Source organism: Pseudomonas capsici, assembly GCF_017165765.1.
In the GTDB taxonomy this organism is placed as follows: domain Bacteria; phylum Pseudomonadota; class Gammaproteobacteria; order Pseudomonadales; family Pseudomonadaceae; genus Aquipseudomonas; species Aquipseudomonas capsici.
Genome location: NZ_JAFGZD010000007.1, coordinates 283,601 through 332,309, shown reverse-complemented (window position 1 = coordinate 332,309; position 48,709 = coordinate 283,601). Strand labels below are relative to the sequence as shown.

44 protein-coding genes (1 of these 44 only partly in view) are annotated in these 48,709 nt (G+C 57.4%); 22 read left to right on the top strand and 22 right to left on the bottom strand.

Annotated features, from left to right (window positions below):
• The first annotated feature begins 298 nt into the window (after positions 1-298).
• Positions 299-856 (top strand): hypothetical protein, encoded by a 558-nt coding sequence (locus JSY17_RS12940; protein ID WP_232849423.1) that lies wholly within the window; start codon positions 299-301, stop codon positions 854-856.
• A 43-nt stretch (positions 857-899) separates the two neighbouring features.
• Here the strand turns inward: JSY17_RS12940 and JSY17_RS12935 are convergent, their stop codons facing one another.
• The 4 genes from JSY17_RS12935 to JSY17_RS25685 form a co-directional block, all read right to left on the bottom strand.
• Complete coding sequence (locus JSY17_RS12935; RefSeq protein WP_206401873.1) at positions 900-1,484, bottom strand: hypothetical protein; 585 nt, start codon at positions 1,482-1,484, stop codon at positions 900-902.
• A gap of 759 nt (positions 1,485-2,243) precedes the next feature.
• The gene (locus JSY17_RS12930; protein WP_206401872.1) at positions 2,244-2,552 is read right to left on the bottom strand and encodes a hypothetical protein; all 309 of its coding nucleotides are present in this window, start codon (positions 2,550-2,552) and stop codon (positions 2,244-2,246) included.
• A complete protein-coding gene (locus JSY17_RS12925; RefSeq protein WP_206401871.1) occupies positions 2,542-2,790 on the bottom strand; it encodes a hypothetical protein in 249 nt (82 codons plus the stop codon). The genes JSY17_RS12930 and JSY17_RS12925 overlap by 11 nt, the downstream gene beginning before the upstream one ends.
• Positions 2,791-2,831: 41 nt before the next feature.
• Positions 2,832-3,134 (bottom strand): hypothetical protein, encoded by a 303-nt coding sequence (locus tag JSY17_RS25685; RefSeq protein WP_232849422.1) that lies wholly within the window; start codon positions 3,132-3,134, stop codon positions 2,832-2,834.
• A gap of 336 nt (positions 3,135-3,470) precedes the next feature.
• Here JSY17_RS25685 and JSY17_RS12915 point away from each other — a divergent pair, with 336 nt between their 5' ends.
• The 5 genes from JSY17_RS12915 (at position 3,471) to JSY17_RS12900 (ending at position 10,390) form a co-directional block, all read left to right on the top strand.
• The gene (locus JSY17_RS12915) at positions 3,471-3,731 is read left to right on the top strand and encodes a helix-turn-helix domain-containing protein (protein WP_206401870.1); all 261 of its coding nucleotides are present in this window, start codon (positions 3,471-3,473) and stop codon (positions 3,729-3,731) included.
• Positions 3,732-4,185: 454 nt separating this feature from the next.
• Positions 4,186-6,978: a class I SAM-dependent DNA methyltransferase gene (locus JSY17_RS12910; protein ID WP_206401869.1), complete on the top strand. Its 2,793-nt coding sequence runs from the start codon at positions 4,186-4,188 to the stop codon at positions 6,976-6,978.
• Entirely contained in the window at positions 6,975-7,103 is a 129-nt protein-coding gene (locus tag JSY17_RS25860) for a hypothetical protein (RefSeq protein ID WP_263943186.1), read from the top strand. The genes JSY17_RS12910 and JSY17_RS25860 overlap by 4 nt, the downstream gene beginning before the upstream one ends.
• Positions 7,096-9,207 carry a DEAD/DEAH box helicase gene (locus JSY17_RS12905; protein WP_206401868.1) on the top strand — a complete coding sequence of 704 codons (2,112 nt, stop codon included), beginning with the start codon at positions 7,096-7,098 and terminating at the stop codon, positions 9,205-9,207. Before JSY17_RS25860 ends, JSY17_RS12905 begins: the two co-directional genes overlap by 8 nt.
• Positions 9,200-10,390 (top strand): GIY-YIG nuclease family protein, encoded by a 1,191-nt coding sequence (locus JSY17_RS12900; RefSeq protein WP_206401867.1) that lies wholly within the window; start codon positions 9,200-9,202, stop codon positions 10,388-10,390. The genes JSY17_RS12905 and JSY17_RS12900 overlap by 8 nt, the downstream gene beginning before the upstream one ends.
• Before the next feature lie 422 nt (positions 10,391-10,812).
• On the opposite strand, the gene JSY17_RS12895 is transcribed toward JSY17_RS12900, so the two are convergent.
• The 7 genes from JSY17_RS12895 to JSY17_RS12865 form a co-directional block, all read right to left on the bottom strand.
• The gene (locus tag JSY17_RS12895; protein ID WP_147466469.1) at positions 10,813-12,465 is read right to left on the bottom strand and encodes a hypothetical protein; all 1,653 of its coding nucleotides are present in this window, start codon (positions 12,463-12,465) and stop codon (positions 10,813-10,815) included.
• A 66-nt stretch (positions 12,466-12,531) separates the two neighbouring features.
• Positions 12,532-13,533 (bottom strand): glycosyltransferase family 2 protein, encoded by a 1,002-nt coding sequence (locus JSY17_RS12890; RefSeq protein WP_206401866.1) that lies wholly within the window; start codon positions 13,531-13,533, stop codon positions 12,532-12,534.
• Entirely contained in the window at positions 13,526-14,404 is an 879-nt protein-coding gene (locus tag JSY17_RS12885; protein ID WP_206401865.1) for a hypothetical protein, read from the bottom strand. Before JSY17_RS12885 ends, JSY17_RS12890 begins: the two co-directional genes overlap by 8 nt.
• A 291-nt stretch (positions 14,405-14,695) precedes the next feature.
• The gene (locus JSY17_RS12880; protein WP_200977092.1) at positions 14,696-16,393 is read right to left on the bottom strand and encodes an ABC transporter ATP-binding protein; all 1,698 of its coding nucleotides are present in this window, start codon (positions 16,391-16,393) and stop codon (positions 14,696-14,698) included.
• Positions 16,394-16,460: 67 nt separating this feature from the next.
• On the bottom strand, positions 16,461-17,585 hold the full coding sequence (locus tag JSY17_RS12875) for a DegT/DnrJ/EryC1/StrS family aminotransferase (RefSeq protein ID WP_200998015.1): 1,125 nt from the start codon (positions 17,583-17,585) through the stop codon (positions 16,461-16,463).
• On the bottom strand, positions 17,582-18,046 hold the full coding sequence (locus tag JSY17_RS12870; protein ID WP_117182599.1) for an acyltransferase: 465 nt from the start codon (positions 18,044-18,046) through the stop codon (positions 17,582-17,584). Before JSY17_RS12870 ends, JSY17_RS12875 begins: the two co-directional genes overlap by 4 nt.
• Positions 18,039-18,443, bottom strand: a complete 405-nt coding sequence (locus tag JSY17_RS12865) for a sugar 3,4-ketoisomerase (protein ID WP_232849441.1) — start codon at positions 18,441-18,443, stop codon at positions 18,039-18,041. The genes JSY17_RS12870 and JSY17_RS12865 overlap by 8 nt, the downstream gene beginning before the upstream one ends.
• A 435-nt stretch (positions 18,444-18,878) precedes the next feature.
• Between JSY17_RS12865 and JSY17_RS12860 the strand changes: the two genes are divergently transcribed.
• The gene (locus JSY17_RS12860) at positions 18,879-19,124 is read left to right on the top strand and encodes a hypothetical protein (protein WP_206401864.1); all 246 of its coding nucleotides are present in this window, start codon (positions 18,879-18,881) and stop codon (positions 19,122-19,124) included.
• 13 nt (positions 19,125-19,137) lie between these two features.
• On the opposite strand, the gene JSY17_RS12855 is transcribed toward JSY17_RS12860, so the two are convergent.
• Positions 19,138-20,721 carry a methyl-accepting chemotaxis protein gene (locus JSY17_RS12855; protein WP_206401862.1) on the bottom strand — a complete coding sequence of 528 codons (1,584 nt, stop codon included), beginning with the start codon at positions 20,719-20,721 and terminating at the stop codon, positions 19,138-19,140.
• A 1,156-nt stretch (positions 20,722-21,877) separates the two neighbouring features.
• Here JSY17_RS12855 and JSY17_RS12850 point away from each other — a divergent pair.
• From JSY17_RS12850 to JSY17_RS12815, 8 genes are all read left to right on the top strand, one after another.
• Positions 21,878-22,705 (top strand): energy transducer TonB, encoded by an 828-nt coding sequence (locus JSY17_RS12850; RefSeq protein ID WP_206401860.1) that lies wholly within the window; start codon positions 21,878-21,880, stop codon positions 22,703-22,705.
• A 71-nt stretch (positions 22,706-22,776) separates the two neighbouring features.
• Positions 22,777-23,463, top strand: coding sequence for a MotA/TolQ/ExbB proton channel family protein (locus JSY17_RS12845; protein WP_038399729.1), 687 nt, complete (start codon positions 22,777-22,779; stop codon positions 23,461-23,463).
• Positions 23,463-23,864 carry an ExbD/TolR family protein gene (locus tag JSY17_RS12840; protein ID WP_025258035.1) on the top strand — a complete coding sequence of 134 codons (402 nt, stop codon included), beginning with the start codon at positions 23,463-23,465 and terminating at the stop codon, positions 23,862-23,864. Before JSY17_RS12845 ends, JSY17_RS12840 begins: the two co-directional genes overlap by 1 nt.
• Before the next feature lie 117 nt (positions 23,865-23,981).
• Positions 23,982-26,780 (top strand): TonB-dependent receptor, encoded by a 2,799-nt coding sequence (locus JSY17_RS12835; protein ID WP_404823369.1) that lies wholly within the window; start codon positions 23,982-23,984, stop codon positions 26,778-26,780.
• Between the two features lie 147 nt (positions 26,781-26,927).
• Positions 26,928-28,811: an extracellular solute-binding protein gene (locus tag JSY17_RS12830; RefSeq protein ID WP_206401858.1), complete on the top strand. Its 1,884-nt coding sequence runs from the start codon at positions 26,928-26,930 to the stop codon at positions 28,809-28,811.
• A 1-nt stretch (position 28,812) separates the two neighbouring features.
• Entirely contained in the window at positions 28,813-29,880 is a 1,068-nt protein-coding gene (locus JSY17_RS12825; RefSeq protein WP_206401857.1) for a microcin C ABC transporter permease YejB, read from the top strand.
• Positions 29,880-30,902 (top strand): ABC transporter permease, encoded by a 1,023-nt coding sequence (locus tag JSY17_RS12820; RefSeq protein WP_206401856.1) that lies wholly within the window; start codon positions 29,880-29,882, stop codon positions 30,900-30,902. Before JSY17_RS12825 ends, JSY17_RS12820 begins: the two co-directional genes overlap by 1 nt.
• 1 nt (position 30,903) lies before the next feature.
• Entirely contained in the window at positions 30,904-32,487 is a 1,584-nt protein-coding gene (locus JSY17_RS12815) for an ABC transporter ATP-binding protein (protein WP_206401855.1), read from the top strand.
• Between the two features lie 3 nt (positions 32,488-32,490).
• On the opposite strand, the gene JSY17_RS12810 is transcribed toward JSY17_RS12815, so the two are convergent.
• The 4 genes from JSY17_RS12810 to gabT all read right to left on the bottom strand — a co-directional run bounded on the left by JSY17_RS12810 (position 32,491) and on the right by gabT (position 36,708).
• Positions 32,491-33,987, bottom strand: coding sequence for a methyl-accepting chemotaxis protein (locus JSY17_RS12810; protein WP_200998009.1), 1,497 nt, complete (start codon positions 33,985-33,987; stop codon positions 32,491-32,493).
• A 147-nt stretch (positions 33,988-34,134) separates the two neighbouring features.
• A complete protein-coding gene (locus JSY17_RS12805) occupies positions 34,135-34,623 on the bottom strand; it encodes an Lrp/AsnC family transcriptional regulator (protein ID WP_117163677.1) in 489 nt (162 codons plus the stop codon).
• 46 nt (positions 34,624-34,669) lie between these two features.
• Positions 34,670-35,326 carry an HAD family hydrolase gene (locus JSY17_RS12800; RefSeq protein WP_117163678.1) on the bottom strand — a complete coding sequence of 219 codons (657 nt, stop codon included), beginning with the start codon at positions 35,324-35,326 and terminating at the stop codon, positions 34,670-34,672.
• An 80-nt stretch (positions 35,327-35,406) separates the two neighbouring features.
• Positions 35,407-36,708, bottom strand: coding sequence for a 4-aminobutyrate--2-oxoglutarate transaminase (gene gabT, locus JSY17_RS12795; RefSeq protein ID WP_206401854.1), 1,302 nt, complete (start codon positions 36,706-36,708; stop codon positions 35,407-35,409).
• Between the two features lie 273 nt (positions 36,709-36,981).
• Between gabT and JSY17_RS12790 the strand changes: the two genes are divergently transcribed.
• The gene (locus JSY17_RS12790; protein WP_122372008.1) at positions 36,982-37,911 is read left to right on the top strand and encodes a 2-hydroxyacid dehydrogenase; all 930 of its coding nucleotides are present in this window, start codon (positions 36,982-36,984) and stop codon (positions 37,909-37,911) included.
• 50 nt (positions 37,912-37,961) lie between these two features.
• Here JSY17_RS12790 and argA read toward each other — a convergent pair whose 3' ends face one another.
• The gene (argA, locus tag JSY17_RS12785) at positions 37,962-39,260 is read right to left on the bottom strand and encodes an amino-acid N-acetyltransferase (RefSeq protein WP_117163680.1); all 1,299 of its coding nucleotides are present in this window, start codon (positions 39,258-39,260) and stop codon (positions 37,962-37,964) included.
• Between the two features lie 126 nt (positions 39,261-39,386).
• Entirely contained in the window at positions 39,387-40,535 is a 1,149-nt protein-coding gene (argE, locus tag JSY17_RS12780) for an acetylornithine deacetylase (RefSeq protein WP_117163681.1), read from the bottom strand.
• A 160-nt stretch (positions 40,536-40,695) separates the two neighbouring features.
• Here argE and JSY17_RS12775 point away from each other — a divergent pair, with 160 nt between their 5' ends.
• A complete protein-coding gene (locus tag JSY17_RS12775) occupies positions 40,696-42,063 on the top strand; it encodes a CYTH domain-containing protein (RefSeq protein ID WP_206401852.1) in 1,368 nt (455 codons plus the stop codon).
• 118 nt (positions 42,064-42,181) lie between these two features.
• Here the strand turns inward: JSY17_RS12775 and JSY17_RS12770 are convergent, their stop codons facing one another.
• The gene (locus tag JSY17_RS12770) at positions 42,182-42,652 is read right to left on the bottom strand and encodes an Lrp/AsnC family transcriptional regulator (protein ID WP_117163683.1); all 471 of its coding nucleotides are present in this window, start codon (positions 42,650-42,652) and stop codon (positions 42,182-42,184) included.
• Positions 42,653-42,780: 128 nt separating this feature from the next.
• Between JSY17_RS12770 and JSY17_RS12765 the strand changes: the two genes are divergently transcribed.
• From JSY17_RS12765 to JSY17_RS12745, 5 genes are all read left to right on the top strand, one after another.
• Positions 42,781-43,128: a hypothetical protein gene (locus tag JSY17_RS12765; RefSeq protein WP_122371985.1), complete on the top strand. Its 348-nt coding sequence runs from the start codon at positions 42,781-42,783 to the stop codon at positions 43,126-43,128.
• 110 nt (positions 43,129-43,238) lie between these two features.
• Positions 43,239-45,023, top strand: coding sequence for a GspE/PulE family protein (locus JSY17_RS12760; protein ID WP_117182612.1), 1,785 nt, complete (start codon positions 43,239-43,241; stop codon positions 45,021-45,023).
• A 36-nt stretch (positions 45,024-45,059) separates the two neighbouring features.
• Positions 45,060-45,980 (top strand): SPFH domain-containing protein, encoded by a 921-nt coding sequence (locus JSY17_RS12755; RefSeq protein ID WP_200998002.1) that lies wholly within the window; start codon positions 45,060-45,062, stop codon positions 45,978-45,980.
• Positions 45,981-45,990: 10 nt separating this feature from the next.
• Positions 45,991-46,443 carry an NfeD family protein gene (locus JSY17_RS12750; protein WP_117163687.1) on the top strand — a complete coding sequence of 151 codons (453 nt, stop codon included), beginning with the start codon at positions 45,991-45,993 and terminating at the stop codon, positions 46,441-46,443.
• Between the two features lie 58 nt (positions 46,444-46,501).
• Positions 46,502-46,822: a DUF2388 domain-containing protein gene (locus JSY17_RS12745; RefSeq protein ID WP_117163688.1), complete on the top strand. Its 321-nt coding sequence runs from the start codon at positions 46,502-46,504 to the stop codon at positions 46,820-46,822.
• Between the two features lie 52 nt (positions 46,823-46,874).
• Here the strand turns inward: JSY17_RS12745 and gcvH are convergent, their stop codons facing one another.
• The 3 genes from gcvH to JSY17_RS12730 all read right to left on the bottom strand — a co-directional run.
• Complete coding sequence (gene gcvH, locus JSY17_RS12740; protein WP_206401851.1) at positions 46,875-47,261, bottom strand: glycine cleavage system protein GcvH; 387 nt, start codon at positions 47,259-47,261, stop codon at positions 46,875-46,877.
• A gap of 45 nt (positions 47,262-47,306) precedes the next feature.
• Entirely contained in the window at positions 47,307-48,389 is a 1,083-nt protein-coding gene (gcvT, locus tag JSY17_RS12735; RefSeq protein WP_117182616.1) for a glycine cleavage system aminomethyltransferase GcvT, read from the bottom strand.
• 147 nt (positions 48,390-48,536) lie between these two features.
• Positions 48,537-48,709 carry the end of an ABC transporter permease gene (locus JSY17_RS12730; RefSeq protein ID WP_206401849.1) on the bottom strand. 1,444 nt of this gene lie beyond the right edge of the window, so the window shows 173 of its 1,617 coding nt (coding positions 1,445-1,617); its start codon lies beyond the right edge, outside the window; it ends in the stop codon at positions 48,537-48,539.

The window sequence follows — 48,709 nt, the reverse complement described above, 5'->3', positions numbered from 1 at the left end:
TCGCGTCCGCTTAAAAATACGCGGACACCATCGCCCTTAATGCTGGAGTTCGGAAGGTGAGTTCGCCGTACGCTTACGAACCATCAGAGATCAGAACTTCTGGCGCTCGCCACGCCTCCTGAATTGCACGACCAAAGATAAGGTTGCATTGCTACACCTATTGACCGCGCCAGACAGCAACATCACTGGTGTCTACCCGCTCGTTCCACGCATTGCGGGCGCAGAGCTGGGATGGACCGCAGATCAATGGCTACAGGTTATCCATCGGCTGCAGGACGAAGACCTTGTCAGGTATGACTTGAACCGCTTCATTGTCTGGGTGCGCCTTTGGTGGGACCATCACTCGGCAAGCCAAGTAACGGGACCGAAGCTGAGAGACAGAGCAATCGGAGAAATCCGTCGGATACCTGGCGAGTGGCTTGATGAGTTCCTGAATGACTTCAAAGATCGACTGACTGGCGATCAGCAACGCCTGGTGGAGGATTTGCTGCAACCGGACCGTCCACGTGCAACTGGAGAGGTACCGATACCAGAGCAATGCGGTATCGATACCCTATCTACCAATGTCCGGCTTAACAACAAACCCCAACAGAAATCACTAACCGAAACGTCGAGCGTGAGCTCTCGTAAGCTGGATATGTCGGGCATTCCTTCCGAACACCAGACAGATGTACACAGGGGAATAGTCAAAGCCATGACCAGCGGTAAGCTCCGCTTTGCGCCCCAGGTGGTCGTCAACGCGATGGCTGAAAACTACCGCTCGGCCTCAAGCAAGCCACAAAACGCAATGGCTCTCACGCTGTACTTAGCAGAGCACCTGAACAACGCCGCCTCAGCCAACGGTTCAAGGTCGTAAGCTCGTTCAAGCGAGGAATGCAGGGCGACGGCGACGGTTGCTTTCATTCGTCCGGGACTGATTCGAAACCTAGGATCCGTGCCAATTCACGATTGGATGAATCGACACGCAGGCGGCTAATCAGTCCTTGATCTCGCTCCCGCTGTTTGAGCAGATAGACATCATGAAAGCATTGCATGATGTCATGCTCATTCAGGATTTTCGCCGAGACCTGTCGCTTTAGCCGATTGATTATCTTTCGAGCGCTGAGCTGGGCTGCCTCTCGCACATGCGCACGCATGATTAGATCTCGAAAAACCCAGTCCGAAATCCAGCCTTTCGTGAATGCCCAAAACACCAAACGCTGGAAGGTATCCCAAGCCATGCGCGATTGCCCGCTGAGGTAGCGCCTGAGCACTCGACCGTCAGCATCTCCGAATCCGGACACTTTCAGCTCAGCAAGCTGACGTTCAAGCTGCACTTTAGACATGCCTGATTTCAAGCCAATCCCGGTGAACAGGTACTCGATCAAATCAACGGGCACGCGGACCACGAAGTTTTTCCTGCCGGTGTCTTGATGATGCCTGATCTCACGAAAGACAGCCTGCAAAGCTTCAGTTGGCTCAATATTCTGGGTACTTAGCTTCATACAGCTATTGTTCGATCACTCCGCTGATCTGTCAAAGCGATGCAACCATTCAAAGCGCGGCCTTCGTGCCCCTTGTGGTTGCCCTCGTTCATTCTTGGGCCGTCATCACCTGCCCACCGTTGGGACGGGTCCCTTGGAGCAAGCTGGGCTCAATCTCGACCTCACCCGAGTAAACCAATGGTGTGCCGCATCTGGTAAATACAGCACTCCTGTTAGGTTCGGCTTTCTGCACTGACCGTAATGCCAGCCGCCAATTTTTCTTCAACCATTCAGTCACCATCTCACTGCACCTCGTACCTGGCCATTTGTGCACTAGCGGTAGACAAAAATCTTCCGTTCCTGCTACTTAACCGTTGCCCCACTCGTCTTCAACATGCTTCTTCAGAAAGCTTTTCGAGGTCCTGTTTTTTGCAGATGCCGTAAACCGCCAGGGTCGCGAACATGTTCGCGAACGAGTCTCTACCGCCACCATCCCTCAAAGGATGCTCTTCCTGCGTCCCCCATACTCGACTTTGGCATCCTTATGAACCTGCACCAGCAAACTCATTCGCCTATTCCCGAAGTTGTTACGTCGAAGCTAGCTGGAATCAGGACAGGGTAGGGTTTGTACTCCCGCCATGAATGGCGTACGTACAACCAGCAAAGCGGCGGTCGTTCCACTCCCTTGCTTTACCTACCGTACCTGCTCAGGGCGAGCCCCGAGACCCGTTGAAGCGAAAAGCCTCATGTTGTTCGTCCAGGTCCCTTGCATCTGATGTGTCACAGATTGTCAGGTATGCCGCACAGCGCAAGAATTTCATGCTCAGCCAATCCTTGGGCTCGCTGCGCCAGCCCGTGAGGCGATATGAGCGCCTCTTGCTCCAAACGTTGCTGTTCGAGCAATCGCTCCAGCAGCAGCAACTCGCCATCGGCTTCAAGCTCCCGAAGTCGCCCAGACGAATTGAGTGCCCAGCGGTCAAGGATCTGCCAGCCCCGTGCGTGATATGACGTCGACACGAGGACAGAATCGATGGTCGTACGCGCCAAGACCCCTGAGGCAATTTTTAACGGTTCGTGATCAGTCAGCATTAGCTAGTCCCTTTTTCTGCAGAAGATTGATCAATCGAGTGTTCTGCCCAATGGCGGATGATCGGAAACCGCCTTTGACCTCCAGCTCTCGAATGTGAGCATGCGAGAAGCCCAGCGCGTACAACCTGGCACGGTCCCTAGAAGCCAGCGCTTGGTTGGCCAACCGCATGGTGGCATTCGCCCGTTTCAGCTGGACGATATCCGCATGCCAAACATTACCAACGCTCACGTCACTCATTAGGCCACCCCGAATGGATAACTAAAGGCTCCTTGAGCAGTTTAGGTGTCGAAAACGGTACGCAACCGCGCCTCAGTACTGGCGACGTCAGACGACCTCAGCGCTAGGCTGAACGTTGGGATCTTCAGGTCGCTAGTCAACAGCTCAAGTCGATGACTGCTTTTACCCACGGGCAGGATGCGCCACGAACGAATTTCGTCTAATCGGAAGAAGTGGGCCTCGCGGCCTACTGGATAGGCTAGTAACCGATTCGATTTCAGATCGACACCAACGTACGCATCGTTGATTTTTGCATACACCTCAACCTCAGGATTGAATCCCTCAGCCCGATAAGCAGCAGCCATGCTCTTCAGCTTTTCGGCATAGCTTTGGTTGACTCGATAGAACAGCCACCCTCCTCCGAAAAAATATAGGGCCAGGGCCCAGACAGCCAGCGGATTGCGGGGTCTTCGCCGCTGGTGAACCCAAGAAAAAATGGCAGGTTAAAGCCAGAGAAAACCACCACAACCAGTAAGAGCACACCCACCGGCACGCACCCCACGGCCCACGCGACTCGAAACAGCTCCCAGACCAGTCTCATACAGCCTCCCAGACGAACTGAACCACCTCAAAATAACTGAAAATCAGATATCCCAAAAGCAGATATAGCTTGATCAGCCGCTTCTTGCCCGGATACGGCTATGACCAAGGCTATCTATCGACGTGAGCATGTCATCTTCTTGCGGGAGCTAAAGCGCATGCGTCTTGGGTCGGGGATGACCCAAGCTCAGTGCTCAGCCGCCCTGGGGAGGCCGCAGTCCTTCATGAGCGATGTGGAACGAGGCATCAGACGGTTGGATATGGTTCAACTTCGGGACCTTTGTCAGGTTCTAGGTCGCGACCTTATAAGCTTTACGACGTCCTTCGAGGATGCTCTCGGCCGGGAAAATGCGGATCCTTGACGGCGCTCCCCTGCGCCAAAGGCGCTCCCTACCGACATCTGGAGACGTCAACCACATGAGTTCGCTTACAGCTTCCAAGGCTGAGCCTACCAAACGTCCAATCGCAACCTGTAGTTGGATCGAGACTTGGAACAGTTCTAAGCGGCACCAAAACGACCACTACAGCGTCACCTCTTGGACTTGCCAGCTGGACTGGATAACGTCAAGGGGTAGGAAGGCTTTTTCGCATGGGTAAGTCGCTTTCCTTTATCATCCATGACATCGAGTTCCCGGCCGCTGGTTGATGGCGCTAGGCTTCGCGCGCAGCGATATGCGATGAAGGAAGCCTATAGATCCCTCTGACGCTGAAAACAAGCTTACGTAACGGCACATGCCGGCCGGAATGGAACCTCTAAAAATGTCTGCGGGTGAATTCACCGCATTCGCGCATCAGCGATCTGGGCAGTGGTAAACCATGAATGCAGTAGAGATTGAGTCCGCCATATCGGACCTGGCCCTTGAGCCCTTTGACGCGGCGGAGTTCCCGTTCACCTTCCTGGCCGCGTTCGGCAACAAGGAAACCGCGCTCAAGCGCCTGCGCGCCGGCAACAACAACGCCTCGGACGTACCCGGAGGCGTACTGCTGCGCAGCAACATTCATATCGCCGCATGCGAGCCCGACACTGTGGGCGAAACGCTCAAGGCGTTACGCGCCAGCCCGGCCACCACAAAAGCCAAAGCCAAGTTCATCCTCGCTACCGACGGGCAAACGCTGGAAGCCGAAGAGCTGATCACGGGCGAAACCATCGCCTGCGACTACCCGGATCTCCCCAACCACTTCGGCTTCCTGCTGCCGCTGGCCGGCATCTCCACCATCAAGGAGATCAAGGACAACCCCATCGACGTGCGCGCCACCAGCCGCCTGAACAAGCTGTACGTCGAACTGCTGAGCGAGAACCCCGACTGGGCCAAGGCCGAGCGCCGCGCCGACATGAACCACTTTATGGCGCGGCTGGTGTTCTGTTTTTTTGCCGAAGACACCGACATCTTCACTGGCGATGGTCTGTTTACCAAGACGGTTGAGCAGTTCAGCGAACGCGACGGCTCCAACACCCACCAGGTGCTGTCGGAGATCTTCCGCGCCATGAATATCAAGCTGCCCGAGCGCGCCACCGCTCAAACGCGCCTTCCCAGCTGGGCCAACACCTTCCCTTATGTGAATGGCGGTTTGTTCTCTGGCAGCACAGAAACGCCGCGCTTTACGCGTATGGCACGCACTTATCTGCTGCACGCCGGCAAGCTGAATTGGCAGAAAATTAACCCGGACATCTTCGGCAGCATGATTCAGGCGGTGGCCGATGATGAAGAGCGCGGCGCACTGGGCATGCACTACACCAGCGTGCCCAATATCCTCAAGGTGCTGAACCCGCTGTTTTTGGATGACCTGCGCGCGCAACTGGACGCGGCCGGCGACAACAGAGCCAAGCTGCTCAATCTGCGCAAGCGCATGGCACATATTCGCGTATTTGACCCTGCATGCGGCTCCGGCAATTTCTTGGTTATCGCCTACAAGCAAATGCGCGAGATCGAGGCGGAGATCAATCGCCGTCGAGACGAGGCTAACAATAGGTCCGAAATACCGCTGACTAACTTCCGCGGCATTGAATTGCGCGACTTCCCGGCTGAGATTGCCCGCCTGGCGCTGATCATCGCTGAGTTTCAATGCGACGTGCTGTATCGCGGTCAACAGGATGCTCTGGCTGAGTTTTTGCCGCTGGATGCGCAAAACTGGATTGTTTGCGGCAATGCGTTGAGGCTGGATTGGTTGAGTATCTGCCGACCTACGGGTACAGGCGTCAAAATAATTGGCGATGACTTATTTGGCACGCCACTCAACCAGACGGAAATCGATTTCGAGAACGAAGGTGGCGAGACGTATATATGTGGTAATCCACCTTATCTTGGGTCCACTTGGCAGACTGATGAGCAGAAGGCCGACCTAGAGGCCATCTTTGCCTCCCGTACCAAAAACTGGAAATCACTAGACTATGTCGCGGGCTGGTTCATGAAGGCCGCCGACTATGGCACCAAGACCAAGGCGAAGGCTGCGTTTGTATCCACAAACTCCATTTGTCAGGGGCAACAAGTACCGATCCTCTGGCCACTAATTTTTTCTGGCGACTACCAGATCGCATTTGCATACACCTCGTTCAAGTGGGCAAACCTAGCGAGTCACAATGCAGGTGTGACTGTTGTAATTGTCTGTATTTCCAACGACCCCGAAAAGTATCGACGTATTTACTCAACCAACAGCAATGGAGATGTGGCGGTTAAAGCGGTCGAGAAAATTAATGCTTACTTGGTATCTGGCACCGACGTCATAGTCGATAAACAGACGTCCCCCTCCGATGAAAGAAGCCAGATGGATGCTGGCGGTAAGCCGGTCGAGGGTGGGAATTTGCTTTTCACAGAGACGGAAAGGCAAAGGCTAGTAGAAAGAGATGTGGAAACAACTAAATTCCTTAAGCGCGCATATGGTGCAAGCGAGTACATTCGAGGTGAAGTTCGTTTCTGTTTGTGGATTTCTGACGACCAAGAGCAAGAAGCTAAGGCCAATGAAGAAATCAATAGAAAATTGGATGCGGTTGCTGCCTTCCGACTAAAAAGCCCAAAGGTTGCCACAAAGAAAGGCGCTGCATGGCCTCATAAATTCGAAGAAGTAAAACAAACTGGTAATGAAATCGTAACGATTGTTCCGAAGGTTTCGTCGGAGTCGCGCGAATATCTTCCCGTAGGATTGCTGCCCAAAGGCTCAATCGTCACAGACTTGGCCTTTGCTCTATACGACGCGCCTCTTTGGAACATGGCCCTGATCGCTTCCCGACTGCACCTAGTCTGGATTGGCACCGTCTGCGGAAAAATGAAGACAGACTTCCGCTACTCCAACACGCTTGGCTGGAACACTTTCCCTGTGCCGCTGCTCACCGAACAGAACAAGGCAGATCTGACCCGCTGCGCCGAGGACATCCTGCTGGCCCGCGAAGCCCACTTCCCCGCCACAATCGCTGACCTGTACGACCCGGACACCATGCCGGACAACCTGCGCCACGCCCACGAGCGCAACGATGAAGTGCTGGAGCGCATCTATATCGGTCGTCGTTTTAGAAACGACACCGAACGGCTGGAAAAACTGTTTGACCTCTACACCAAGATGACAGCAGATACATCGAAGGCCGCGACAAAAAAGCCACGAGGGAAAAAGGCATGAGCGATACCCTTGCTAGCCTGACCACGCCGCCCGAAGGCTACGGCGAGTGGTTAGCTGATCTCAAAGGCCGCATCCACAATGCCCAGGCGACGGCACCCTCATGGAGGAAGAATCACAGTGACTAAGACTACCAACCCGACCAACAGCTACACGGTGCCGTCGGTATCCATTGCTACCGCGCACACTGGGGCATCCAGCAAGGCCAATGAGCTGGGCATGCGTACCATGCAGGAACGCGCCTATACCAAGCGCGGCGAACAGTATCTGCTGATCAAATCCCCACCGGCATCTGGAAAGTCCCGCGCCCTGATGTTTATCGCCTTGGACAAGCTCCATAACCAAGGACTGCAACAGGCCATCGTCGTAGTACCGGAGCGTTCCATTGGCGGCAGCTTTGCCGATGAGCCGTTGAGCCAACATGGCTTCTATTGGGACTGGCAAGTAGCCCCACAGTGGAACCTGTGCAATGCCCCTGGCATCGATGAGCCGCGTGTGGCCAAGTCCAAGGTAGATGCCGTGCGCGCCTTCCTGATCAGCGGCGAAAAGGTGCTGGTCTGCACCCATGCCACCTTCCGCTTTGCCGTCGAAGATCTTGGAATCGACGCCTTCGACAACCGCCTGATTGCCATCGACGAGTTCCACCACGTTTCCGCCAACCCGGACAACAAACTGGGCAGCCAACTGAGCGCGTTTATCAACCGCGACAAGGTGCATCTGGTTGCCATGACCGGCTCCTACTTCCGTGGTGACAGCGAGGCCGTGCTGGCACCGTCGGAAGAGAACAAGTTTGAGACGGTGACGTACACCTACTACGAGCAGCTCAACGGCTATCGCTGGCTCAAGTCGCTGGATATTGGCTACTTCTTCTACACCGGGAGGTATGTGGATGCAGTCGCCAAGGTCCTAGACCCGGCGCTGAAAACCATCGTCCACATTCCAAACGTAAATGCCCGTGAGAGTCTCAAAGACAAGGAGCGCGAGGTCAACGAGATCATGAGCTCGCTGGGCGATTGGCAGGGTGTCGACCCAGCGACCGGCTTCCACCTGATCAAAGCCAAGGACGGCCGCACGCTGAAAGTGGCCGACCTAGTGGATGACAGCGACGCGGCCAGACGCTCCAAAGTTCTCGGCGCACTGAAAGATCCGGCGCAGAAGAACAACCGCGACAACGTGGATGTGATCATCGCCCTGGGTATGGCGAAGGAAGGCTTTGACTGGATCTGGTGCGAGCATGCGCTGACCATCGGCTACCGTTCAAGCCTGACCGAAATCGTGCAGATCATTGGCCGTGCCACGCGGGATGCCGAGGGCAAGGAGCGCTCGCGCTTCACCAACCTGATCGCCGAGCCCACAGCTGATCAAGCTGCTGTAGCCGAGGCGGTGAACGATATGCTCAAGGCCATTTCCGCCAGCCTGCTGATGGAACAGGTGTTGGCCCCACGCTATGAGTTCACCCCGAAAGATACCGGGCCTAAAGAAGGCTTCAATTACGGGCCAGATGGTTATCAACCAGGCGGCACCAACCTGGGCGTGAATGAAACCACGGGCCAGTTCCATGTCGAGATCAACGGCCTGACCACACCGCAAAGCACAGAAGCCACGCGCATCTGCAAAGAAGACTTGAACGAAGTAGTGACCAGCTTCCTGCAGGACAAAACCGTGCTGGAGCGCGGCCTGTTCGACAAGGAAAACACCCTGCCGGAAGAGCTGACCCAACTGCGCATGGGCAAGATCGTGCGCGAGCGTTACCCCGATTTGGGCGACGTCGACCAGGAAGCCATCCGCCAGCATGCCATCGCCGCCATGAACATTACCCAACAGGCCAAGCTGGCTCTGGCGCAGGCTGATGCTAACGGTAGCGACAACGTGCAGGGCAGTACCGCACTGCTTGATGGCGTGCGCAAGTTCGTTAACGTGCGCGAGCTGGACATTGATCTGATCGACCGCATTAACCCATTCGATGCCGCCTATGCAGTGCTGGCGAAGGCGATGGATGAAAAATCTCTGCGCCAGGTCCAAGCCAGCATTGCAGCCAAGAAAGTGAGCATTCCCGAAGACGAAGCACGTGATCTGGCAAAGCGTGCTTTGCAGTTCAAGAACGAGCGTGGCCGCCTGCCTGACATCAACTCCGCCGATGCCTGGGAAAAACGCATGGCCGAAGGTGTAGCTGCGTTGGCACGCTACCGCGCCCAGGCCAAAGCGGCACAGGGGGAATCCGCCAATGGCTGATATGAACGATGACGACCTGCTGGATGCGTTGGGAGTAGAAGTCCCCACGCTCAAGACAACCACTCGAACCCCTCGCGAAGAACGCATCATCGCTGGCTTCGAGGACATTCAGCGCTTCTACAAGACCCACCGCCGCGTCCCACTGCATGGCGAAGACCGCGACATCTTCGAGCGCTTGTATGCCGTACGCCTGGATCAGCTGTGCAAGCTGCCGGAGGCACAAACCCTACTGGCCGGCCTGGATAGTCACGGCCTACTGTCGGGTTCGGCAGTCGCCACAGTAAATGTGGATGACCTGGATGAAGACGCTTTGCTCGCCGAGCTGGGCATCGGCAGTGAGTCTGTCGAGCAGGACGACATCACAGTGCTGCGACATGTGCGTTCCAGCGCTGCAATAAAAGCCGCAGAAGAAATGGCCACTCGGAATCCATGTAAAGACTTCGAGAAGTTCAAGCCACTGTTTGATGAGGTGGAAGCGGGCCTCAAGCAGAAATTGTGGGTAACCAAGCCCTTTGGCAAGAACGCGAGCATCGAGGCCGGGGACTTCTTCATTTTGAGCGGACTCATTGCGTATGTCGCCAAAGTGGGCGATACCTACAAGACGCCGAATGCGGAGATGAATGGGCGCTTGCGCGTCATCTACTCCAATGAGACGGAAAGCGATCTGCTATTACGATCCTTGCAGCGGGCGCTCTACAAAGACAGTGACGGGCGTGCCGGATCTCGGCTTATCAAGGTAGATTCCGGCCCGCTGTTCAGCGACATAACCGAGCCGGACGACATCGAGACTGGCACTATCTATGTTCTGCGCAGCCAGTCCAGCCACCCATTCGTAGCCAAACACCGCGAGCTGATCCACAAGATTGGCGTGACCGGTGGCAAGGTGGAAACCCGCATCGCGGCGGCTGCGAAAGATGCCACCTACCTGCTGGCCGATGTGGAGGTGGTCGCTACTTACAAGCTGCACAACCTGAACCGCACTAGGCTTGAAAACATCTTCCACCGCCTGTTTGGCGCAGCGCAGTTGGACTTGACCATCGAAGACCGCTTCGGCCATCCGGTGAAACCTAGGGAGTGGTTCCTAGTGCCGCTGCATGTGATCGACGAGGCGGTTGAGCGCATTCGGGATGGGTCAATTCTCAGTTTTGCATACGATCCGCAAACAGCTCGATTGGTTAGATAAAGCTCAGCAATGATAACGAGCACGCCTACCTTTTTTAATACGGGTAGCCGATGACGATGGCCACCGCCTCGCTACGCAACGCGAATAAGTAGCGATGCCACAAATCTGCCACACTCGCCCCGCTAATCGGGGCGAAAACCCGCTAACCTCAGCTAACACAACCCGTTGATTTCCCAGCTAATCCCCGCTAACGTATTGATTCTAAACGTCGACTTTTAGGACTCCGAAGGCAGGGGTCGTGGTTCGAATCCCGCCGAGTGCGCCATCTTCCTTTCCCTTGGTTCCAAGGGTTGCCGCTTCAGCCGAAAACTCCCTTGCACCTCAATTACCGCCCGGATTGACGGACTGTTTTCCTGCACGTCATTTCCAAGCGCAACCCCACCTTGAAACCGGTGGGGTATGAAGTCACTCGATGCGAACTTCTAGACCTGCCCGGCCGTGTTCACTTCAGTGAAGCCTTGAGCATGCCGGACAGCGGTACGACGCCTGTGGAAAATATAGAGCGCCGTGAGTATCCAGAACGAAATCATGGTTTCCAGAAAGCTGAAAATCTGATTATTCGCCGGGATATACAAGAACATGATGGCAAACAACGGCAGCAGCATTTTCGCAAAGAAGTCATCATCAATGACCACGGCAAGATAAACGTTTGCGAAATACCAGCCCAGAATCAGCATGACAATCGACACGCCAAAGAAGCTGACATCATTTGCCATGTAGCTGTAGAACGAATGCCAGTAAACATTCTCGTCCCAGCGTGCAGTAATCTTGCGCTGGAACGTTCTGTCCCTTACATCAATACCCAAATGCTCGGCAAAGACCCGCTGCAGGAAGACTGAATGCCCGATGCCATATGAGCTGTCGAACTTCTCGCCAAGCGCAATGGATACGCCTTGGTAGCCCTGCACCAGATAGACGGTCAGCTTTTCATAAAAATCGGTAAGCGGGGACTTCTCAGGTACGACTGCGACGGCAACCTGGGCAGGCACGTTTGCCACCTTGGCAATTTCTGGCAAGGCTGCAGTTTCGGTCTTCGCAGACAACTCTGGAGTTATCGTCTTTGTCGGCTGGCCTGCAGTATTGTTCTTCGCTGCAGCCCCCTTGTTATCAACCGTCGCCGGCAAGGCCACAACATTGGTCTTGGCAGGCCGCACAGTGATATCGACGTTTTCTGGCACGGCTGGAGCAGTGTCTTTTACTGACGAATCGGCAACCTTGGCTTTTTCAGCCGGTTCCAGATCGCTTTTGAAAACACTTCCCGTTTCGTTCAGATAGCTGAACGAGACAGGTTTTTCGTCTTCAAAGAAAACCTTGTAAGGCGACACACCGGATTTGACGCTATAAAACTGCCAGAACGAGAACAGGAATATAAAAGCCAGAAAGAACAGAAAGGTCTTGCGCCGTCCGAGCTCGACAAAAAATCCGGCAGACTTATTCGAAATCACCACACCAAAAAGGCAGACCGACACAACAAAAAGGTAATAGAAATTGATCGCGCTCAGACTGGAGATGATGCCCGTGCACAACGGAAGCATGACCACCAGAAAACCCACAACCTTGCGCGTGGTACTCAACCGGTCCCAGAAGAACACCAGGCCTGGTAACAGGACGTACTTGAATACGCCGAAAAACAGGAGCAACCCCGTTACATAAGCATTCCCGGAAAACCCTTCTCTTGAGGCTGCAGAAGCATAAAAACTGCGCACCTCGGCAGGTGCCAGCAACCCCTTCAGTAACTCCGAGAAAAAGCCGGTAGGAAAATATGATCTGGAAAGCGTCGTGTTGCGATGCAGGATCACCATCGCTATGAACGCGAAGACGATAATAATCCAGTAATATCTCAAAAACAGATTATGACCGTTAGACTCAACAGTCCTGATCGACTGTTTTAGCGAGAAACGGCAAGACAGAAGATACCCTGCGATAAAAAACGCATGATAGAGGGATACAACGAAAAGGAACTCTTTCTTATTTTCGACGGGCCAGATCACCGGGCCGAAAAAAAACAGCCACAGCGTGAACAGCAGGTAGCTTTCAACAAGTAAAAGCGGTATGTAGAATTTAGCAGTTTTCATCCAGCCCACCGAAGAAGATTAAACCTTTTCCAATCCCAAAAAGCCTAACACTCACGTGCCGTTTACTCATGCATGGCTCTGTCCTGCATGGAAATCAGCTGCCCTTTTGCTGACCATCTCATAATGTGACTTGTGACGCGCCACATCGGGAGTCGATTCGGAATAACGCTTCAAGGTCGGCAGAAGCCTTGTCATCAACCGGAACAGATAAACGTAATAGTTCAGGTTGAACAGCTTTTTCAAAAGCCCGTTATCGAGGTTGTAGCAATACAACCGATTCTTCAGGAGAATACGCCCAAACCAGCCTTTCTCCAGAGAAAGCATATGGTTGAAAATATTCAGCTTGTCCTTGTCGAAGTCTGACCCTCTGACAAGATAGGTCGATCCAGACGTACGCCGATAGTAAACATATACTTTACTTGACTGATGAAAGCTGACATTGCTATAAAGCTCTGCAGTCTTTACCAGCATCGGAAAGTCTTCAGTGACACTGTAGCTATTGATGAAGCGACCCAGCTCATCATTGAGAAGAAGCTTCTTATTGCAAAATAGATTTGGCGTATTGATGCTGCTGATATTTTTCAGGCGCGCCATGAAAGGCTTGTCTTTATAGATGACATCAGAAGCCAGGATATGAAAAATGGTTGAGGGCGAATTGAGGATTTCACCATCGATCAACAGCAGAGGCAGGCCGGAATAATATTCATTGGAGCTTAACTGTTCGGCTTCCTCGAAAATATTCACATGGGAATAGACATCATCACCGGCGGTGATTTTGAACAGCTCGCCCTCAACATGGGGCCAGATACGGGTATAGTTAAAGCAGGTCCCGTTATTCTTCGAATAATCCAGAACCTTGACGTCATCAAACAAACCGCCATGAACAGACAGCCAGCGATTGACCAGCTCAATGGTTTTATCCCGGGAACAGTCGTCCGCGATAACCAGGCAGAAATCGTATTCGGCACCGTAAGTCTCTATCAGAAACCTGATGCTTTCCAGGTGCTCGATAATATAAAGCTCATGGTTGAAGGTCAAAACACCAAACGTAAACTTTTTCTTAACCACGAGAAACACCTTCACTCAATTTTTTTGCCAACACTCTGTACAAGAAGATAAAAGCCTTGAAACCAACCATCTTGAAGCCGAGTACAAAAAAATCGACTTTCCATTTCAAACTGTACTTTCCATCCGACAAGGACTCACTTGCCACACCTCTTTTATTGATGTCTATCGGCAAGTTGTACTTCTTCAGCACAGGTGTAATAACGCTAGGCACCCACTTTCCTCTACGGATAGCGCCGCCAAGCGTGTAGTTGTAAACAAACGTGTCTTCCTTGCCTATCTGGGCGCAATAAAAAATGTCGCCGCCGCCGTAGGTTCGCGCACTGCCGAAGAACTCCCATGCCCAGGGCGAATCGACTTCACCGGTAAATTCGACAAGCTTGCGGGTTCTCCAGAGCGCAGGCGCAGAATTCAAGCGGTAGTCGTCTCGCGCACCGACCACTTCAAAACCGTCAAGGTCGCCTTCAACCCTGTTGACGCCAGGAATATTGCTGAAATAGAAAACAGCGATTTCAGAGCGCTCTTTCATCGCCCGGATACAGTCAGCTATTTTCAGCTGATTGACGGGAGACTCCAGGATGAAATCATCAAACAGAGTAATAACGAATTCAGTTTCAACCAAGGCCAGGGCCTTGCGCAGCCGCCAACCCCAAGGGCGCCTGGCTTCATCGGCCGAGAGCTTTAACGTACGCACCTGAAGCCCGTCGAACTCGAAGCTTTTTTGCTCTGTATTCAATATGACCCGACAGTCACAGTCAGGCCACATGTCTTTAAGTGAGTAGAAAAAGGGGAGCCACACATCTTCGTAGATGTCGCAGGAATTAACAATGATTGTGCAATCTTTCCCGCTTACCCTGCCAACGCTATCACTCATGACCCACTCCGACATAAACCGCTGGGGAGAGTCTGAAATAGCCATGCATTTCCGACTGCTGCCCCCTGATTCTCAAAGCAGAAAACCTATCCACATGGACAGGACTCTCCGCTCAATTCTGTGTTTCAGCTATCAGGCGCATCCTGCAGCGGCCAGATTCCACATTACAGGCGCACCTGCGTCCTGCTCAGGTCAAGCAGGGCCATGAATGTATGTAGCATCGGCGATGTGCGCAGCGAGGCCTTGCCGGACCATGGACTGGTAACTCTGCAAGGCCTGCTCATTTGAAAACTAACGAACAGCACAGCATACGGACTCATAAGAGCCATACCTTACCACTGTTCCACCTTCAACCTCGATAACAGTATCACAGGTCTCCAGCGTATTAAGCCGGTGCGCAATGACGATCAGCGTCGTGCCATCCCCAAGATCATCGACGGCGCGCATGACTTCCTGCTCGGTCTTGCTGTCCAGCGCACTGGTTGCTTCATCCAGAATGATAACGCTGGCCTCTTTATAGAAAGCCCGGGCGATCGCGATACGTTGGCGCTGTCCGCCGGAAAGAAAGACACCTCGCTCTCCTACCGGTGTGTCATAGCCCGCAGACCAGGATTCGATGACATCGGAAATCTGCGCCTTGGCAGCAGCTCGCCGCACACGGTCAAAGTCGATATTTTCGTAAGGCACGCCGAAGGCAATGTTTTCAGCCACAGAAGCGTCGGACAGAAAGATCTGCTGCGGCACATGGGCAATGTTGCCTTGCCAGTTTCGACTGTTGTCCGTATTCACCTCGACACCGTCGACCGCAAAGACACCATCCGTAGGGGTCAGCAGCCCCATCAGAATATCGATCAGGGTACTTTTTCCGCTGCCCGTTGCCCCCATCAGCCCCACCCGCGAACCTTTGGGAATGTTCAGGCTGATGTTTTTCAATACCCACGGCGCATCGTTGCCATAGCGATACGAGACATTATCCAGAGACAGACGGTCCTTGAAATCCAGAGGAATGCGCGTGGTTTCGATTTCGACCTCGCTACGTTCTTCCGGCAGAAGATCCAGTACATCTCGCAAGGAATCCTGTGCACCGCTGATGCAAGCCCAGGCCGCATAGGATTGCTGCAATACCGGAAGCAGGCGTTGTGCTGCCAGCGCCAGCGCACCCAGCATGGGAATGGAGGCAAGCAGGCCACCGGGCAACTGCGCAAGCCAGTAGGCAAAAACCGCAATCATCAGCATGCCGAACGATTCGATAGCGAATCGTGGCGAGTTCGCGATGATCTGGATGTTGGCCCTGGCACGACGCAACTTGTAGTCGGCGCTATCGAAGTCCTTGCGATAGGTACGTTGCGACGAGTCGATGATCACGTCCCGAATACCTTCGAGACTCTCGCTCATCAACTTCAGCAGCCGATCAGAAGTGACGCTCACCACCAGACTGTCTTTTCTCAACTGCTTCCTTGTCACCAGTACAACCGCCAGGTAAACCCCGCCAAAACTCGCAAAGGCAAGAAAGGCGACCACCGGCTGGATGGCCAGGACAATCACGAGGATTGCCAGCATCATGAAAGCCGAACTGACAATGGTCAGGGAAGGGAAAAGAAACTCCCGCACCACAGTGTCGACCTTGTTGAAAATAGCCGTGATCACTTCACTGCTGTTTCTCGAGATGTGCTTGCTGTAAGGCTGATGAATGACCGTCTTGTAAATGTCGCCTGCCAGATCGCCACCGACAGCCGAACTCAGCCTGTTCTGCGCCCACATCAGCACAAAACGACTGACACCGGAGAATATGGCCGCTACCGCGAAAATGACGGTCAGTGGCAATAAAAGCCCGTTGGCGGAATCGATACCCATGGACGTAAAGAGACCACCCACCAGCGGCTGGCTCAATAGCTTCTCCGGATTGATCAGGACAGCCAGAAAGGGAACGATGGCCCCGATGCTGACTATTTCCGCAAGCGATGCAACCACCATGAGCCCGAGGATCACAAAGAACTGCAGCTTTCTTTTGAGTGTAAAACACTTCCAAAGACGGCCTAGCAACTGAATCATTGAGTCACTCTTCGCAAGAAAAATTATTAACGGCTGCGATGACCAGTTCGACTTCAGCCGATGTCATTTCAGGACTCATTGGCAAACTCAGGACTTGCTGGTGGATCTTCTCGGTCACCGGATAGCTGTTGCCATTCAGTTCCTTGTAAGCCTGCTGCTGATGGACAGGAATCGGGTAGTGAATGATGGTCTGAATGCCTTGTGCGGCCAGATGCTTCTGCAACAAGTCACGCTGCCGGCATTGAACGACGAACAGATGCCAGACATGGCTGTCCAGCGACAGCGGGCAAGTGCCGGTGGAAAGTGGCAGTTCTACGGCCGGGTTGTCGATGCCCTCCATATACAGCCTGGCAATTTCCCGGCGGCGCGCAGTCTGGTCATCCAGATACTTGAGCTTGACGCTCAGCATGGCTGCCTGAATCTCATCCAGGCGGCTGTTCACGCCCTGATAGAGATTCTTGTATTTCTCATGGGAACCATAGTTACGCAGTGCGCGCAGAACCTTGGCCAGTTCGTCGTCGTCCGTGGTGACAGCGCCCGCATCGCCCAGGGCTCCCAGGTTTTTTCCCGGATAGAAACTGAATCCCGAAGCATCGCCCCAGCTCCCTGCCCTTCGGCCATTGACGCTGGCGCCATGAGCCTGTGCAGAGTCTTCCAGCACCAGAAGCCCCTTTTCCTCGGCCAGCGCCATCAACGCTGTCATGTCGGACAATTGCCCGTACAGATGAACTGGCATGAGGACACGAGTCCGGGAAGTCACCGCAGCCCGGGCATTGACTGGGCACAGGTTATAGGTGCGCGCGTCGGGCTCGACCAGAACCGGCACCAGGCGATTTTCGGTAATTGCCAGAACACTGGCGATGTAGGTGTTGGCTGGAACGATGACTTCATCGCCATCCTTGAGTTTCCCCAGCTCTTTCCAGGCACGCAATGTCAGGTTCAGCGCATCAAGGCCGTTGGCAACGCCAATGCAATGCCGACTACCGCTGTAGGCTGCAAAACTTTCTTCAAAAGTCGACAGTTCATTACCGCCGATGTACCAGCCCGAATCAATGACACGGGTACACGACTCGATCAATTCTTCGCGCATCGTCGAATTGATTTTCTTCAAATCCAGAAAGCTGATCATTTGTCCAGGTACCTGATAATTCTTGCCGGGTTGCCTACTACAACAGCGCTGTCAGGCACGTCTTTCGTGACCACAGAACCTGCCCCTACCATTGCATTGCGACCGATGGTGATGCCCGGCAGCAATGTTGCATTGGCACCAATACTTGCACCGGCCTTGACCGTGATGCCCTGAAAAGCATCGGGATATACTTTCGACCTGGGCATTGGATCGTTGGTGAAAGTTGCATTGGGACCAATAAAAGCGTTGTCTTCGATACGAGTGCCGCTCCACAGGAAGACACCCGATTTGACCGTAACATTGTCCCCTACGACGACATCGCCTTCGATCAGCGTATGGGCACAGATATTACAGTTACGACCGATAACCGCGCCCGCCAGAACAACGGAGTATTGCCAGATACGCGTGGAACTACCAATGTCCGAACTTTTGACATCGGCCAGAGCGTGAATCTCAGACATTCTCTATCTCCGTGAGAAAGCGATCATAATTTCTGATGTAATCAGATTCGTCATAATGCTCGCTGGCAAGCACCAGAAGTATGCAGTCGTCACTGAAGTCATGCATTTCACGCCAGACCATGCTTTCGATCAGCAGCCCTCTGGTAGGACTGTCCATCACGGTTTCTTCACGGACCTTGCCGTTGTCCAGCACCATCCGGCACTGTCCGGCAACGCAGATCGCAACTTGTTTCAGATTACGGTGGGCATGATATCCGCGACTGACGCCTTCGCCGGTTCGATAGATGTAATAAACGCGCTTAATATCAAAAGGTATTGCTTTTTCCATACCGATTTCCAGAGCGACCAACCCTCCTCGTTCATCGCCCAGACTGGGAAAGTCAATCCATTTCATCATGCTCACTTCACATGCTCCGCTATATTTTCTGATTGGCGCTGAATAAGAATTCATCGATCGGCAGTCGCTACGAAAACCAATGGCCCAGCCTCCCCTGCGCTCTGCACCGGGGGTGCCGTAATACCTTTTTGCCATCTCTGTACGCGGTACATCCTCGAAGAGGAATTGTACACCGAGGCTATGCAGGTCCGCTCAACGACTAAAACAGCGATAATACGCAGGGCAGGCCACCAGTTATACCTTTTATGAGCCCCGTTCGATGAAACATCTTCGTATTTCGCGTCCTGAAGCAGACGCGTTCCGATCAGGGCTCTGAAAAAAAACGATGTCAGTGTAGGCATGAGGGAGCACAGCGCAAGACAATGCTCCTGCGCCCAGACCACGGATGACCCTGCAATAATGAAGATGAAGAAACAATCAGCCAGATCCCGACACATGCGCGAGCAGCAGCGCAAAAGCCTGGAACGCTATCGGATGGATTTCTATCGCGCCCGCTATCGGGCGAAGGTCATGGGTGCCGTTTCGATGATGGTGCTGATGGCCGGGGTGTCGCTCTACACGAAAAGCCTGATGCCAATCTGCCTGATGACACCCATTGCGCTAACCGGCGTGCTGATGCTGACCTGGTTCTGGCGCAAACGGATCGGGCTGGTTGCCGACCAGCCGACCCAGCCCGAATGAAACGCCCGTCACCTCAGAATCTGAAGCGCCCTACACTCGCCTGCAAGCTGCCGCCCAGCCTTGCCAGTTCGGTGCTGGACATGGCGGTTTCACCGCTGGCGACATAGGTCTGTTCAGAGATCACTCGCACATTCACGACCCGACGGTTGATTTCATCGGCGACGATGCTCTGTTGTTCGGCGGCTGCGGCGATCTGGGTGTTCATCTGTTCGACGGTGGAAACCGAGCGACTGATGTTCATCAATGAGCTCCCGGCAAGACGAGTCAGCTCCACACTGCTTTTGCTCAATGACAGGCTGTTACCGAGGAAAGCGGCGACTTTCCGGGCACCATTCTGCAGGCTGCTGACCAGCCCTTCGATTTCCTCTGTGGATGCCTGGGTTCGTTGAGCCAGGCTGCGAACTTCGTCAGCAACCACGGCAAAACCGCGACCGGCAGCACCTGCCCGCGCAGCTTCAATGGCGGCGTTGAGGGCCAGGAGGTTGGTCTGCTGGGCGACCGACTTGATCACATCCAGCACCGTACCGATCTGGTCGCTTTCGCGGCTCAGGTCGTTCATGGCATCGGTCGAATGATTGACTTCCTCTGCCAGACGCCCGATCTGGTCGATGGCCTGAAGCACGACCTCATCGCTCTTGCGAGCCTCGTCATGGGCCGCGATAGCAGCGTGGGAAGCATCTTCGGCGTTGCGGGCCACCTCCTGGACAGTGGCGGCCATCTGGTTCATGGCGACCGCAACCTGGTCCGTCTCGCTCTTCTGGCTGGTAACGCCTGCGGTGGTTTGCTCGGTGACCGCCGAGAGCTGTTCGGAAGCACTGGCCAATTGCACGACGCCGTCACGAATACCGCCAATCAGGTCGCGCAGGTTGACTGTCATACGCTGCATGCTGGTTTGCAGAAGGCCCAGTTCGTCCTTGCGATTGACCGGAATATCGGCACTCAGGTCACCGGCAGCCACCCGTTCGGCAGCCTGCAGGGTTTCCATCAACGGTCCGACAATCATCCGGGTAATCAGCCAGGCCGCCAGCGCGCCGAGCGTCAGGGCAATGCTCGCAAACACGATGAGCAGAAACTTGGCTTCGGCGACATCTTCATCGCGCTTGGCCGTCTGGTTGACCAGTAATTGCCGACTGGTTTCAAACAGGCTGGCCACTTCCGTGTCCAGGCCATACTGGATCTGCTTGAGCTTCGCGGCGTCATGGTCCTCGGTGGCCCGGACAAAATCCTTGAAATGATCGCGATAACGCTCGGTCGTCTCCATGGAGCGAAAGACCAGAGCCAGGTCCGCCGGTGCATTCAGCAGGCTTCTGATCCTTTCATAATGCGATTCCAGGTTGTCGTTCGCCTTGAGTACCGCAGCGGCTCGACCCGTTTCTGGATGCAAGGCATAGCCCAGCTTGGCAATGCGCATGTCGCGCACCATTTCATTGAGCTGAGAAATGGACGCCAGCTTCTCGCCCCGCTCGCGCAGGATATTGATTTCCACCCAACTGAAAGCAGCGATCAGGGTCGTCAGCAGCAGAACGCTGACAAACCCCAGGATCAATTTCGATCTGACACTGATATTGCCCAGCATACCTGCGAACCAGTTGACCATTTCAGAGCGCTCCGTGCACGTTTAGGTGCTGGTGAGTGTCCTCAGGGTCTTTCGGGTTCCGTCGTCTGCCTCGTGGATGATCCTTTGGTATCCCCTGTGCGACGATCTGTATGTCCGCCGTTACAAAAAGACACAAGTTGGCACATTTCTTCCTAGTGGAACACTCGTACCAGAAAATCACTGGTTTTACTGCAGGGAAAGCGCCCATCGCGCACCACGGTGCAGTCACCGGATGCCACAGCGTCCATAAACAGTGCAAAGACCCGATCAAAAGTCGTGTGTCTTCAGATAAGGAGATCCATTCGTGCCCTATAAGCGCTCGCTGTCTTTTCTACCCCGCCGCTCGCCCCGCCACCGAGCCCGTCCCTGCATGGACCTTCTGTCGCCCTGAGCGACCTGTCTTTTTCCTGAATCACTAGTGCACCGAGAACGTGAGTATTCACGTTCCCGTTTTGTATTTTCCGACTCATACACTTTCTTTTATCAGCGGTCTATCGGCAGGTTCAGAGGAGAATAATTACTCAACTAGATAAAGTGGATTTCGTCCGACAATCCATCATTTAGTTCCAAATAGCCACCACTCTTTCAGAGTGGGCGCTCGGACTTTGCCTGCTTTTTATAAAGATTTTAAAAACACTTCATCTTTCACCAGGGAGAATGTTCTGTGAGCCCTTGATTATTAACTGCACCAACTTGACTCGACTCATACAACATTGGTGCATGCCGTCGGCCGGATTTTAACTGGTGTCTTTTTGATATCGTCTGAAAAAACAGAGGGTATTCTTTCGCCCTCAACTTGATGGCCTCACCCCTTGATAAACAGTGGGCACAACTCAGATTTTCCGAGGATTCGATAAAAAATTACATGAATGCGACATCCGCTCTATTTCAGCCATTACAGACCACTTCCTGAAAGTTTCTGGCATAGCGGTTGCTAACTAGCCTTCAGGAACCCTCGCTACCTTCAGGTACGCGATAAGAAAAAGGACGCTCAATGCCATCTTCATAATCCGTAAACCGTTTTTATCCGATTGAGCCTGACTTGCAGCTCCACGGAACCGTGCGCCTGTTAAATGTGCAGCCCTCCAGTATTTGAACATTCACGAAATGTTTGAACGGACTTTTATTGCCCTTCAACTATTCCGAGGGAGCTTTAATGAATGATGCGGCAACCCTGAAATCGGTCCCTGATCCATTGCCCGGTGAAGTTCCCACGGCATGGCAGAGTATTCCGTTTACAACCAATAACTCACGACCTGGCAGTTTGAATAAGCCGCAGGCTTTCTTGTTGATTGCCGCTTCGGTACTTATTCACGGTGCGGTCTGGTGGTACATGCAGACTGCCAAAGCCGAGCTTCCGGAAGTTGCGCCCCAGGTTCCGGAAATGACGATCGAGCTGACCAGCCCGACACCACCGACACCGCAAGCGCCGCCTCCGGAGCCACCTCCACCTGCGCCGCCACCTCCGCCCCCTGAGCCCGAGCCCGAGAAACCGGTTGAGGACCCGGACGCGGTCAAGCCACCGCCCAAACCGGTGGAAAAGCCGAAAGTTGAAAAACCCAAGCCGGTCAAGAAACCGGAGCCCGTACAAAAGCCAAGGCCACCCGCGCCGCCGACACCGCCTGCGCCCAGTGCCCCGAGTACCCCGGCACCGCCGACACCTTCGCCCGCTCCTCCAGCACCTGCGGCGCCGGTCAAGGAAAGTGCAGCCGTTTCAGGGCTCGCCAGCCTTGGCAATCCGCCGCCCGAGTACCCGGGCCTGGCGTTGCGACGCAGTTGGGAAGGGCGCGTGATTCTGCGCATCAAGGTTCTGGCCAATGGCCGGGCCGGCAGTGTCGAGGTGACCCAATCCAGCGGCAAACCGGTTCTGGACGAAGCCGCCGTGGAAGCCGTGCGCAACTGGAAGTTCATCCCGGCCAAACGTGGTGACACGCCTATCGAAGGCTTCGCGACACAGACCATCGACTTCAAGCTTCCGGAATGATCCGGCGGATAACAACCGACAACTTTATTCAAGCTGGTGAGGTGTAAACCATGAACGCATCGCTTTCTTCCATGATTGTCCCGGCCGTGCTCTGGGCACTCATTCTGTTTTCCGTATTGAGCTGGGCCCTGTTGCTGATCAAGTCGGCGCAGTACATGAGGCAGAAATCCCAGAACAAACAGTTCACCCAGGCTTTCTGGAGTGCCCCAGACCTGCTGACGGCAGCCGAACACGCTTCCCAGTATCCGGGCGCACTGGCCCGTATCGCCAACAGCGGCTTTGAAGCGATGGCGGTCGAAGACGCACCTCGTACCACCCAGCAACTGGCCCACACCATCAACCGTTCCGACCGCCTGGAACGCAATCTGCGCCAACAGATTCAGAAAGAACGCCGGGCACTGGAAAACGGCCAGGCGATTCTGGCCAGTATCGGCAGCACCGCACCTTTCATCGGCCTGTTCGGTACGGTCTGGGGGATCATGGAGGCGCTGCAAAGTATCGGTCTCACCGGTTCGGCCAGCCTGGAAGCGGTGGCAGGCCCCATCGGCCATGCGCTGGTTGCCACCGGGGTCGGGATCGCCGTCGCGGTGCCAGCGGTGCTGATCTACAACTTCTTCCTGCGCCGCCTGAAGCTGGCCGTGGCCGACATGGACGACTTCGCCCATGACTTCGATTCGCTCGCCCAGCGCAGCGCCTTCGCCGTCACGCGTCAACCCATCGCCACCCGCCACAACCATTCCGTTCGGGAGGCAAGCTAATGGCCTTTTCCAACCAGGACAGCGATGAAGTGCTCAGCGAAATGAACGTCACGCCATTGGTGGATGTGATGCTCGTGCTGCTGGTGGTGTTTATCGTCACCACACCGCTGATGACCAATGCGATCAAGGTCAACCTACCCAAGACCGACTCGGTGGCACCGGCCGAAAAGAAAGACCCGGTGGTGGTCAGCGTCGATCAGGACGGCAAATTCTATCTGGCCAAATCTGAAATTGCCCCCGAACTGCTGGAAAGAAGCCTGCAGGACGAGAAGGCCAAAGACCCGGAAATCCGCGTCCAGTTGCAGGCCGATACGGCCGTGAACTATGGCCAGGTGGCCAAGGCCATGGCCTCGATCGAGCGATCGGGCATTACGAAGATATCCGTCATGACATCGAAATGACATGAGGGCTTCGCCGCGCGAAGCCTGTTGACCGCATTCCCGTGAGCACGTTCGTCCGTGGGCCGCAAAGCCCCTGGAGGGGAGCGGCTTGCCGGAAAGGAAGAAGTGAAACTCCTGATGGGCACAACCGCATCGGGAAAAGAGGGCTCACAAGGCCATTTCAATAACGTCTGGAATAAGTCGGAAATTACCATGCTGATGAATCTTCCCGGTTGCACCCTCAACCCCCTCGCCATTGCGGTACGGCGCCATCCCCGTGCGCTGCTCTGCGCACTGGCCATGGGCATGAGCGGTGCTCAGGCGGCCGATGCCGTCGATGCGGACACAAGCAGTACAAGCGTCTCCTCCAGCGCCGCCGTCGTGCCCGCCACGACCCAGTTGCAGCGTGTCGAAGTCACAGGTTCGGCGATCCGCAGGGTCGATGCCGAGACGGCCGTGCCCATCACCATCCTGCGCGCCGATGACCTGAAGAAACAGGGCGTGACCACCACTCAGGAAATGGTCCAGCGCATCACCGGCAGCCAGTCGATCAACAACAGTGCCGGCTCGGTCGGTGCCGGAACGGGCGGCGCGTCCTACGCCGACATGCGCGGGATTGGCGCCAACAAGACGCTGGTGCTGCTCAACGGACGCCGTCTGGCGAACAACGCCCTGTCGGGTGTCGGCACGCCCAACGGCAGCGCCATCGACCTGAACATGATCCCGTTTGCTGCCATCGACCGGGTGGAAGTGCTGCGTGACGGCGCCTCTGCGCTGTACGGCACTGATGCCATCGGCGGGGTCATCAACTTCATCACCAAGAAGTCCATGACCGACGGCACCTTGAGCCTGGGCGGCGAAACCCCCACCAACAGTGGCGGCGGGGCCACCAAGGACATGAGCGCCAGTTGGGGCTTCGGTGACCTTGAAGAAGACCGCTTCAATGTCATGGGCGTCTTCAACTACAACAAGCAGCAGAACCTGGATGCCAACGACCGGTCATTCGCCAGGGATTATGTGCCGGGACGCGGTCTTAACCAGACCTCAGGGACCGCCTTCCCCGGCAACTACTACCAAGGCAACAATGGCACGAATCCGCTGGCCGGTGGCAACTGCAACGGGCCCAGCCTGATCGCCAGCAACGGCATCTGCCGGTTCAGCACCCGCGAATACATCGACCTGATTCCACAGACCGAGAAAACTTCCTTTTTCGGCAAGGCCACCGGCAAGCTGGCGGACGACCACAACGTCAACCTGGAATACTTCTGGGCCCGCAACAATAACCACACCGACATCGGTCCAGCGCCCCTGACCGGCCTCTCGCTGGATGCTTCGTCGCCCTACTACCCCGGCAACGGCATCACGCCCTTGCCGACCAGTTTCGTGCTCGACCCGACACAGCCCATCGATACCGCATGGCGGGAAACCGCAGCCGGGCCACGGGGTTCCAGCGACCAGAACACCAGCCAGCGCTTTCTGCTGAGCTTCGATGGCATGGTCAGCGGCTGGGACTACAGCGTCGGCGCGTCATACAACCAGAACAAGGTCATTTCCTCACTCACCAACGGCTATATCAGCGATGCGGCCATGATCGCCGGTCTGGCCAACGGCATCATCAACCCATTCGGTCCGCAGACCGCGGCAGGCCAGGCATTGATCGATGCCAACGAATACCATGGCCAGTACTCAAGCGCCGTGGGCCGGGTGGTCGGTATCGACGCCCGTATCAGCCGGGAAATCGGTGACTGGTTTGGTGCCGGACCGGCCGGCCTGGCGCTGGGCGGCGAATACCGCAAGGAGAAAATGCATCAGGAGTACGAAGCCTTCGTCAATGACGTCAGCAGCCTGGGGGCCGACGCGGCCGGCAGTGTGTCGGGCGACCGCAGCGTAAAGGCCCAATACGCCGAATTGAACGTTCCGGTCCTCGACAGCCTGGAACTGAGCGCTGCCATTCGTCACGACAAATACAGCGACTTCGGCAGCACGACCAACCCCAAATACTCGTTCCGCTTCCAGCCGTTCAAGCAACTGGTGGTCAGAGGCGCCTACAGCGAGGGCTTCCGCGCGCCTTCTCTGTATGAGCTTTATGCGCCGCGCAGCCTGAGCTTCACCCAGGGTTACTACAACGACCCGACCCTGTGCGCAGGCGGTACCGTGCAGCCTGGCGGTAATGCCGGACGCGATTGCAATCAGCAGTTTCTCAACAACAGTGGCGGCAATACCGAGCTGGCTCCCGAAAAGGCCCGCAACGTGACACTGGGCTTCGTCTACCAGCCGGTCAGCAACCTTTCCATGGGCCTGGATTTCTGGTGGATTCACATCTCCAACCAGATTCAGTCGTTCCCTGAATCGACCGTCTTCGACGACCCTACCACCTACGCCGACCGCTTCATCCGCAACCCGGATGGTTCGATCGCCAATATCGTGACCGGCAACGCGAACCTGGGCATCGTCAAGACCAATGGTGTGGACGTCACCCTGGACTATCGCTTCCCGAACACGCCGTACGGCCAGTTCGGCCTGGGCATGACCGGCACCTATGTGACCCGCTACGACTACCAGAACATCATCGACGGCCCTTACACCGACAAGGTCGGGGACTTCCAGGGCGATGGCGTGATCTCGCGCTGGAAACATGTCCTGACCGGTACATGGTCGCTGGGCAACAGCCGCGCGTCCCTCACCAACCGCTTCACCAGCGGTTACAACGACTATGACCGCACCACCAACGCCCGGGTGGCGTCGTATACGCTCTGGGACCTTTCGGTCGGGCATACCTTCGACAAGGTGCTGGATGTGGACGCCGGGATCCGCAACCTGTTCGACCGCGATCCGCCATTCTCCAATCAGGCCTACAACTTCCAGTCCGGCTACGACCCGCGCTATGCCGATCCGCTGGGCCGCACGCTGTTCGCCCGCATGACCTATCACTTCTGAGGTGATGGCGTGGCTCATACCCGCTCCGTGAGCCACGCCTTGAGTTGCGCTTCGCCCCTCCGGCCCTACAGGTTTCATCCACCTTCCCCGGCCGGAGGTTTTTTTCGCAGTGCATGAGTATTCAGTGCGTACAAGGACAGCCCCATCATGTTGCGTACCTCCCGTTTTCTAAGGCGCCTGCTGCTGGGCGTTGCTCTGTACGGTTATGGGCAGGCACTGCTGGCCGCGCCGACCCACGCCTTGACGGTCTATGGCGAAGCCCCGAAATACCCTGTGGGCTTTCAGCACTTCGCTTACGTCAACCCGGACGCCCCCAAGGGCGGCTCGCTGACACGCTCGGCCGAAGAAATCGGCCAGTTCAATTACCTGAACCCGTATGTCGATCAAGGCATCAACGTGGTTCAACTCGACACCTGGGTCTATTCCCCGCTGGCCTATCGCTCACTGGATGAGCCCTACACGGTGTACGGCCTGATCGCGGAAAAAATGGAAATGGACCCCAACGGCCTCTGGATTCGTTTTTTCATCAACCCCAAGGCTCGCTTCGAAGACGGCACACCCGTCACCGCCAGTGATGTGCGCTACACCTTTGAACTGATGACCACCAAGGCCAGCTTCAGCTACCGGCCCATGTATGCGGACGTCAAGGATGTGGTCATGGAAGGACCGCTACAGATTCGCTTCGACTTCAAGAACAACCTCAACCGCCTGCTGGCCCTGGATATCGCCAGCATGCGCATCCTTCCCGAACACTGGTGGAAGAACAGGGACTTTGCCAACGGCGGAGGTTTCGAGGCACCGCTGGGCAACGGGCCTTACCGGGTCGCGAAAGTCGACGCCGGACGCAGTGTGGTCTTTGAGCGGGTCAAGGACTGGTGGGCCAAAGACCTGCCGGTCAGCCGCGGGCTGTATAACTTCGACACCCTGACCGTGAATTTCTACGGCGACACGGAAATCGCCCGGCAACTGCTGCAGGCCGGAGCCTTCGACTACAACCGGGAGTTCTCATCGGCGGGCTACACCGTCGGCTACAGCGGCCCGGCCATCGACGACGGACGCCTGCAAAAACACATTCTGGCCCGGCAACGCCCCGTTTCGGCACAAGGCTTTGTCTTCAATCTGGACAACCCCGTCTTTCAGGATCGGCGGGTGCGCGAGGCGTTATCGCTGCTGTGGGACTTCGAGTGGCTGAATCGTAGGGTCATGCGCAGTTTCTACGTGCGTGAACAGAGCTACTTCCCCAAGAGCGAGATGGCCGCCACGCAATTGCCGGACGCAGCCGAACTGAAGATTCTCGAGCCCCTGCGCGGCCAGGTCCCGGATGAGGTATTCACGCAGGTCTACCAGCCGCCCAGCACCGACGGCAGCGGCTATATCCGCGACAAACAGTTACAGGCCCTGACGCTGCTGGCCGAGGCGGGCTGGCATCCGCGCAACAACAAGCTGGTCAACGCAGCGGGCGAACCGCTGACCTTCAGTTTTCTCGACGGCCAGGGCGGCTTCGACCGGTTGATATTGCCGTTCAAACGAACGCTGGCGCAGATCGGCATCACCCTGAATTTCATGCGCATCGATTCGGCGCAGTACATCAACCGGCTCAACGCCCGGGACTACGACATGATCGTGGTCAGCCTGCCGAAAAACGGCAATCCGCTGATTTCCCCGGGCCGTGAACTGTACAACCTGTTTGGCTCGCAAAGCGCCACACAAGTGGGCAGTTCCAACGCCATGGTCTTGCGCAACCCCGCTGTGGACAGGTTGATCGACGGCCTGGTCGCCGCCAACAGTCGTCAGGACATGGTGCTTTATGCCCGCGCCCTGGATCGGGTCCTGCAATGGGGCTACTACATGATTCCCAACTACTACTCCAAGGGAACGCCGCTGGTGTTCGCCAATCGTTTTGGCCGGCCCGAGATCGAGCCCGTCTACGACATTGGCCTGGAAACCTGGTGGCAGATCAGCCCGACAGCACTGACCAATGCCCAGGCTTCGGCCCTGACAGGCAAGACCACCGCCGCGAAGGAGCCGTAACATGCTGGCTTATATGATTCGACGCCTGCTGCTGATCATCCCCACGCTGCTGGCCATCCTGATTGTGAACTTCCTGATCGTACAGGCGGCCCCCGGCGGCCCGGTCGAACAGGCCATCGCCCGCATTCAGGGCTTCAGTCCCAACGGGGTCGGCGGTGGCGGCGGCGAAGTGGCGGCCTCCGGCACGGCAAGCCGCAGCACTCGCGGGCTGGACCCGGCACTGATCGAGGCGATCAAAGAGCATTACGGCTTCGACAAGCCCATGCACGAACGTCTGTGGCTGATGCTCAAGAATTATGCACAGCTGGATTTCGGCACCAGCTTCTTTCGTGGTGCCGAAGTGACGGAACTGATTGCCCAGAAACTGCCGGTGTCGCTGTCCCTCGGCCTGTGGGCAACGCTGATCACCTATCTGATATCAATACCGCTGGGCATCCGCAAGGCCGTGCGGCATGGCAGTGCATTCGATGTCTGGAGCAGCACGCTGGTCATCATCGGCTATGCCACGCCCGCGTTTCTGTTCGCCATTCTGCTGATCGTGGTTTTTGCCGGGGGCAGCTACCTCAGTTGGTTTCCGGCGCAAGGCCTGCTCTCGGACAACTTCGACAGCCTCAGTACCTGGGGCAAGGTCAAGGACTACCTCTGGCATCTGGTGCTGCCGGTCAGTGCTCTGGTGATCGGCGGTTTTGCCACGCTGACCATCCTCACCAAGAACAGCTTTCTCAACGAGATCAGCCGCCAGTATGTGGTCACGGCACGAGCCAAGGGTCTCACGGAGCACCGGGTTCTGTATGGCCATGTGTTCCGCAACGCCATGCTGCTGGTGGTCGCCGGAATTCCGCAGACCTTGATCGAGGTGTTTTTCGCCGGCTCCCTGCTGATCGAAACCATCTTCGGCCTCGACGGGCTGGGGCGCATGAGCTACGAGGCGGCGGTATCGCGGGACTATCCGGTGGTGTTCGGCACGTTGTTTCTGTTCACGCTGTTCGGCCTGCTGATCAAGCTGGTGGGCGACCTGTGCTACACGCTGGTCGACCCGCGCATCGATTTTTCCGCGAGGAGCGCCTGATGTTCGAGTTTTCTCCCCAGAGCAAACGGCGCATGGCGCTGTTCAAGGCCAACCGGCGGGGCTGGTGGTCGCTGTGGATCTTCCTCGCGCTGATGCTGGTCTGTCTGTGTGGCGAGCTGATCGCCAACGACAAGCCACTGGTGCTGAGCTACGAAGGCACGCTGTATTACCCTGCCCTGCACACCTACATGGAAACCGACTTCGGTGGCGAACTGCCCTTCGAGCCGGACTATTCCAGCGACTACGTCCGCCAACTGATCTCCGCCAAAAACGGCTGGATGCTGTTTGCGCCGATCCCTTTCAGCTACGACACCATCAACTACGACCTGCAAGCCCCATCGCCCAGCCCGCCAAGCAGCCACAACTGGCTGGGCACCGACGAGCAGGCCCGGGATGTGCTGGCGCGGGTGTTGTTCGGTGCGCGGATTTCCATCCTCTTCGCTCTACTGCTGACTGCGATCAGTACCGTGATCGGGGTCTGTGCCGGCGCGATCCAGGGCTACTACGGCGGCATGACCGACCTGATCGGCCAGCGGATTCAGGAAATCTGGTCCGGTTTGCCTGTGCTGTATCTGCTGATCATTCTGTCCGGCTTCGTTTCACCGAATTTCTGGTGGTTGCTGGGCATCATGGCGTTGTTTTCCTGGCTGGCGCTGGTGGATGTGGTACGGGCCGAATTCCTGCGCGGTCGCAGCCTGGAATACGTCAAGGCGGCACGTGCCCTGGGCCTGACCGATACCGCGCTGATGTGGCGGCACATCCTGCCCAACGCCATGACCAGCACCCTGACCTATCTGCCCTTCATCGTCACGGGTGCCATCGCCACCCTGACCGCGCTGGATTTTCTCGGCTTCGGCATGCCCGCCGGCAGCGCCTCGCTGGGTGAACTGATCGGTGAAGCCAAGCGCAATCTGCAAGCCCCCTGGCTGGGGCTGACCGCCTTTGTGGTACTGGCGCTGATTCTTTCCCTGTTGGTGTTCATCGGCGAAGCCTGCCGCGACGCTTTCGACCCCCGGAGCTGACATGCAAGAGACCCTGATTGAAATACGCGACCTGCGTGTCGCCTTCAACGGCCACGAAGTGGTGCATGGTGTCAGCCTCGATATCCGGCGCGGCGAATGCCTGGCGCTGGTGGGTGAATCAGGCTCGGGCAAATCCGTCACGGCCCACTCGATCCTGCGCCTGCTGCCGGCAAAGACCGTCAGCACCCAGGGTACGATCCGCTACAACGGCGTGGACCTGGTGAGTGCCAGCGACAAGCAGTTGCGCAGCCTGCGCGGCAACCGGGTGGCGATGATCTTTCAAGAGCCCATGAGCTCGTTGAACCCGCTGCATACGGTCGAGAAACAGATTGGCGAAATCCTGATCACCCACAAGGGCCTCAAGGGCAAGGCCGCCCGGGACCGGACGCTTGAACTGCTGGACCTGGTGGGCATCCGTGACCCGCTCGCACGCCTCAAGGCTTACCCTCATCAGCTTTCCGGCGGTCAGCGGCAACGCATCATGATCGCCATGGCGCTGGCCAACGAGCCTGACCTGCTGATTGCCGATGAGCCCACCACGGCGCTGGATGTGACGGTGCAGGTGAAGATCCTCGAACTGCTCAAGTCCCTGCAACAGCGCCTGGGCATGTCATTGCTGCTCATCAGCCACGACCTCAATCTGGTCCGCCGCATAGCCCAGCGGGTCTGTGTGATGCGTGAAGGACAGATCGTCGAGCAGGCTGACTGCCAGACCCTGTTCGACCATCCGCAGCACCCTTACAGTCGCCTGTTGATCAACGCCGAGCCTGACGGCGAGCCGGTGCCTTCCAGCCATAGGAACACCCTGCTGTCGGTACAGGACCTGAAAGTCTGGTTCCCGTTGAGCAAGGGCTGGTTCAAACGCGACCCTCGCTACATCAAGGCTGTGGACGGGGTGAGTTTTGAACTGCTCAAGGGCAAGACGCTGGGCATCGTCGGCGAGTCCGGTTCGGGCAAATCGACCCTGGGCCAGGCGATCCTGCGCCTGGTCGATTCCGAAGGCAGCATCCGCTTCGGCACCAAGGAATTGAGCCTGCATAGTCAGCACCTGATGCGCCCCTTGCGGCGCCAGTTGCAAGTGGTCTTTCAAGATCCGTTCGGCAGCCTCAGCCCACGCATGACCGTGCAACAGATCATTGCCGAAGGCTTGGTCACCCACAGGATCGGCACTGCCGAGGAACGCGAGCAGACCGTCATCCGGGTTCTACAGGAAGTCGGACTCGACCCGGCCACCCGCCATCGTTACCCCCATGAGTTTTCCGGCGGTCAGCGCCAGCGCATCTCGATTGCCCGGGCGCTGGTGCTTGAGCCGGAGCTGATTCTGCTGGACGAACCCACCTCGGCACTGGACCGCACGGTGCAGAAACAGATCGTCGCCCTGCTGCGCGACCTGCAGATTCGCCACGGCCTGACTTACCTGTTCATCAGCCATGACCTGGCAGTGGTTCATGCGCTGGCGCATGACCTGATCGTCATCAAGGACGGCAAGGTGGTCGAGCAAGGCCCTTCAAGGGAGATCTTCGCCAGGCCGCAGCAGCCCTATACCCAGGAACTGCTGCAGTCATCGGGACTGGTCTTCGCGTGAAATCTATCGGTTGAAGGTCTTGCCCAGCGCCTCAAGCCGCATGGCCAGCGGTGGCAGGCGCTGACTGCTCTGCGCCAGCACGTCGATATTGGCAGCGGTGTCTTCGGCGATGCCTTGCACCGAGCGCAGTTGCTCGGCGATTTCGCGGCTTGCGGTGGACTGTTCGTCGGTGGTGGTAGCGATCAGACCATTGAGCTGGGTGATCTGGCCAATCCCGGTGCCCACGGCACGCAGCGATTCGGAGGCACGCTGGCTGTTCTCGACGCAGCGACCGACGCCTTCGCGGCTGTCGAGCATGGCCGCCGCAGCCTCACGGCTGCCTTGTTGCAGGCCGTGGATGACGCCCTGGATTTCCCGAGTGGACGAAGCCGTGCGCTGAGCCAGATTGCGCACTTCATCGGCCACCACAGCAAAGCCGCGACCCTGTTCGCCCGCCCGGGCGGCCTCGATGGCGGCGTTGAGCGCCAGCAGGTTGGTCTGCTCGGCGATGCTGCCGATCACGTCCAGCACCTTGCCGATCTGCTCCGACTGCTCGGCAAGCGCCTGCACGGTTTCATCGGTGGTATTGATGCGCTCGGCCAGCAGGGTGATTTCACTTTGCGCCCGATCGACGCTTTCACGTCCGTGGGCAACCTGTTCGCTGGCATCGCCGGCACGCTGTACGGCTTGCGCCACATGCCCGGAAATGTCGTTCATCGCATCGCCCATGCGCTGCATGGCGTCGGTCATGCGGGAAATTTCATTCAGCTGATGGCGGGCACCGGTTTCCAGCGTGCCACTGGCCCTGGCCAGGTCATGACCCAGCTCGCCAAGGCCGCGGGTGTCGCGCACCACGCCATCGACCAGCCCGGTGATCTGCGCCAGAAAGCTCTCGAAACGCTGAGTCAGGGAAACATGCTTGCCTGCCCGCTCATCAACCCGCGCATCGGTGGTGAGCTGCGAGGCCGTGGCGAGCATTTTATCGAGCATGTCCTGATTCTCGACGGCCTCGGCCTGGTTCTGGACAGCGAGGTACATGAGGATCGCCGTCTCCACCACCACATAGACGGCATGCACCATCACCATGCCCCAGCCACCGGCATGGTGCATGACATACACCGGGAAACCCGAGTGTTGCAGGGCGTGGAACACAACGTGATGCACGGCAATCACGGCCGCTGCAACCAGAATCGGCAGCCAGTCGCGATAGAAGGTCAGTACGGCCAGGAATACAAAGATGCCGAAGTGGATTTCCACCACTCCCTGAGCCTGATTGATATGCAGTGCCGCCATGAGCATCAGCCCTACACCAAAGCAGCAGCGCATCAATCGGCTACCGCCGATGGCTCGATACAGTGCAGTCAGCACCAAGGCGGTGCCACCACCTACCAGCAGTGCCTGGGCAAAAGTGTCGTGCCAGAACGCCAACCCGATCGAATACACAAACAGCAGCCAGATCAGACCAAGCATGATGCGATCGGCCTTGCGGTAATGCTCAAGAAAACGAGGAGCTGAAGGCATCAAACACTTCCTTATTAGAGACCAGATAGCACACGGCAAGCATCATGGCCCAGCAAAAGCCCGGCCAAGTCATAGGACGACTAGATGACACGCAACAGAATGTGTCAAATCGGTGACTTTGCGCAACTCGTTATTGGCCTTTGGCCATCAATGACGCAAAAGCTTGCGTAAAGGCACACCGTCCTTCATGACCGGCGATTTGATGACGATGTAGCTGAAGTACTTGGAGATGCCGATGTTCTTGTCCAGTAACTCCTCGATCACCTCCTGATAGTGCTGGATGCTGCGGGTCATGAAGCGCACCAGATAGTCGTAGCCGCCGCTGATGAGGTGGCATTCGAGCACTTCGTCCACGTGCCGGATATTGGCCTCGAACTTGGCAAAGTCTTCGCGCTTGTGGTCGCTGAGGGAGATTTCGGTGAATACCGTGACCGATTCGGTGATCTTCGCGAGGTTCAGGTGAGCCTTGTAGCTGGAGATATAACCGGCCGCCTCCAGACGCTTGACCCGTTGCAGGCAAGGACTGGCCGACAGGCCTACGGCATCTGCGAGGCTGACGTTGGTCATGCGACCGTCTTTCTGAAGCTCGACCAGGATATTGATATCAATGCGATCCAGTTTGACCAGGCCTTCCATCAGCTACCTCTTCATTGCCGTTCACCAAAGCTCTCTTCTAGCAAAATCAGCGCCTTAAAGACAACTGATGCTGCGCCACCAGATCGGCCATGCTGTTGATACACAGATCAGCCGGGCAAGGCTGACGATGCTCGGCACGATCACGGCGGATCAGGCACAGGCCACCATTGCCCAGCGCCGCTGCAGGTGGTCGGGACACCAGCAGGGTTTCATTCGGATGCAGATCCATTTCGGCCAGCCAGGTTGTATCGTCCAGCGGGTGCGTGGTCAGCGACAACAGGCTGTCGGGGTCCAGCCCGAGACGCTCGCACAGGGCATTGCGATCCTGAGCGTCGCGGTCGGCATAGACCAGCAGCCGGTAAAACTTGCGCAGGTACAGCATGGCACCCGGCGCATCCTCGAACAGCGTCCAGGTATCCACCGAACGCGCGAAAGCCATGCCCTCTTCCCATGTAACCCTGGCACCGAAACGCTCGGCCAGTTGTCGATGGGCAAAACACAGCAGACCACTGAAACCCAGTTCGCCGAAACGCGGATACAGCGCACTTACGGCCTCTGCAAATGCCGCCAGCACCTGTTCCCTGTCGGGCTTGTCCGTGCTGTGTTCCAGCAATGGCTGCAACGCCGCCCAGACACCGGAATCGCGGTCCACCAGAACTTCATCGCAGTCGATCAACAGTGCCCGGTAATCAGTCAGCGCCATGACAGGTCAAGCCTCCATTAAACATTCAGTACCCACGGCCACGCAGTTGTTCACACTGCGTGGCCGGGCTTGAGCGACGACTAAGACTTCAATACTCGTGCCAAGGCCCCGTCGAGGATGGTCAGGGCTTCGTCGATCTGTTCTTCGGTCGTTACCAGAGGTGCCAGGAAGCGCAGCACGTTGCGATAGACACCGCATTTGATCACCAGCAGGCCGCCGAGACGGGCCTGGTCGATCAGTCGCTGATTGAGGTCCGCATCCGGGCTGCGCGCAGCATCGTCCTTGACGATCTCCATCGCCAGCATGAAACCGGGGCCACGAACGTCCCCGATGCAGGAATAGCGGGACTGAAGCCTGAGCAAGCCGGCACGCAGGTATTGGCCCAGTTGCTCACCGCGCTCCGGCAGTTTTTCCTGTTCATAGGTATCGATCACCGCCAGGGCTGCGGCGCAGGCCAGAGCATTGCCACCATAGGTGCCGCCCAGCCCGCCCGGAAGCGGTGCATCCATGATCCCCGCACGCCCGACAACACCCGACAGCGGCAGACCGCCAGCCAGGCTTTTGGCAACCGTCACCAGATCCGGCTGAATGCCTGCGTGCTGGAAACCGAACCATGTGCCAGTCCGACCAAAGCCGGTCTGGATTTCATCGAGAATCAGGACAATGCCATGCTGTTCGGTCAAGGCCCGCAGCGCTTTGAGGAATTCCACGGGTGCGGCCAGAAAACCGCCATCGCCTTGCACAGGCTCGATGATGATGGCCGCCACACGATCCGGCGCAACTTGCGTGGCCAGCAGTTCATGCAGCGCGGCCAGGGCCATTTCACCGGTAACGCCACGGTATTCGTTGGGATAAGGGGTGTGGAAAACTTCAGGAGCCAGCGGCCCGAAATTCTGCTTGTAAGGCTGGCTCATGCCGGTCAGGGTCGTGCCCAGCAAGGTACGACCGTGAAAGCCGCCACGAAACGAAATGATCGCCGGACGATTGGTATGAGCGCGGGCAATCTTCACCGCGTTCTCGACCGCTTCGGCACCGGAGGTGAAAAACACCGCCTTGTGGTCGATACCGCTGTCACCGGCCACCAGGTTACTCAAGCGCTTGGCCAAATCCAGATAGGGCTGGTAGGCAACCACCTGAAAGCAGGCATGGGTGACCTTTTCCAGCTGTCCCTGCAAGGCCTTGACGACATTCGGGTGATTGTGACCGATGTTCAACACACCGATGCCGCCGACGAAGTCCAGATAGCGCTTGCCATCGACATCCCACAATTCGGAACCCTGCGCACGATCGATGACCAACGGGTGAGCAGTGACCACGCCACGGGGTACGAACTGATCGCGCTGACGGAGCAGATGAGGTGTTTCGTCGACTTTGCTGTTCATGGCTTTACCTGTAGTGGGCCGGGCAATCGGCATGTGATTGCGATGCTGTTCAGGGTAAGCGTTCAGCGAAACGATCTACGCCGAACTTGCCCCTCCAGATGCCCAGATCCACTGTTTTCACCCTTGCAAACGGCAGATTCCTTCTGGCCATGCAATCTGCTGCACAACGCTCTGTTTACAGGCCGCAACGCACTTTTGCGCAGGCTCTTTCAACAGATCCTGCTCCAGCCTTGAGGCATGATGAAGGCCCTCTTTCACGCTCAGGAAATGCCCATGCCCGCTCTGCTCTATAAAGCCGATCCTGCCCGCAGCGAGCGCTGGAGAGCCTTGTTCGCCGAGCACGCTCCCGATATCGAGTGGCGCGCATGGCCTGACATCGGCGACCCGCAGGACATCCACTACCTGGCCGCCTGGCTGGCCCCCGATAACCTGGAGCAGGTGCTTCCCAACCTCAAGGTTCTGTTTGCACTGTCGGCGGGTGTCGATCAACTGGACCTGAGCCGCATCCCGAAATCATTGCCGGTGGTGCGCTTGCTGGACCCCGGCATCAGCCACGGCATGTGCGAATACGCCTGCTTCGCCGTACTGACCCTGCATCGGGAAATGCTGCGCTATCGTCAGCAGCAGATCGAAGGCCGCTGGCAGGCTCATCCACTGATTCCTGCCCATACACGGCGCATCGGCGTCATGGGGCTCGGCTTGCAGGCGCAGCATATTCTCGCGAGCCTGAAAGGGTTCGGCTTTGCCTTGTCGGGTTGGGCGCGCAGTGAACATCGCATCGAAGGCGTCGAATGCCATGCAGGTCCCGAACAACTGCCCGTTTTCCTGGCGCAGTGCGACATTCTGCTGTGCGTGCTGCCCCTGACCGAACAGACCGAAGGCATTCTTGATCGCGAACTCTTCAAGCACCTGCCCAAAGGCGCGGCGTTGATCAATATGGGACGTGGTAGGCATCTGGTGGAAGACGACCTGTTGGCCGCACTGGACAGCGGCCAGCTCAGCGCCGCCGTGCTGGATGTGCTGCAAAAGGAACCAGCCGCCAGCGATCACCCGTTCTGGAAACATCCGAAAATTCTGCTGACACCCCATATCGCCGCCATGACCCAACCGGAAAGCGCATTTGCAGGCTTGCTGGAAAACATTCGCCGGTTCGAGCGGGGCGAGTCGATGGAGGGGCAAGTGGATCGTGGGCAGGGGTATTAGGCGCTGGACCCGCTCCGGCATCGCGCCGAAGCGGGTTCGTTCGCAAGCAATCAGATCGCCTTCTCGAAGATCTTCGAATTACGCTGATAGTTGTAAAGCGACGCCCGTGCGCTGGGCAGACGGTCGACGCTGCTCGGTTCAAAGCCGCGCTCGCGGAACCAGTGCGCGGTGCGGGTGGTGAGCACGAACAGCGTCTTCAAGCCCAAGGCCCTGGCACGGTTTTCGATACGCTCCAGCAGCTCGTCTCCGCGACCGCCGTGGCGATACTCCGGGTTGACCGCCAGACACGCCAGTTCACCGGCCTCGGAGTCGGCAATCGGGTAGAGCGCCGCGCAGGCAATGATCAGGCCTTCGCGCTCGACCACGCTGAACTGCTGAATCTCGCGCTCCAGCACTTCCCGTGAACGACGCACCAGAATCCCCTGCTCCTCCAGCGGCGTGATCAGGTCCATCAGGCCGCCCACGTCTTCGATGGCCGCCTCACGCACCAGCTCGAACTGCTCTTGCGCAACCAGCGTACCGCCACCATCACGGGTGAACAGTTCGTTCAGCAGCGCGCCGTCTTCGGCATAGCTGACGATGTGGCTGCGGCCCACACCGCCGCGACAGGCTTCGGCGGCAGCGTCCAGCAGTTCGGCCTGATAGTTGTTGCCCAGACGCAGCAGGTGCGCAGGCACTTGCTGAGGACGCAGTTCACGCACCAGACGCCCCTGCTCATCCAGCAGACCAGTTTCGGCGCCGAACAACAGCAGTTTGTCAGCAGCAAGGTCGATGGCCGCACGGGTCGCGACATCTTCGCAGGCGAGGTTGAAGATCTCGCCCGTCGGCGAATAGCCCAATGGCGAGAGCAGCACGATATGACGCTCGTCCAGCAGGCGGTTGATGCCTTTGCGGTCGACACGGCGCACCTCGCCGGTGTGCTGATAATCGACCCCCTCAAGCACGCCGATAGGACGGGCCGTGACAACGTTGCCGCTGGTCACCCGCAGGCGCGAGCCCTGCATCGGCGAAGCTGCCATGTCCATGGACAGGCGCGCTTCGATGGAAATGCGCAGTTGCCCCACGGCATCGATCACGCACTCCAGCGTTTCGGCATCCGTCACGCGCATGTCGCGGTGGAAACGCGGTGTCAGGCCGCGCTGGGCCAGACGGCTTTCGATCTGCGGACGCGAACCATGGACCAGCACCAGCCGCACGCCCAGGCTGTGCAGCAGCACCAGGTCGTGGACGATATTGCCGAAATTGGGGTGCGCGACACCATCGCCGGGCAGCATGACGACAAAGGTGCAGTCGCGGTGAGCATTGATATAAGGAGACGCGTGACGAAGCCAGTTAACGTAATCGGGCATAACCGAAAGAGCCTGTAAAAAAATGGACGAAAGACAGAAACACGCACAACGCTGTGGTGGTTATCGTCGGAACAGGCTTGGCAACACGCGCAATCTCCTTCTTTATCGGGTTCTGTCTGGCCCGGCTTAGCGGGGGCTCAGGCAATAATGCTGGATCAACTGACGCAACAGAAGCACTGTAGGCTCCAGACGTGACATTTCAAGGTACTCACCCGGCTGATGCGCGCAGGCGATGTCGCCCGGGCCCAGAACCAGTGTCTCGCAGCCAAGGCGCTGAAGATAAGGTGCTTCGGTGCCAAATGCTACTGCTGCCGCCGTATGACCTGTCAGACGCTCCGCAATGCGAACCAGTTCCGCATCCGCTGCCTGCTCGAACGGCGCACACTCCGGGAACAAGGGTGCGTAATCGATCTGCACCTGATGCAGCTCGGCCAGCGGTTGCAGTTTTTGCCGGATGGCGGCGCGCAGCGCATCGGGGTCCATGCCTGGCAACGGGCGCAGGTCGAACTCCAGCGAACACTGGCCGCAAATCCGGTTCGGGTTATCGCCACCATGAATGCAACCGAAGTTCATGGTCGGCTGCGGCACGCTGAACTGCGGGTTGCGGTATTCGCGCTGCCATTGCTGACGCAGGCTCTTGAGCTCGCCGATGGCGTCATGCATGGCTTCCAGCGCGCTGTGCCCCAGGCTTGGGTCAGAGGAATGGCCGCTGCGCCCGAGAATATCGATACGCTCCATCATCACGCCCTTGTGCAGGCGAATCGGCCTGAGCCCGGTCGGCTCGCCAATCACCGCTGCACGCCCCAGCGGCCGCCCGGCCTCGGCCAGGGCCCGCGCTCCAGCCATCGAGCTTTCTTCGTCGCAAGTGGCAAGAATCAGCAGCGGCTGCTTGAACGGCTGATCGAGCAGACCGCGCACGGCCTCGATAATCAGCGCGAAAAAACCTTTCATGTCGCAACTGCCCAGTCCGACCCAACGACCATCGACTTCGGTCAGTTTCAGCGGATCGGTTTTCCATAATGCCTCATCGAAGGGCACAGTATCGCTGTGTCCGGCCAGCACCAGTCCGCCGGGGCCAGAGCCATAAGTGGCCAGCAGGTTGAACTTGCCCGGCGAAACCTGCTGGATATCGCAGGCAAACCCCAGATCGCCCAGCCACCCCGCCAACAGATCGATCACCGCACGGTTGGACTGATCCAGCGAAGGTTGAGTGCAACTCACCGAGGGCACGGCAATCAATGCGGCGAACTGATCTTTCATGGACGGCAAGGGCATGTATGCTTCCTGTAATCGGGACGGAACACGGACCATCATAGGGCCATAGCGCCTGCGGAATAAACCGTTACGGGCCATGTCCTGTACACTGCCGCCCTCAGCAGCCATCAATCATTGGCTGTGCTCCCGTCATCAGCATCAGCGTTTGGACTTCCCGGCCATGCAAAAAGAAACAGAAATCAAACTCCGCGTCAGCCGCGAGACCCTCGTTGCACTGCGCGAGCACCCCTTGCTGAAAAAGCGCAACAAAAGTGGCTGGGAGCGTATCGAGCTGTCGAACCAGTATTTCGATACCCCGGAACGTGATCTGGCCAAGGCGAAGGTGGCGCTGCGCATCCGTCGCGACGGCGACCGCCTCATCCAGACCATGAAGACCCGTGGCCAGAGCGTGGCCGGCCTGTCCGAGCGCAACGAATTCAACTGGGATCTGCCCAAGGCCAAACTGGACCTGAAAAAACTCGAAGGCGATTGCTGGCCCGAGCAACTGGCGGATCTGGACAAGAAAACCATCAAGCCACTGTTCACCACCGACTTCATTCGTGAAAAGGCGGAAATTTCCTGGGGCCGTGGCAAGACCAAGGTCGTGATCGAGGCCGCTCTGGACCTGGGCCAGGTCGTGGCTGGCAAACAGAAGGAAGAAATCTGCGAGCTGGAACTGGAACTGCGCGAAGGCGAATCTGGCGCACTTCTGGAACTGGCTGCCGAACTGGCCGCCAGCCTGCCGCTGATGCCCTGCGATATCAGCAAGGCCGAGCGCGGCTATCGCCTGTTCGATGCCAACAGTTACTCCCTGAGCCTGCCAGCACCGAAACTGGACGCCGAAACACCGCTGGACGACGCCTATGCCGCGCTGGCCTGGCATCTGCTGGGCAGCAGCCAGCGTCTGGCCGAGCAATACCGCTTCAACGGCCACTGGCGCCTGCTGCAGGAATGGGTCGAATTGCTGGCCGAACTGCGTTCGCTGACCAGCAGCCTGGGCCAGGCCGCACCTCGCGCCTCTACCGCACAACTGCGCACCGCGCTGGACGCCCTGCTGGAAGACTGGCGCCCGCTGGTACAGGCCGGTCAAGAAGATGAAGACGTACGCGGCGCGGCTCACGAGCAATTTCTCGATGAGCTGCTGGACACCCGCTGGGGCGAATTCTCGCTGAACACGTCGCGCTGGCTGCTGAATCGCAGCTGGGCCGCCGAGCGCAACAACCGCGGCAATCGTCAGGGCGCTGCGCTGTTGGCCAGCTGGCTGCCACGCCTGCTCGCCGACGAAGCGACCGCTCTGCAACTGGGCCGCTATCAGCAGCAACCCGAAGACCTGGCCGAGCAACTGCCACGTATCGAACGCATCCAGGCCTGGCTGCACTGGGCACGTGGCGCACTGGACCTGCCGGAACTGGATCGTCTGTATGGCGAGTTGAACAAGCTTGAGCAACTGGCCCATCAGGACATCAGCGACGAAGTGCTCGACGCTCGCGTCCATCAGGCATTGACCGTATTCCAGAGCCGCGCCTGGAAAGTCCTGCTGCGTATGTGATGATTGTTAAGTCACATCCGTGTGAGGGGCCTTGGCCGCAACAGCCAGTTTCAGGCGCTTGAAATGTGTTGCCTGCAAGCTGGGTCGTCGTGGCCAAGGCCCCTCCCACAAGTGACAGCTACTTCACAATCGGCAAGCTGGTCGTGGATTTGATTTCGGATAACGCCACGGTCGAGTTCACTTCCTGAATCCCCGGCACCAGCGACAGTTTTTCAAAGAAAAACCGCTCATACGCCTCGATATCCGATGTCACGATGCGCAGCAGGAAATCCACCGAGCCCATCAGCACGTAGCACTCCAGCACTTCAGGGAAGCCACGGATCGAATCGGTGAATTCGGTGAAATTCGAGCGGCCATGGGCGTTGAGTTTGACCTCGGCAAAGATCTGCGTGTTGAGACCGATTTTCTTGCGGTCCAGCAGTGTCACGTGACGCCGAATCACGCCTTCATCCTTCAGCCGCTGTATCCGTCGCCAGCAGGGCGACTGCGACAAACCCACCTTCTCGGCCACCTGGGCACTGGAAAGCGAGGCATCCTCCTGCAGCAATGCCAATATCTTGCGGTCGTAAGCATCCAGCTCAACTTGCATAAACAATCCCTTTAAAATCCATATTGCGCATTAACAATTCCAAAAAAGCCTAAACCTATTGATCATAGACCAGAAATTTCCGTTTCGGCGTGCAAGAATTTCCTCCACTCAATACAGGAGAGGCCAGTATGCCCAACCTTGAAGCCGTTTCAGCACCGGAACTTCGCCCGGACACCTGGTCACCCGCCACTGCTTCCTGCTGCGCGCGCTATCAGGTGCTGGCCGAAGCCGAACCGGCTCTGCTCTGTCAGGTACTCAATCTGTTCGCGATGCAGTACCTGACACCGCAGAACGTCATTGCTTCACGGCAGGACAGGCTACTGGCCATCAACCTGACAGTCGAGGGGCTGAGTTGGCATCGGGCTCAGGTGATTGGCGAAAAAATGCGCAATCTGATCGATGTCTGCTCCGTGGAACTGGAGCAGATCCACGCCCCGCAAGCCGCTCATCCGCATGTCGCACTAGCCGCTGGCTGAATTGTCTTGAAGACATTCGTAATTCCCGGTCGCATAGAGGGCTCAACACTGTCACGCTTGAGGACTATTCTTGCTCATCGTCCGATGATGAATTGCCTCAAGGAGCGCGCATGGCAGTCCTCGCCCCATCGTCACAGGATCGCTGGCTCGATCTGAACGACCTGCTACGTGATCTGGTCGCCCAAGGCGTACTGAGTCAGAACGATGCAGAAACAGCCCTTACCCAGCGCCGTAGCGCGGCCAATATCCAGCTCCATCCGCTGGAGTTCATTGCGTCCCTGCAGTTCGATGACCTCAAGCGTCCGGGCAAGAAGCTCGATCTGGAAACCCTGACCAGTTGGCTCGCCCAGCAATGCGGCCAGCCATACATGCGTATCGATCCGCTGAAAATCAATGTCGCGGCCGTCATGCCGCTGATGTCCTATGCCTTTGCCCAGCGCCACAAGATCCTCGCTGTGGCCGTGGATCGCGAATCCGTGACCATCGCCAGCGCGCAGCCTTATGTGCGCGCCTGGGAAGAGGACCTGGCCCATGTGCTGAAGCTGACCATCAAGCGTGTGGTGGCCAATCCGGTCGATATCCAGCGCGTGACGGTGGAGTTCTTCAGGCTGGCGAAATCCGTCAGCGGCGCCAATGCAACCGATCTGAAAACCAGCAACATGGGCAACTTCGAGCAGTTGCTCAAGCTCGGAGCCAGCGATCAGGAGCCCGACGCCAACGATGCGCATATCGTCAATATCGTTGACTGGCTATTCCAGTACGCGTTCCAGCAACGCGCCAGCGATATCCATATCGAGCCGCGCCGCGAGCAAGGCACCGTGCGTTTTCGTATCGATGGCGTACTGCATAACGTCTATCAGTTCCCGTCACAGGTCACGATGGCGGTGGTCAGCCGTCTGAAAAGCCTCGGGCGGATGAACGTTGCGGAAAAGCGCAAACCTCAGGACGGTCGGGTCAAGACCACCACGCCCGATGGCGGCGAGGTGGAGTTGCGGCTCTCGACCCTGCCCACCGCGTTCGGCGAAAAGATGGTGATGCGGATCTTCGACCCCGAAGTGCTGCTCAAGGACTTCGATCAACTGGGTTTCTCCAGCGATGACTTGCGACGCTGGCAGGGCATGACCAATCAGCCCAACGGCATCATTCTGGTCACCGGCCCGACCGGTTCGGGCAAGACCACCACGCTTTACACCACACTCAAGAAGCTGGCGACCTCCGAGGTCAACCTGTGCACCATCGAAGACCCCATCGAGATGGTGGAACCTGCCTTCAACCAGATGCAGGTCCAGCACAACATCGACCTGTCCTTCGCCAGCGGTGTCCGTGCCCTGATGCGACAGGACCCGGACATCATCATGATCGGCGAGATTCGCGACCTGGAAACCGCGGAAATGGCGATTCAGGCCGCGTTGACCGGCCACCTGGTTCTCTCGACCCTGCACACCAACGACGCTCCCAGCGCCATCAGCCGCATGCTGGAGCTCGGCGTGCCGCACTACCTGCTCAAGGCCACCATTCTTGGTGTAATGGCACAGCGTCTGGTGCGCACCCTGTGCCCGCACTGCAAGGCCCCGATCAACCTGAACGAAACCGACTGGCAGACCCTGACCCGCCCCTGGCAGGCTCCGGTGCCGAGCGGCGCGCATCAGGCCGTCGGCTGCGTGGAATGTCGCGAAACCGGTTACCGTGGACGGGCTGGCGTCTATGAGATCATGCTGATGTCCGACAGCGTCAAAGCCCTGATCAGCGCCGATCTGGACCTGACCGCCATGCGCCGCCAGGCCTTCAAGGAAGGCATGCGCAGCCTGCGCCTGTCCGGCGCGCAGAAAGTCTCGGCGGGGCTGACGACACTGGAGGAAGTGCTGCGGGTCACGCCACAGAGCGAGCAGCGCTAGAAAACGAACGCAACATAGAAAGCACAGGGAAACGTCATGCAAATCGGCAGTGTGGTTCTGTTATTCGTCGGGCTGGCAGTAGCCGTCGTGTTCATGGGCTTCAAGGTTGTGCCACAGGGCTACCAGTGGACGGTAGAACGCTTCGGGCGCTATACCACCACCCTCAAACCCGGACTCAACATCATCGTGCCCGTGATGGACCGGATCGGTCACAAGATCAATGTCATGGAAAGCGTGCTGGATATCCCGCCTCAGGAAGTCATCACCGCCGACAACGCCACCGTACAGATCGATGCCGTCTGCTTCTTTCAGGTGGTCAACACGGCCCAGGCCGCCTATGAGGTCAACAACCTCGAACATGCCATCCGCAACCTGCTGCAGACCAACATTCGTACCGTGCTCGGCTCCATGGAGCTGGATGCAATGCTCAGCCAGCGGGACAACATCAACGAGCGCCTGCTGCGCACGGTCGATGAAGCCACCGCGCCATGGGGCATCAAGATCACCCGGATCGAAATCAAGGACATCAGCCCGCCTGCCGACCTGATGGCGGCGATGTCCGGCCAGATGAAGGCCGAGCGGATCAAGCGGGCGCAGATCCTTGAAGCCGAAGGCTTGCGTGCTTCTGCAATTCTTACCGCAGAAGGCAAGAAGCAAGCACAGATCCTCGAGGCCGAAGGCAGTCGTCAAGCGGCCTTCCTGGAGGCTGAGGCACGGGAGCGTCAGGCCGAAGCTGAAGCACGGGCCACTCAGGTGGTATCCGAAGCCATCGCTGGCGGAAACGTGCAGGCCGTCAACTACTTCGTGGCCCAGAAGTACGTCGAAACCCTGGGCAAACTGGCCAGCGCCAATAACAGCAAGGTTATCCTGATGCCACTGGAAGCCAGCCAGGTCATCGGAGCCGTGGGCGGTATCGGAGAGATTGTCAAAGCCACCTTCAACAATCCGAAAGCCTGAGGCCCGCACCATGAATTTTCTGCAAAACCTGTCGGCCTGGGACTGGCTTGGACTGGGCACGGTGCTGCTGATCTTCGAGGTCTTCGGTGCGGGCGGTTATCTGCTGTGGATCGGCATTGCGGCAGCATCGGTCGGTATCCTGACCTTCGTCATGCCCGAAATGCCGTGGGCCTTGCAGTTTCTGCTTTTCGCCCTGTTTTCGGTACTGACTGCGGCCTATTGGTGGCACAGGCAGCGCAGCGTGGCTCGCCCATCGGATCAACCAGGCTTGAACATGCGCGGACAGGAACTGATCGGGCGCACCTTTACCGTCCAGACCGCAATTGTCGATGGAAGAGGCAAGATCAAGGCCGCCGATACCGTCTGGATCGTGACAGGACCAGACGCGCCGACAGGCAGTCTGGTAAAGGTCATTGGTCAGGAGGGGGCCATCCTCAAGGTCGAGGCGCCGAATCCGAATTGAACTCAACCACCGCTCCGGCTATCCAACCTCTCAGAACAACCACAGTCGGAGTAACACCATGCGCCTCAAACATGCAGTCATCACATGTGCCTTACTGTCACTTCCGGTCGGTTCAGCGATGGCCGACGGTTTCTGGCGTAATGTGATTTCTTCCGGTGCGACCACCGGTTCGACTTACCTGACCTTCAAGGATCACAAGCTGATCGTCGCTGCACAGGATGACGCCGGCAGCTTCGTCGCCAGCGATGGCGGCATCCGTGGTCCATTCCTGGAAGCCGCTATCCAGCAGGTTCGCAAAGACAACCCAGGCCTGAATGCAACGGACATGGAACTGGCCAACGCGATCCTGGCCAAGAATCTGGTCGCCGAAAACCAGTAATCGGCCCCATGAAAAATGCCGCTCATACGAGCGGCATTTTTTTGCCTCGGGATCACTCGCCGATGGAGTTTCTGTAACCCTCGGCATCCAGCAGTTTTGCCAGATCGGCTGTGGCATTGCCTGGCTGGAGTTTGAAGATCCAGGCTTCGTAAGGAGTGCTGTTCAGCAATTCCGGAGCATCGGCCAATTCTTCGTTGACCGCGATGACTTCGCCCGAGACAGGCGAGTAGATATCGGAAGCAGCCTTGACCGACTCGACCACACCAGCAGCTTCAGTGGCGGCGAAAACCTTGCCCATTTCCGGCAGCTCGACGAATACCACATCGCCCAGCGCTTCCTGAGCATGATCGGAGATACCCACAGTTACCGTACCGTCGGACTCCAGGCGCGCCCATTCGTGGCTTTCGGCGAAACGCAGTTCGGCGGGAATATTGCTCATTTAGTCATCCTCTACATCGAGTCAGCGGAAAACCCGCCAGATAGGTTAGATCAGGGTTTTGCCATGACGTACAAACGCTGGCTGCACTACACGCACCGGATACCATTTGCCGCGGATTTCGACTTCGGCCCGGTCGCCAGTTGCCATCGGAACACGTGCCAGGGCAATCGACTTGCTTAGCGTAGGAGAGAAACTACCACTGGTGATCTCTCCTTCGCCAATTTCTGCGATACGCACGACCTGACGCGCCCGCAACACGCCGCGCTCCTCAAGCACCAGTCCCACCAGTTTCGAGGCGACGCCTGCGGCACGCTCGCTTTCCAGTGCATCGCGACCGATGAAATCACGCTCTGCCGGTTCCCAGGCAATGGTCCAGCCCATGTTCGAAACCAGCGGCGAGGCGTTTTCGTCGATGTCCTGGCCATACAGATTCATGCCGGCCTCAAGACGCAATGTATCTCGCGCCCCCAGACCGATAGGGGAAATGCCCGCGCCGACCAGATCGTTGAAAAAGCCGGGAGCCTGTTCGGCTGGCAGGATGATTTCCAGGCCGTCCTCGCCGGTATAACCGGTACGGGCAATGAACCAGTCGCCGTCATCATGGGCTTCAAAAGGCTTGAGCTGATGAATGGTTTCGGCCCGCGCGCTGGACACCAGCTCGGCAATCCGGCTTCTGGCCCGTGGACCTTGAATTGCCAGCATGGCCAGCCCGGTGCGCTCGACCAGTTGCACATCGAAACCGGTGAGGTGCGATTGCATCCAGGCCAGATCCTTGGCACCGGTTGCCGCATTGACCACCAGGCGATAACCGCTGGCGGTGAGGTAGACAATCATGTCGTCGACGATACCGCCACGGGTATCGAGCATGGCGCTGTACAACGCACGTCCCGGACTTTTAAGCCGTTCCACATCGTTGGCCAGCAGGTAACGCAACCAGGCCTTTGCCTGACTGCCCATGACATCAATCACATGCATGTGAGAGACATCGAACACTCCGCAATCGCGGCGCACCTGATGGTGCTCCTCGACTTGCGATCCGTAATGCAACGGCATGTCCCAGCCACCAAAATCGACCATCTTCGCGCCAAGCGCGAGGTGCAGGTCAAAGAGTGGGGTACGCTGTCCCATGGGTTTCTCCTTCCGGGCGTGGCGAAGGTGCGGACCGGCAGATCAAAGGCAGCCCCTCGTGGCTAGAGGTTTGCAGCAAATGACAGCATGCCGAACGGTCTGACAGACCGCACCGATTGCGGCGCATTGTAGCCGTATGGGGAGTGACTAACCAATCTGACGCGCCGAGCGCCGGATCAACCCGATCACGGGCAACAGCCCGACCAGTACCAGCGTCAAGGCGGGCAAGGCTGCACGCGCCCATTCCCCCTCGCTGGTCATCTCGAAGATGCGCACCGCAAGGGTATCCCAGCCAAACGGACGCATGAGCAAGGTGGCGG

What these genes read in the sequence shown, in the direction of transcription:
- JSY17_RS12935 (WP_206401873.1), bottom strand. Translation starts at nt 1,484, where the DNA reads ATGAAGCTAAGTACCCAGAATATTGAGCCAACTGAAGCTTTGCAGGCT.
- JSY17_RS12930 (WP_206401872.1), bottom strand. Translation starts at nt 2,552, where the DNA reads ATGCTGACTGATCACGAACCGTTAAAAATTGCCTCAGGGGTCTTGGCG.
- JSY17_RS12925 (WP_206401871.1), bottom strand. Translation starts at nt 2,790, where the DNA reads ATGAGTGACGTGAGCGTTGGTAATGTTTGGCATGCGGATATCGTCCAG.
- JSY17_RS25685 (WP_232849422.1), bottom strand. Translation starts at nt 3,134, where the DNA reads ATGGCTGCTGCTTATCGGGCTGAGGGATTCAATCCTGAGGTTGAGGTG.
- JSY17_RS12915 (WP_206401870.1), top strand. Translation starts at nt 3,471, where the DNA reads ATGACCAAGGCTATCTATCGACGTGAGCATGTCATCTTCTTGCGGGAG.
- JSY17_RS12910 (WP_206401869.1), top strand. Translation starts at nt 4,186, where the DNA reads ATGAATGCAGTAGAGATTGAGTCCGCCATATCGGACCTGGCCCTTGAG.
- JSY17_RS25860 (WP_263943186.1), top strand. Translation starts at nt 6,975, where the DNA reads ATGAGCGATACCCTTGCTAGCCTGACCACGCCGCCCGAAGGCTACGGC.
- JSY17_RS12900 (WP_206401867.1), top strand. Translation starts at nt 9,200, where the DNA reads ATGGCTGATATGAACGATGACGACCTGCTGGATGCGTTGGGAGTAGAA.
- JSY17_RS12895 (WP_147466469.1), bottom strand. Translation starts at nt 12,465, where the DNA reads ATGAAAACTGCTAAATTCTACATACCGCTTTTACTTGTTGAAAGCTAC.
- JSY17_RS12885 (WP_206401865.1), bottom strand. Translation starts at nt 14,404, where the DNA reads ATGAGTGATAGCGTTGGCAGGGTAAGCGGGAAAGATTGCACAATCATT.
- JSY17_RS12875 (WP_200998015.1), bottom strand. Translation starts at nt 17,585, where the DNA reads ATGATCAGCTTTCTGGATTTGAAGAAAATCAATTCGACGATGCGCGAA.
- JSY17_RS12870 (WP_117182599.1), bottom strand. Translation starts at nt 18,046, where the DNA reads ATGTCTGAGATTCACGCTCTGGCCGATGTCAAAAGTTCGGACATTGGT.
- JSY17_RS12865 (WP_232849441.1), bottom strand. Translation starts at nt 18,443, where the DNA reads ATGATGAAATGGATTGACTTTCCCAGTCTGGGCGATGAACGAGGAGGG.
- JSY17_RS12860 (WP_206401864.1), top strand. Translation starts at nt 18,879, where the DNA reads ATGCGCGAGCAGCAGCGCAAAAGCCTGGAACGCTATCGGATGGATTTC.
- JSY17_RS12855 (WP_206401862.1), bottom strand. Translation starts at nt 20,721, where the DNA reads ATGGTCAACTGGTTCGCAGGTATGCTGGGCAATATCAGTGTCAGATCG.
- JSY17_RS12850 (WP_206401860.1), top strand. Translation starts at nt 21,878, where the DNA reads ATGAATGATGCGGCAACCCTGAAATCGGTCCCTGATCCATTGCCCGGT.
- JSY17_RS12845 (WP_038399729.1), top strand. Translation starts at nt 22,777, where the DNA reads ATGATTGTCCCGGCCGTGCTCTGGGCACTCATTCTGTTTTCCGTATTG.
- JSY17_RS12840 (WP_025258035.1), top strand. Translation starts at nt 23,463, where the DNA reads ATGGCCTTTTCCAACCAGGACAGCGATGAAGTGCTCAGCGAAATGAAC.
- JSY17_RS12835 (WP_404823369.1), top strand. Translation starts at nt 23,982, where the DNA reads ATGGGCACAACCGCATCGGGAAAAGAGGGCTCACAAGGCCATTTCAAT.
- JSY17_RS12830 (WP_206401858.1), top strand. Translation starts at nt 26,928, where the DNA reads ATGTTGCGTACCTCCCGTTTTCTAAGGCGCCTGCTGCTGGGCGTTGCT.
- JSY17_RS12825 (WP_206401857.1), top strand. Translation starts at nt 28,813, where the DNA reads ATGCTGGCTTATATGATTCGACGCCTGCTGCTGATCATCCCCACGCTG.
- JSY17_RS12820 (WP_206401856.1), top strand. Translation starts at nt 29,880, where the DNA reads ATGTTCGAGTTTTCTCCCCAGAGCAAACGGCGCATGGCGCTGTTCAAG.
- JSY17_RS12815 (WP_206401855.1), top strand. Translation starts at nt 30,904, where the DNA reads ATGCAAGAGACCCTGATTGAAATACGCGACCTGCGTGTCGCCTTCAAC.
- JSY17_RS12810 (WP_200998009.1), bottom strand. Translation starts at nt 33,987, where the DNA reads ATGCCTTCAGCTCCTCGTTTTCTTGAGCATTACCGCAAGGCCGATCGC.
- JSY17_RS12805 (WP_117163677.1), bottom strand. Translation starts at nt 34,623, where the DNA reads ATGGAAGGCCTGGTCAAACTGGATCGCATTGATATCAATATCCTGGTC.
- JSY17_RS12800 (WP_117163678.1), bottom strand. Translation starts at nt 35,326, where the DNA reads ATGGCGCTGACTGATTACCGGGCACTGTTGATCGACTGCGATGAAGTT.
- gabT (WP_206401854.1), bottom strand. Translation starts at nt 36,708, where the DNA reads ATGAACAGCAAAGTCGACGAAACACCTCATCTGCTCCGTCAGCGCGAT.
- JSY17_RS12790 (WP_122372008.1), top strand. Translation starts at nt 36,982, where the DNA reads ATGCCCGCTCTGCTCTATAAAGCCGATCCTGCCCGCAGCGAGCGCTGG.
- argA (WP_117163680.1), bottom strand. Translation starts at nt 39,260, where the DNA reads ATGCCCGATTACGTTAACTGGCTTCGTCACGCGTCTCCTTATATCAAT.
- argE (WP_117163681.1), bottom strand. Translation starts at nt 40,535, where the DNA reads ATGCCCTTGCCGTCCATGAAAGATCAGTTCGCCGCATTGATTGCCGTG.
- JSY17_RS12775 (WP_206401852.1), top strand. Translation starts at nt 40,696, where the DNA reads ATGCAAAAAGAAACAGAAATCAAACTCCGCGTCAGCCGCGAGACCCTC.
- JSY17_RS12770 (WP_117163683.1), bottom strand. Translation starts at nt 42,652, where the DNA reads ATGCAAGTTGAGCTGGATGCTTACGACCGCAAGATATTGGCATTGCTG.
- JSY17_RS12765 (WP_122371985.1), top strand. Translation starts at nt 42,781, where the DNA reads ATGCCCAACCTTGAAGCCGTTTCAGCACCGGAACTTCGCCCGGACACC.
- JSY17_RS12760 (WP_117182612.1), top strand. Translation starts at nt 43,239, where the DNA reads ATGGCAGTCCTCGCCCCATCGTCACAGGATCGCTGGCTCGATCTGAAC.
- JSY17_RS12755 (WP_200998002.1), top strand. Translation starts at nt 45,060, where the DNA reads ATGCAAATCGGCAGTGTGGTTCTGTTATTCGTCGGGCTGGCAGTAGCC.
- JSY17_RS12750 (WP_117163687.1), top strand. Translation starts at nt 45,991, where the DNA reads ATGAATTTTCTGCAAAACCTGTCGGCCTGGGACTGGCTTGGACTGGGC.
- JSY17_RS12745 (WP_117163688.1), top strand. Translation starts at nt 46,502, where the DNA reads ATGCGCCTCAAACATGCAGTCATCACATGTGCCTTACTGTCACTTCCG.
- gcvH (WP_206401851.1), bottom strand. Translation starts at nt 47,261, where the DNA reads ATGAGCAATATTCCCGCCGAACTGCGTTTCGCCGAAAGCCACGAATGG.
- gcvT (WP_117182616.1), bottom strand. Translation starts at nt 48,389, where the DNA reads ATGGGACAGCGTACCCCACTCTTTGACCTGCACCTCGCGCTTGGCGCG.